Source organism: Leucobacter sp. GX24907 (assembly GCF_053567335.1).
Genome location: NZ_JBSGPD010000002.1, coordinates 346,030 through 403,508 on the forward strand (window position 1 = coordinate 346,030; position 57,479 = coordinate 403,508).

The 57,479-nt window shown below is 65.9% G+C and carries 54 protein-coding genes (2 of these 54 only partly in view); 12 read left to right on the forward strand and 42 right to left on the reverse strand.

The window, feature by feature from the left end:
• From secD to leuA, 5 genes are all read right to left on the reverse strand, one after another.
• Positions 1-514: the 5' end (the start) of a protein translocase subunit SecD gene (secD, locus tag ACUYV6_RS04495; RefSeq protein ID WP_449277442.1), read on the reverse strand. It extends 1,322 nt beyond the left edge of the window; the window shows 514 of its 1,836 coding nt (coding positions 1-514); the start codon lies at positions 512-514; its stop codon lies off the left edge, out of view.
• A gap of 91 nt (positions 515-605) precedes the next feature.
• Complete coding sequence (gene yajC / locus ACUYV6_RS04500) at positions 606-1,046, reverse strand: preprotein translocase subunit YajC (RefSeq protein ID WP_449277443.1); 441 nt, start codon at positions 1,044-1,046, stop codon at positions 606-608.
• A gap of 56 nt (positions 1,047-1,102) precedes the next feature.
• Positions 1,103-2,101 (reverse strand): Holliday junction branch migration DNA helicase RuvB, encoded by a 999-nt coding sequence (ruvB, locus tag ACUYV6_RS04505; protein WP_449277444.1) that lies wholly within the window; start codon positions 2,099-2,101, stop codon positions 1,103-1,105.
• Entirely contained in the window at positions 2,098-2,739 is a 642-nt protein-coding gene (gene ruvA, locus ACUYV6_RS04510; protein ID WP_449277445.1) for a Holliday junction branch migration protein RuvA, read from the reverse strand. The genes ruvB and ruvA overlap by 4 nt, the downstream gene beginning before the upstream one ends.
• Before the next feature lie 9 nt (positions 2,740-2,748).
• Complete coding sequence (leuA, locus tag ACUYV6_RS04515; protein ID WP_449277446.1) at positions 2,749-4,512, reverse strand: 2-isopropylmalate synthase; 1,764 nt, start codon at positions 4,510-4,512, stop codon at positions 2,749-2,751.
• A 202-nt stretch (positions 4,513-4,714) separates the two neighbouring features.
• On the opposite strand from leuA, the gene ACUYV6_RS04520 reads away from it, so the two are divergent.
• Complete coding sequence (locus ACUYV6_RS04520; protein WP_449277447.1) at positions 4,715-6,589, forward strand: DUF2207 domain-containing protein; 1,875 nt, start codon at positions 4,715-4,717, stop codon at positions 6,587-6,589.
• 30 nt (positions 6,590-6,619) lie between these two features.
• On the opposite strand, the gene era is transcribed toward ACUYV6_RS04520, so the two are convergent.
• From era to ACUYV6_RS04545, 5 genes are all read right to left on the reverse strand, one after another.
• The gene (gene era / locus ACUYV6_RS04525) at positions 6,620-7,558 is read right to left on the reverse strand and encodes a GTPase Era (RefSeq protein WP_449277448.1); all 939 of its coding nucleotides are present in this window, start codon (positions 7,556-7,558) and stop codon (positions 6,620-6,622) included.
• The gene (locus ACUYV6_RS04530) at positions 7,555-8,907 is read right to left on the reverse strand and encodes a hemolysin family protein (protein ID WP_449277449.1); all 1,353 of its coding nucleotides are present in this window, start codon (positions 8,905-8,907) and stop codon (positions 7,555-7,557) included. The genes era and ACUYV6_RS04530 overlap by 4 nt, the downstream gene beginning before the upstream one ends.
• Positions 8,904-9,365 carry an rRNA maturation RNase YbeY gene (gene ybeY, locus ACUYV6_RS04535; protein ID WP_449277450.1) on the reverse strand — a complete coding sequence of 154 codons (462 nt, stop codon included), beginning with the start codon at positions 9,363-9,365 and terminating at the stop codon, positions 8,904-8,906. The genes ACUYV6_RS04530 and ybeY overlap by 4 nt, the downstream gene beginning before the upstream one ends.
• Positions 9,362-10,327, reverse strand: coding sequence for a PhoH family protein (locus ACUYV6_RS04540; protein WP_449277563.1), 966 nt, complete (start codon positions 10,325-10,327; stop codon positions 9,362-9,364). The genes ybeY and ACUYV6_RS04540 overlap by 4 nt, the downstream gene beginning before the upstream one ends.
• Positions 10,328-10,388: 61 nt before the next feature.
• The gene (locus ACUYV6_RS04545) at positions 10,389-10,742 is read right to left on the reverse strand and encodes a histidine triad nucleotide-binding protein (protein WP_449277451.1); all 354 of its coding nucleotides are present in this window, start codon (positions 10,740-10,742) and stop codon (positions 10,389-10,391) included.
• Positions 10,743-10,815: 73 nt separating this feature from the next.
• Here ACUYV6_RS04545 and ACUYV6_RS04550 point away from each other — a divergent pair, with 73 nt between their 5' ends.
• Entirely contained in the window at positions 10,816-11,742 is a 927-nt protein-coding gene (locus ACUYV6_RS04550) for a DMT family transporter (RefSeq protein ID WP_449277452.1), read from the forward strand.
• Positions 11,726-12,472 (forward strand): GntR family transcriptional regulator, encoded by a 747-nt coding sequence (locus ACUYV6_RS04555; RefSeq protein ID WP_449277453.1) that lies wholly within the window; start codon positions 11,726-11,728, stop codon positions 12,470-12,472. The genes ACUYV6_RS04550 and ACUYV6_RS04555 overlap by 17 nt, the downstream gene beginning before the upstream one ends.
• A 61-nt stretch (positions 12,473-12,533) precedes the next feature.
• Here ACUYV6_RS04555 and ACUYV6_RS04560 read toward each other — a convergent pair whose 3' ends face one another.
• The 6 genes from ACUYV6_RS04560 to lepA all read right to left on the reverse strand — a co-directional run bounded on the left by ACUYV6_RS04560 (position 12,534) and on the right by lepA (position 19,504).
• Positions 12,534-13,307 (reverse strand): 16S rRNA (uracil(1498)-N(3))-methyltransferase, encoded by a 774-nt coding sequence (locus ACUYV6_RS04560; RefSeq protein ID WP_449277454.1) that lies wholly within the window; start codon positions 13,305-13,307, stop codon positions 12,534-12,536.
• A 5-nt stretch (positions 13,308-13,312) separates the two neighbouring features.
• Complete coding sequence (gene dnaJ / locus ACUYV6_RS04565; RefSeq protein ID WP_449277455.1) at positions 13,313-14,419, reverse strand: molecular chaperone DnaJ; 1,107 nt, start codon at positions 14,417-14,419, stop codon at positions 13,313-13,315.
• An 81-nt stretch (positions 14,420-14,500) separates the two neighbouring features.
• Complete coding sequence (gene hrcA, locus ACUYV6_RS04570; RefSeq protein ID WP_449277456.1) at positions 14,501-15,571, reverse strand: heat-inducible transcriptional repressor HrcA; 1,071 nt, start codon at positions 15,569-15,571, stop codon at positions 14,501-14,503.
• Between the two features lie 98 nt (positions 15,572-15,669).
• A complete protein-coding gene (gene hemW, locus ACUYV6_RS04575) occupies positions 15,670-16,914 on the reverse strand; it encodes a radical SAM family heme chaperone HemW (protein WP_449277457.1) in 1,245 nt (414 codons plus the stop codon).
• 2 nt (positions 16,915-16,916) lie between these two features.
• Complete coding sequence (locus ACUYV6_RS04580; protein ID WP_449277458.1) at positions 16,917-17,657, reverse strand: DUF1990 family protein; 741 nt, start codon at positions 17,655-17,657, stop codon at positions 16,917-16,919.
• Positions 17,654-19,504: a translation elongation factor 4 gene (lepA, locus tag ACUYV6_RS04585; RefSeq protein ID WP_449277459.1), complete on the reverse strand. Its 1,851-nt coding sequence runs from the start codon at positions 19,502-19,504 to the stop codon at positions 17,654-17,656. The genes ACUYV6_RS04580 and lepA overlap by 4 nt, the downstream gene beginning before the upstream one ends.
• A 206-nt stretch (positions 19,505-19,710) precedes the next feature.
• Between lepA and rpsT the strand changes: the two genes are divergently transcribed.
• Positions 19,711-19,971 (forward strand): 30S ribosomal protein S20, encoded by a 261-nt coding sequence (gene rpsT, locus ACUYV6_RS04590; RefSeq protein WP_449277460.1) that lies wholly within the window; start codon positions 19,711-19,713, stop codon positions 19,969-19,971.
• Positions 19,972-20,065: 94 nt separating this feature from the next.
• On the opposite strand, the gene holA is transcribed toward rpsT, so the two are convergent.
• From holA to ACUYV6_RS04615, 5 genes are all read right to left on the reverse strand, one after another.
• Positions 20,066-21,097, reverse strand: coding sequence for a DNA polymerase III subunit delta (gene holA / locus ACUYV6_RS04595; protein ID WP_449277461.1), 1,032 nt, complete (start codon positions 21,095-21,097; stop codon positions 20,066-20,068).
• Positions 20,998-23,529: a ComEC/Rec2 family competence protein gene (locus ACUYV6_RS04600; protein ID WP_449277462.1), complete on the reverse strand. Its 2,532-nt coding sequence runs from the start codon at positions 23,527-23,529 to the stop codon at positions 20,998-21,000. Before ACUYV6_RS04600 ends, holA begins: the two co-directional genes overlap by 100 nt.
• Before the next feature lie 59 nt (positions 23,530-23,588).
• Positions 23,589-24,362, reverse strand: coding sequence for a helix-hairpin-helix domain-containing protein (locus ACUYV6_RS04605; RefSeq protein ID WP_449277463.1), 774 nt, complete (start codon positions 24,360-24,362; stop codon positions 23,589-23,591).
• A gap of 136 nt (positions 24,363-24,498) precedes the next feature.
• The gene (gene leuS, locus ACUYV6_RS04610) at positions 24,499-27,018 is read right to left on the reverse strand and encodes a leucine--tRNA ligase (protein WP_449277464.1); all 2,520 of its coding nucleotides are present in this window, start codon (positions 27,016-27,018) and stop codon (positions 24,499-24,501) included.
• A gap of 56 nt (positions 27,019-27,074) precedes the next feature.
• A complete protein-coding gene (locus ACUYV6_RS04615) occupies positions 27,075-28,592 on the reverse strand; it encodes an anthranilate synthase component I family protein (RefSeq protein ID WP_449277465.1) in 1,518 nt (505 codons plus the stop codon).
• Between the two features lie 36 nt (positions 28,593-28,628).
• Between ACUYV6_RS04615 and ACUYV6_RS04620 the strand changes: the two genes are divergently transcribed.
• The gene (locus ACUYV6_RS04620) at positions 28,629-29,417 is read left to right on the forward strand and encodes an aminotransferase class IV (RefSeq protein ID WP_449277466.1); all 789 of its coding nucleotides are present in this window, start codon (positions 28,629-28,631) and stop codon (positions 29,415-29,417) included.
• Positions 29,418-29,445: 28 nt separating this feature from the next.
• Here ACUYV6_RS04620 and ACUYV6_RS04625 read toward each other — a convergent pair whose 3' ends face one another.
• The 5 genes from ACUYV6_RS04625 to ACUYV6_RS04645 are packed head-to-tail and all read right to left on the reverse strand — an operon-like array spanning position 29,446 to position 34,370.
• Positions 29,446-30,372 carry a siderophore-interacting protein gene (locus ACUYV6_RS04625; protein WP_449277467.1) on the reverse strand — a complete coding sequence of 309 codons (927 nt, stop codon included), beginning with the start codon at positions 30,370-30,372 and terminating at the stop codon, positions 29,446-29,448.
• 8 nt (positions 30,373-30,380) lie between these two features.
• Complete coding sequence (locus ACUYV6_RS04630) at positions 30,381-31,379, reverse strand: iron-siderophore ABC transporter substrate-binding protein (RefSeq protein WP_449277468.1); 999 nt, start codon at positions 31,377-31,379, stop codon at positions 30,381-30,383.
• Positions 31,376-32,257: an ABC transporter ATP-binding protein gene (locus ACUYV6_RS04635; RefSeq protein ID WP_449277469.1), complete on the reverse strand. Its 882-nt coding sequence runs from the start codon at positions 32,255-32,257 to the stop codon at positions 31,376-31,378. The genes ACUYV6_RS04630 and ACUYV6_RS04635 overlap by 4 nt, the downstream gene beginning before the upstream one ends.
• Positions 32,254-33,333, reverse strand: a complete 1,080-nt coding sequence (locus ACUYV6_RS04640; protein ID WP_449277470.1) for a FecCD family ABC transporter permease — start codon at positions 33,331-33,333, stop codon at positions 32,254-32,256. Before ACUYV6_RS04640 ends, ACUYV6_RS04635 begins: the two co-directional genes overlap by 4 nt.
• Positions 33,330-34,370 carry a FecCD family ABC transporter permease gene (locus ACUYV6_RS04645; RefSeq protein WP_449277471.1) on the reverse strand — a complete coding sequence of 347 codons (1,041 nt, stop codon included), beginning with the start codon at positions 34,368-34,370 and terminating at the stop codon, positions 33,330-33,332. Before ACUYV6_RS04645 ends, ACUYV6_RS04640 begins: the two co-directional genes overlap by 4 nt.
• A gap of 175 nt (positions 34,371-34,545) precedes the next feature.
• Between ACUYV6_RS04645 and ACUYV6_RS04650 the strand changes: the two genes are divergently transcribed.
• On the forward strand, positions 34,546-35,556 hold the full coding sequence (locus ACUYV6_RS04650) for an SPFH domain-containing protein (RefSeq protein WP_449277472.1): 1,011 nt from the start codon (positions 34,546-34,548) through the stop codon (positions 35,554-35,556).
• A gap of 2 nt (positions 35,557-35,558) precedes the next feature.
• A complete protein-coding gene (locus ACUYV6_RS04655; RefSeq protein ID WP_449277473.1) occupies positions 35,559-35,777 on the forward strand; it encodes a hypothetical protein in 219 nt (72 codons plus the stop codon).
• On the opposite strand, the gene cydC is transcribed toward ACUYV6_RS04655, so the two are convergent.
• The 6 genes from cydC to ACUYV6_RS04685 all read right to left on the reverse strand — a co-directional run bounded on the left by cydC (position 35,774) and on the right by ACUYV6_RS04685 (position 43,634).
• Positions 35,774-37,510, reverse strand: coding sequence for a thiol reductant ABC exporter subunit CydC (gene cydC, locus ACUYV6_RS04660; RefSeq protein ID WP_449277474.1), 1,737 nt, complete (start codon positions 37,508-37,510; stop codon positions 35,774-35,776). The two genes, ACUYV6_RS04655 and cydC, sit on opposite strands and share 4 nt — an antisense overlap.
• Positions 37,507-39,216, reverse strand: coding sequence for a thiol reductant ABC exporter subunit CydD (cydD, locus tag ACUYV6_RS04665; RefSeq protein ID WP_449277475.1), 1,710 nt, complete (start codon positions 39,214-39,216; stop codon positions 37,507-37,509). The genes cydC and cydD overlap by 4 nt, the downstream gene beginning before the upstream one ends.
• A 54-nt stretch (positions 39,217-39,270) precedes the next feature.
• Entirely contained in the window at positions 39,271-40,299 is a 1,029-nt protein-coding gene (gene cydB, locus ACUYV6_RS04670; RefSeq protein WP_449277476.1) for a cytochrome d ubiquinol oxidase subunit II, read from the reverse strand.
• A 12-nt stretch (positions 40,300-40,311) separates the two neighbouring features.
• On the reverse strand, positions 40,312-41,757 hold the full coding sequence (locus ACUYV6_RS04675; RefSeq protein ID WP_449277477.1) for a cytochrome ubiquinol oxidase subunit I: 1,446 nt from the start codon (positions 41,755-41,757) through the stop codon (positions 40,312-40,314).
• A 187-nt stretch (positions 41,758-41,944) separates the two neighbouring features.
• On the reverse strand, positions 41,945-42,415 hold the full coding sequence (locus ACUYV6_RS04680; RefSeq protein WP_449277478.1) for a MarR family winged helix-turn-helix transcriptional regulator: 471 nt from the start codon (positions 42,413-42,415) through the stop codon (positions 41,945-41,947).
• Positions 42,416-42,446: 31 nt separating this feature from the next.
• Positions 42,447-43,634: a CE1758 family FMN-dependent luciferase-like monooxygenase gene (locus tag ACUYV6_RS04685; RefSeq protein ID WP_449277479.1), complete on the reverse strand. Its 1,188-nt coding sequence runs from the start codon at positions 43,632-43,634 to the stop codon at positions 42,447-42,449.
• A gap of 158 nt (positions 43,635-43,792) precedes the next feature.
• Here ACUYV6_RS04685 and ACUYV6_RS04690 point away from each other — a divergent pair, with 158 nt between their 5' ends.
• Entirely contained in the window at positions 43,793-44,842 is a 1,050-nt protein-coding gene (locus ACUYV6_RS04690; protein ID WP_449277480.1) for an App1 family protein, read from the forward strand.
• Positions 44,843-44,889: 47 nt separating this feature from the next.
• Complete coding sequence (locus tag ACUYV6_RS04695) at positions 44,890-45,927, forward strand: FUSC family protein (RefSeq protein ID WP_449277481.1); 1,038 nt, start codon at positions 44,890-44,892, stop codon at positions 45,925-45,927.
• A gap of 19 nt (positions 45,928-45,946) precedes the next feature.
• Here ACUYV6_RS04695 and ACUYV6_RS04700 read toward each other — a convergent pair whose 3' ends face one another.
• The 9 genes from ACUYV6_RS04700 to ACUYV6_RS04740 all read right to left on the reverse strand — a co-directional run bounded on the left by ACUYV6_RS04700 (position 45,947) and on the right by ACUYV6_RS04740 (position 53,478).
• Complete coding sequence (locus ACUYV6_RS04700; RefSeq protein WP_449277482.1) at positions 45,947-46,504, reverse strand: YceI family protein; 558 nt, start codon at positions 46,502-46,504, stop codon at positions 45,947-45,949.
• A gap of 117 nt (positions 46,505-46,621) precedes the next feature.
• Positions 46,622-47,347 (reverse strand): type 1 glutamine amidotransferase, encoded by a 726-nt coding sequence (locus tag ACUYV6_RS04705; protein ID WP_449277483.1) that lies wholly within the window; start codon positions 47,345-47,347, stop codon positions 46,622-46,624.
• On the reverse strand, positions 47,344-48,681 hold the full coding sequence (locus ACUYV6_RS04710; RefSeq protein ID WP_449277484.1) for a MurT ligase domain-containing protein: 1,338 nt from the start codon (positions 48,679-48,681) through the stop codon (positions 47,344-47,346). Before ACUYV6_RS04710 ends, ACUYV6_RS04705 begins: the two co-directional genes overlap by 4 nt.
• Positions 48,682-48,718: 37 nt before the next feature.
• Positions 48,719-49,456 carry a tRNA (guanosine(37)-N1)-methyltransferase TrmD gene (gene trmD / locus ACUYV6_RS04715; RefSeq protein WP_449277485.1) on the reverse strand — a complete coding sequence of 246 codons (738 nt, stop codon included), beginning with the start codon at positions 49,454-49,456 and terminating at the stop codon, positions 48,719-48,721.
• Positions 49,453-50,043 (reverse strand): ribosome maturation factor RimM, encoded by a 591-nt coding sequence (rimM, locus tag ACUYV6_RS04720; protein WP_449277486.1) that lies wholly within the window; start codon positions 50,041-50,043, stop codon positions 49,453-49,455. Before rimM ends, trmD begins: the two co-directional genes overlap by 4 nt.
• Complete coding sequence (locus ACUYV6_RS04725) at positions 50,043-50,357, reverse strand: RNA-binding protein (protein ID WP_449277487.1); 315 nt, start codon at positions 50,355-50,357, stop codon at positions 50,043-50,045. Before ACUYV6_RS04725 ends, rimM begins: the two co-directional genes overlap by 1 nt.
• Before the next feature lie 4 nt (positions 50,358-50,361).
• Positions 50,362-50,793 (reverse strand): 30S ribosomal protein S16, encoded by a 432-nt coding sequence (gene rpsP, locus ACUYV6_RS04730; protein WP_449277488.1) that lies wholly within the window; start codon positions 50,791-50,793, stop codon positions 50,362-50,364.
• Positions 50,794-50,948: 155 nt separating this feature from the next.
• A complete protein-coding gene (ffh, locus tag ACUYV6_RS04735; protein WP_449277489.1) occupies positions 50,949-52,529 on the reverse strand; it encodes a signal recognition particle protein in 1,581 nt (526 codons plus the stop codon).
• 40 nt (positions 52,530-52,569) lie between these two features.
• On the reverse strand, positions 52,570-53,478 hold the full coding sequence (locus ACUYV6_RS04740; RefSeq protein ID WP_449277490.1) for a 3-hydroxyacyl-CoA dehydrogenase: 909 nt from the start codon (positions 53,476-53,478) through the stop codon (positions 52,570-52,572).
• Positions 53,479-53,590: 112 nt separating this feature from the next.
• On the opposite strand from ACUYV6_RS04740, the gene ACUYV6_RS04745 reads away from it, so the two are divergent.
• Positions 53,591-54,319 carry an SGNH/GDSL hydrolase family protein gene (locus tag ACUYV6_RS04745; RefSeq protein ID WP_449277491.1) on the forward strand — a complete coding sequence of 243 codons (729 nt, stop codon included), beginning with the start codon at positions 53,591-53,593 and terminating at the stop codon, positions 54,317-54,319.
• Here ACUYV6_RS04745 and ftsY read toward each other — a convergent pair.
• Positions 54,316-55,191, reverse strand: coding sequence for a signal recognition particle-docking protein FtsY (gene ftsY / locus ACUYV6_RS04750; RefSeq protein ID WP_449277492.1), 876 nt, complete (start codon positions 55,189-55,191; stop codon positions 54,316-54,318). The two genes, ACUYV6_RS04745 and ftsY, sit on opposite strands and share 4 nt — an antisense overlap.
• Positions 55,192-55,392: 201 nt before the next feature.
• Here ftsY and ACUYV6_RS04755 point away from each other — a divergent pair, with 201 nt between their 5' ends.
• Positions 55,393-56,838: a branched-chain amino acid ABC transporter permease gene (locus tag ACUYV6_RS04755; RefSeq protein WP_449277493.1), complete on the forward strand. Its 1,446-nt coding sequence runs from the start codon at positions 55,393-55,395 to the stop codon at positions 56,836-56,838.
• A gap of 11 nt (positions 56,839-56,849) precedes the next feature.
• Positions 56,850-57,479 carry the 5' portion of a branched-chain amino acid ABC transporter permease gene (locus ACUYV6_RS04760; RefSeq protein ID WP_449277494.1) on the forward strand. 357 nt of this gene lie beyond the right edge of the window, so 630 of the gene's 987 nt are visible here — the first part of the coding sequence; it begins with the start codon at positions 56,850-56,852; the stop codon falls past the right edge of the window.

The following is a 57,479-nucleotide window of genomic DNA, read 5'->3' on the forward strand; positions in this document are numbered from 1 at the left end:
CTGACCCTGCGTCGGAAGCGTCACTCGAGATGTCCGCATCATCAGCGCTGTCAGACCCCTCGACGGTTGCTTCAGAAGCATCGCCCTCGGCACCCTCCGTACCCTCGGCTGCAGCGCCCGCGACGTCGGTGCGCAGCACCGGTCGGAAGTCGAGCTTTGCAGAGGCCTGAATGCGCTGCAAGGTCGCGTCGTCGGCTTTGCCCGGGATCGCCACCGAAATGTTCTGACCGCCCTGAGTCGTCACCTCGGCCTCGGAGACGCCCGATGCGTTGACGCGCTGTCGGATGATGGCGACTGCCTGATCCAGCTGCTCCCCGTTCACCGACTCCCCGTCTTCGAGCTTGGGGGCGAGCAGGATCTGCGTGCCGCCCTGCAGGTCGAGCGCGAGCTTCGGAGTCCAGGTGGCATCGCTGCGGAACACGCCGAGCGTGATCAAGCCCGCGAGTCCGACCACGATGACCAGTAGGAAGGTGAGGGAGCGTCGTGCTTTTCTCACGGCGGGTGTCGCGGCCACTGAGGGACTCTGCTTTCTCTTGATCGGACGTGAAGAACCCCGGACCGCCTCGCGCGTCGCCCGCGGCGGGCGGGGTTGATGAGCGGGTGGCTCAGGCGGTGCCGGGGCGGTCGTCCTCGGGCTTGTCTGCCTCGGAGTTCTCGGCCTCAGTCACTGCATCGGTGCTCGGCTCGGCGTCGCCGGTGCTCGCCGAAGCATCGGAAGCCGCCGTGCCGTCGACACGCTCGCCGAATGCCGGATCGTCATCCGGTGCGAGGTCGGTGTCGACATCCTCCGGCTCCTCGACCGGTGCGACGATCTGGGAAACCGCGTTGCGGTGCACGACGAAGGTGCTGGTGCCGCTCGTCACGCTGACCCGGCCGTTCTCCTCATCGAGCGAGTCGACCGTGGCGAAGATGCCGGACTGCAGCATGACCTCTGCTCCCGGGCGGAGCCCAGCCTGCAGTTCCTGCATCGCCTGCTGACGTTTGCGGCCATTGCGGAACATGAAGAAGATGAGCAGGGCGATGAGCCCGAGCATGACGAATTCCACGGAAATCCTTTCGGAGTACGGCTCACGCACCCATCGAGTACGCGCACAGGGTCAAACTATAGGGCATCGGGAACAGGAACGCCTGAGTGCTCCCACCCCGCTCGAGTTGCGACTCGCCCGCGCGGGGTGCGAGCGAGCAGGCCCGCACGCACGAGAAACGGCTCGACGACCGCCTCAATGGTCTCCGCCTCCTCACCCACCGAGACCGCGAGCGTGGAAAGTCCCACCGGCCCTCCGGCGAAACGCTCGACGACCACTCGCAGCACTTCTCGATCCAGTCGGTCGAGGCCCTGCTCGTCGACGTCGTAGAGCGCGAGCGCCGCCGAGACGCTTTCGAGATCTCCCGGAACACCATGCACCAGGCTGTAATCGCGTACACGGCGCAGGAGGCGATTCGCGATACGCGGGGTGCCGCGCGAGCGTCCTGCGATCTCACCGACCCCGGCCTCGGCGATGTCGAAATTCAACAGACCGGACGCCCGACGCACGACACTCGATAGTTCATCATCGGCATAGAACTCGAGGTGTGCGGTGAAGCCGAAACGGTCGCGCAGCGGATTGGGCAGGAGGCCCGCACGCGTCGTCGCGCCGACGAGGGTGAACGGCGCGATCTCGAGAGGAATCGACGTCGCACCAGCTCCCTTCCCCACCATGATGTCGATCTTGAAGTCCTCCATCGCGAGATACAGCATCTCTTCGGCGCTGCGCGCCATACGATGAATCTCGTCGATGAACAGCACTTCCCCCGGAGTGAGCGCCGACAAGACAGCGGCGAGGTCGCCCGCGTGCTGGATCGCAGGCCCAGACGTCTGATGCAGCGGCTTCTCGAGCTCAGCGGCCACAATCATCGATAGCGTTGTCTTGCCGAGCCCGGGGGGCCCCGCGAGCAGGATGTGGTCGGGTGTGCGCTGCTGCATCGTCGCCGCATCGAGCAACAGTCGCAGCTGCTTACGCACCTTCGCCTGACCGACGAATTCCTCGAGCGATCCCGGGCGCAGCGCGCCTTCGAAGCCGAGCTCCGAGTTCGCTGCCTGCGGCGAGAGCTCCTCGGTCATCGGCGACCTCCACCGGGCTTACCGTCCTGGAGGAGCGCAAGCGCGGCGCGCAGCAGCGCCGCCTGCTCCGTGGGAGCCCCCGCCGCGATGGCGTCTCGCACGGCCCACTCCGCGTCGGTCTCGGACCACCCGAGGCCGACGAGTCCCTGCTCGACGGCTGCCGCCGCAAGCATCGCCGGGTCCTTCGAAGCCGCTGATGCGCTCTCGTCGGCAAGCTCGCCTGCTTCGACGAACGCCAGCGGATCGATCTTGCCTGCGAGCGATACCGCAAGGAGCTTCGCGGTCTTCGGGCCGATGCCGGAAACCTTGCGGAACGGCCTATCGTCTTCGGCCTGCACCGCACGCGCGATCTCGGCCGGCGTCATCGTGGAGAGCACACCGAGTGCGCTCCGCGGGCCCACGCCCGAGACGCCCAGCAGTATGCCGAACATCTCGAGCTCCTCGGACGTTTCGAAGCCGAACAGCGTCAGCGAATCCTCCCGCACCACGAGAGACGTGTGCAGCATCTTCTCATCGCCGGGGTGAGTCGACATGCGTGGTCCGCTCGGAACCTCGGCTCGCATGCCGACTCCCCCGACATCGATGACGACCCAGCCGGTTCCGGCCGAGAGCACACGCCCGTGCAGTGATGCGATCACTCGTTCACCCTAGGCGTTCGCGGTTTCCAGCTGTCGCTGCGTGTTACGCACCGAGCGGTTCACCGAAGAGACGATGGCCTTGAGCGTCGCACGCGTCGTGTCGGGGTCGACACCGACGCCCCACAGACGCTGGCCATCGACTTCGAGGTCGACATATGCGGCGGCCACGGCGTCTCCACCCGAGCTCATCGCGTGCTCGACGTAATCGAAGAGACGGACCTCGTGGTCATTGTCGTTCAGAGCATTGATGAACGCATCAACCGGACCATTGCCGCGAGCGGTCAGCTGACGCTGATCATCGTCCACCCGGTAATCGATCGTCAGCTCGGTCACACCGTCACCCGCGCTCGTCGAGGCAGTGCGGAACAGCTCGTAGCGACCCCACTGCTCGAACGATCCTCCGGTGGTCGGCAGATACTCGTCCTGGAATACCTTCCAGATCGCATCGCTCGACACCTCGCCGCCCTCACCGTCGGTGATGCCCTGGACGACCGCGCTGAATTCGATCTGCAGGCGACGCGGCAGGTCGAGATGATGATCGGTCTTCAGCAGGTATGCCACGCCACCCTTGCCCGACTGCGAGTTCACGCGGATGACCGCCTCGTATGAGCGTCCCAGATCCTTCGGATCGACCGGCAGATACGGAACCGCCCACTCGATGTCGTCGATGCTCGTGCCGGCGGCCTCGGCATCGCGTGCCATACGCTCGAAGCCCTTCTTGATCGCGTCCTGATGCGATCCCGAGAATGCCGTGTAGACCAGGTCGCCAGCCCACGGGCTGCGCTCCGGGACACGGAGCTGATTGCAGTACTCGGCCGTGCGGCGCACCTCGTCGAGACGGGAGAAATCGATCTGCGGGTCGACGCCCTGCGTGAACAGGTTGATGCCGAGTGCGACGAGGTCGACGTTGCCGGTGCGCTCTCCGTTGCCGAACAGGCAGCCCTCGATGCGATCGGCGCCGGCCATGTAACCGAGCTCTGCGGCTGCGACTGCCGTGCCACGGTCGTTGTGGGGGTGCAGCGACAGGATCACCGACTTGCGCCTCGCCAGGTTGCGGCTCATCCACTCGATGGAGTCGGCGTACACGTTCGGCGTCGCCATCTCGACCGTCGCGGGCAGGTTGATGATGACCTTGCGCTCAGGCGTCGGAGCGAAGATCTCGATGACCTCGTTGCACACCTCCACCGCGTAGTCGAGCTCCGTCCCGGTGTACGACTCCGGCGAGTACTGGTAGAAAATGTCGGTGCCCTCGCAGATGTGCTCGCTCGCCTTGCAGAGCTTCGCACCGTCGGTCGCGATCTTCTTGATGCCCGCGCGGTCTGAGCGGAACACGACATCGCGCTGGAGGATGCTCGTCGAGTTGTACAGGTGCACGATGGCGCGCTTCGCGCCGATCAGCGACTCGTAGGTGCGCGTGATCAGGTGCTCTCGCGCCTGTGTGAGCACCTGGATGGTGACGTCATCCGGAATCGCTCCGTCCTCGATGAGGTGGCGCACGAAGTCGAAATCGGTCTGGCTCGCCGAGGGGAAACCAACCTCGATCTCCTTGTACCCCATCTTGACGAGCAGATCGAACATGATCCGCTTGCGCTCGGGGCTCATCGGGTCGATGAGCGCCTGATTCCCATCACGGAGGTCGACGGCGCACCAGCGCGGCGCCTCGGTGATGCGCCGGGTGGGCCAGGTGCGATCCGGCAGATCCACCTCGATGATCTCGTGGAACGGGCGGTAGCGATGGATCGGCATGCCCGAAGGCTGCTGCATGTTCTTCATAGGGCTCGAAAACTTTCTCGTCTAGATCTTTTGCTCAGCCAAACACGAACACCGCGACGAGGGAGGCCTGAAGATTAGGACTCGTCGCGGCAGCTAAGGAGAAGCGAGCCGAACAGCATGGAGCCACTATAGCACCGCGTCTCGCTGAGATCTGGGAGCGGCACCCCGCTGCCTCTTCGGATACCTGGCATAGCCTGGAAGCATGTCTTCCTCTGCGCCACCCCGTATCGCTTCCTCTCGCTGCGGCGCCGTGAGTCGTTGCCTCATCGCGATCGGCATCGCGCTGTGCACCGTGCTCACGGCGTTCATGCCCGCCGCTGCACAGGCATCTCCAATGTCAGATGCAGCCGTGCGCGCGAACGTGCAGGACTTCGACTACGAGAGCTGGGACGTCGCGTACGAGATCTCCGTCGACGAATCAGGCCGGGCTCTCGCGCACGTCACCGAGACCCTCACCGCGCGGTTTCCCGACTACGACCAGAATCGCGGGCTCGTGCGAGGCATACCTGCGAAGTATGAAGGCAGCTCGACCGATCCACGCGACTTCCGCGTGACAGATGCCGGCGGTGCCGCCATTCCCTTCGAGATCGAGCGCGATGACGGCTTCGTCGCCGTGCTGACCGGCGACGATAGCTATGTCCACGGTGTGCAGACGTATGTGATCGAGTACACGCTGAGCGATGTCGTGCTGGCGCGGGACGACGGTACGGCTGATGAGTTCTACTGGGATCTGACCGACTTCGAACATGCGCAGCGCATCGAGCGTTTCACGGCCTCGATCTCGTTCGCGCCGCCGCTCCAATCGAAACTGAACGGCCAGATGCGATGCTACGCCGGCCCACCGAACTCCTCCGATGAATGCGCCCTTTCCGGGGCCGTGTCTCCGGAATCACCCATCAGGATCGGCCCCCTGCCGCTTGAGCCCCGCGAAGGCGTCACCGTCGCGGTCGGCATGACTCCGGGCGCGGTGGTACAGCCCTCGGCGCGGATACCGAGCTTCGCGCGGGACATGCTGCCTGCGATCCTCTCGGGCGTCGCGCTCGCGGTGTCGATTGCGGGCGCAATCGCAGCGACCGTGCTCGTGCGGAAACGCCGAGTTGGCCGCGGAGTGATCGTGCCCCAATACGAGGTGCCGCCCGAGCTTCCCCCGCTGCTCGCCGGGCCGCTCGTCGGGAAATCGGCCACAGCGGTTCCCGCTGAGTTGCTGCACCTGGCTCTGCGCGGTGTCACGCGTATCGAGGAGGTCGAAGGTCGGGGCGGGTTCTTCTCCGCGTCGAAGCCGAGACCGCGCATTCGCATGCTCGACATCTTCCAGGCAGGCGATCCGTTGGACGCAGAAGCCGCTCGCGCAATCTTCCCGACGCCGAATTCCGGGGAGGTCTTCGATGTTCCGAAGCAGAGTTCCTCGTTTGCGAGCAGTATGCAGAAGCTCCGTGCTCGTGGCGTTTCGGAAGCGCGGCAGCGCGGCTACTTCGAATCCGCCCACAGTCCCGTGGGGCGCGTGCTCGGGCTGATCGCACTCCCCCTCGCCGTCGCAGCGCTTGCGCTCGGGATCTTCGCGCTCACGCAGCGTCCGAGTGGCCTCTCCGTGATCGCAATCGTGTTCGCCGGCCTCTCGTTGATCCCCGCAATCATCGCGATCGTGAAGCATCGCGTGCACTCCCAGGCCGGTGCCGAGACACGCGAGTTTCTGCTCGGCGCCCGCATGTTCATCGAGGTTGCCGAGCAGCAGCGCATCGAGATGCTGCAGTCCTATACAGGCGCTGAACGACGAAGCGACGGGAGCGCCGACGTGATACATCTTTATGAGAAGCTGTTGCCGTACGCGGTGCTGTTCGGTCTGGAGAAGCACTGGAGCGGCGTGCTGCAGACCCGGTACGAACAGGATCCCGGATACGTGCCCGCCTGGTACCCGGCAGCCGCTGTGCACGGCATGAGCAGCTTCTCGAGCACGGTCTCCCAGTTCACGGGTTCGCTGTCGTCCTCGGTGAGCTATTCATCCAGTAGTTCAGGCGGCTCATCCGGTGGTGGGTTCGCCGGCGGAGGCGGAGGCGGAGGCTTCAGCGGAGGTCGCTAGGCTCCGGGCACAGCATACGACTACGGAGTCTCAGAAGCCGAGGCGACCCAGCGCCTTCGCGTCACGCTGCCACTCCTTGAGCACCTTGACGCGCAACGACAGAAACACGCGGCGGCCGGTAAGCGCCTCGATGCTGATGCGGGCGCGCTCGCCCACATCGCGCAGGCGTGACCCTCCCTTACCGATGACGATGCCCTTCTGACTATCGCGCTCGACGTAGATCGACGCGTAGATCTCGAGCAGTCCCGGCGCGTCGCCGTCGCCTTCGCGCTCCTCGCGGTCGTCAACGGTCGCAGCGAGCGAGTGCGGCAGCTCTTCACGCGCGCCCTCGAGTGCGGCTTCGCGGATGAGTTCGGCGATGCGGTCGTCTTCGCCCTCCTCCGTCGTCCGGTCGGCCTCGTAGAGCGGGGGCGAGTCGGGCATCAGGTCGAGCAGCAGGTCGGTCAGCACGTCGAGTTGCTCGCTCGTGACCGATGAGATCGGCACGACAGCATCCCACTCGCGCAGTGCGCCGAGCCGGGCCAGCTGATCGATGATCTCAGTGCGTGATGCCTGGTCGACCTTGGTGAGGATCGCAACCTTCCGTGCACGCGGGAAGTCGTCGAGTCGGTCGTTGATGAAGCGATCGCCAGGGCCGAGCTTCTCGTTCGCCGGGACGCAGAACCCGATGACGTCGACGTCGCCGAGCGTCGTCTCGACGAGGGCATTGAGTCGTTCGCCGAGCAGTGTGCGCGGGCGGTGAATGCCCGGCGTATCGACGATGATGAGCTGGCCGTCCGGACGGTGGAGGATCCCGCGGATCACCCGTCGCGTCGTCTGCGGCTTCGGGCTCGTGATCGCGATCTTCTCACCCACCAGCGCGTTCGTCAGTGTCGACTTCCCGACGTTCGGACGTCCGACGAAAGACACGAAACCTGCGCGGTGGCGATGATCCTCCGCCGACTCGTCTCCGGCTACATCATTGCTCACGGCGCTCCTTCTCCCTGGGCGGCAGAACCCGGCGTTGGGTCCGCTGAGTGCAGCGTATCAAGAACCTCGTCATGCTCGCCGTCCCCACCGACCCAGCGTGCTCGAACCGTGACCAAGCGCTGTCTGCGCCGTTGCGTCGCCAACGCAGTGAGCTCGATCCCCTCGACCACCACGCGGTCACCCAGCTCGGCCAGCCGACCGAGATGCTTCGAGACGAGCCCGCCGACGGTGTCGACGTCGTCGTCCTCGAGATCGATACCGAAGATCTCACCCAACCGATCCACCGGCAGGCGCGCGCTGACGGCGAACCCGCCCGAATCATCCAGGACGATCTCCGGGGCTTCCCGATCGTGCTCGTCGTTGATGTCGCCGAGGAGCTCTTCGATCAGGTCCTCGAGACTGACGAGTCCCGAGATCCCCCCGTACTCGTCGACGACCAGCGCCAGGTGGTTGGCCTCCCGCTGCATCTGGCGCATGAGATCGTCTGCGCGCTGCACCTCGGGTACGAAGCGCACCGGCTTCATGATGCGCGACACCGGGGTGCTGTCCGCTTCGTCCTGGCGACGCATGACAAAGCCGATCGCATCGCGCAGATGGGCCACACCCACCACATCGTCCACATCCTCGGTCACCACCGGCACCCGAGAGTGACGAGAGACGTGGATCTGCTCGAGAGCCTCCGCCACGGTCGCATCGGCATCGATGGTGACCATGTCGATCCTGGGCACCATGACCTCGCGCACAAGCGTGTCGCCGAACTCGACCAGCGAGTGGATGTAGTCGCGGTCGTCGCTCTCGAGCAGCGCGTGCTCCGCGGCCTGATCCACCATTGAGAGCAGCTGCTGCTCATCGCGAATTCCCGACCCGCCGCTGCTGCCCGGAGTCACACGATCTCCGAAGCGCCTGAGCGCGTGGGCGAGCGGACCGACCAGCACACGCACGGCGCGCACGGCAGGCGCTGCGAAGCGGATCACCGCATCCGGGTGGTGCGTACCGACGGATCGAGGGCTCGTGCCGACCAGCACGAACGAGACCGCCGTCATTACGAGCGTGGCAAGTGCGAGCTCCAGCCACAGTCGATCAAGCGTGTAAGCGACGACCAACGTGATGAGCACGGCTGCGAACGTCTCCGCGAACACCCGCGCGAAGCCGAGCGCGCCACGGTGCATGGACTCGTCTTCGGCGATCGCCCTGATGGCTTTGCCACTCCGACCGGATTCCTCGGCGAGCGACAGCAGCTCAGCGCGGGAGCGGACACCGAGCGCCGCGTCGACGGCGGCGAGCAGACCACCGATGCCCAGCAGGATCGCTGCACCCGAGAGCAGCAGCGCGATCAGTGGGCCGCTCACCGGGCCCGCTCTCGCATCGCGAAAGCAAGCAGCAGATCCCGTTGCAGGCCGAACATCTCGGCCTCCTCATCGGGCGTCGCATGATCGTAGCCGAGCAGGTGCAGCATGCCATGGGTCTGCAGCACCGTCGTCTCCTGCAGCAGATCGTGTCCGGCCGCTTCGGCCTGCCGTTCAGCCACCTGCGGGCAGATGACGATGTCACCGAGGAGACCCGCGGGAGTGACCGCGTCGGGTCGGCCGGGACGCAGTTCATCCATCGGGAAGCTGAGTACATCAGTCGGCCCAGGCAGGCCCATCCACTGCTCGTGCAGTCGAGAAATGGCCGCCTCGTCGACGAAGATGACGCCCAACTCGGTGTCAGGGTGCACGTGCATCGATTCCATCACGAAATCCGCGAGACGCTGGAGCAGCTCCTCATCCAGTTGATAGTCCGATTCGTTGTTGATCTCGACGCTCATGCGCCGTCCTCCTCTGCGCGCGCGTTCCGGCCGCGCTCGTCATGATCAGCGTAGGCGTCGACGATACGACCCACCAGGCTGTGTCGCACGATGTCGTCGGCGGAGAGTTCAGCGAAATGGATACCGTCGACTTCACGCAGAATACGGCGCACCTGACGGAGTCCGCTCGCGGCGATCGGCAGGTCGACCTGCGTCACATCGCCGGTCACGACCATCTTGGAACCGTATCCGAGTCGTGTGAGAAACATCTTCATCTGCTCGGGCGTCGTGTTTTGCGCCTCGTCGAGGATGACGAACGACTCATTGAGGGTGCGGCCGCGCATGTACGCGAGCGGCGCAACCTCGATGGTGCCGTTCGCGAGCAGCTTCGGTACGATCTCGGCGTCCATCATCGACCCCACTGCATCGAAGAGCGGCCGCAAATAGGGGTCGATCTTGTCTTCGAGTGAGCCCGGCAAGTACCCGAGTCGCTCCCCCGCCTCGACGGCGGGGCGCGTAAGGATGATCTTCGAAACCTCGCGGCGCTGCAGGGCCTGCACGGCCTTCGCCATCGCGAGATACGTCTTGCCGGTGCCGGCCGGGCCGATCCCGAACACGATCGTGCTGTCTTCGATCGCTGTGACGTAGTCTCTCTGCCCGCGCGTCTGCGGGCGCACGGCACGTCCGCGCACTGTGAGAATCGGCTCCGATAGGAGTCGCGCAGCGCCGGTCCCCTCGCCCTCGTGGACCATGCGCGTGACCTCTCTGATGTCGTGCGGCGACGGATCTCCGCCTCGCCTGGCGAGCTCGAGAATCTCGCCGAGCACATGCTCGGCGGCACGTACCTCGTCGACCTCGCCGCGCAGGGTCATGATATGGTCCCGGGCGTGAAATACGACGTCGGGGTGCTGCTCGCGCAGATCCGCGAGCAACTGGTCACGGTGCCCGAGAAAGGTCGCAAGATCGACCCCGGTCAGCTGCACGGTGCGTTCGAGTCGAGCGGAGCGGTCGAGCCGCTCAGTGCGCCCGGGCTCGGGCTCTGACTCAGGAGCCAACGAGGGATCCCTCGCCGAGACCGTCGCCCGCGAGCACGTGGGCGTGCACGTGGAACACGGTCTGCCCGGCCTTCGCGCCGCTGTTGAAGATGAGTCGGAACTCCCCCTCGGCGAGTTCGTCGGCGAGACGCTTCGCGACACTCACCATGTCGGCGAGTGTCGCAGGATCGCCTGCGGCGAGCTCGACGACATCGCGGTACTCGGTGCTCTTCGGAATGACGAGCACGTGCACGGGCGCCTGCGGCGAGATGTCGGGGAACGCAATGACGCGGTCGGTTTCAGCGAGGATCTCGACAGGGATCTCGCCGGCGACGATCTTGCCGAAAATGGTGTCTTCTGCCATGGGCGTCAGTCTACCGTCCTCATCTCTGTCAATATTTGTGTAACAAAACTGATTTTGTGTAACGATAGTGACCATGCTCGCGATTCTTGCCGTTCTCCTGTCGGCACTGTGCTTCTCGACTACTGCGAGTTCCCAGGTGCTCCTCGGCGTGGAGGCCTCTCCGATCTCGGTCGGCGCGGCGCGAGTCGTCGTAGGTGGCGCAATTCTCGCGACCATCGCCGTGCTGCGCGCACGACAGTCCACCGCCGCACGCGCGCGTCCGCATAACTACCGCCCTCCCCACGGTCTCCCCTCCTGGCTCCCGTTCGTCGTCGGCACGGCCGGCGTCATCGCGTACCAGCCGGCGTTCTTCGCGGGCGCAGCAATCAACGGCGTCGCCGTTGGCACCGTCGTCGCGCTGGGCTCGGCACCGGTGATGACCGGGCTCATCATGGGCATTCTGGAGCGCCGCATCCCTGGCCCGAGGTGGCTCATCGCCACAGCGCTCGCACTCTGCGGCATGTTCCTGGTGTCCGGGTTGCTCTCGGGAGCCGGCGCCGGCGATGTCGATCCGATCGGACTCCTCAGCTCGGTCGGCGCCGGCGCCTCCTATGCCTGCTACACCATCGCAAGCAAGCGGCTCTTCGATCGCGGCTGGACCGCATCAACGACGGTGGGGACGATGTACGGCATTGCCGGTGCGTGCAGCCTGCCGCTCGTCTTCGTCGGCGGCGCCGGATGGCTGCTCACGCCACAGGGGGCGCTCCTCGCACTCTGGTTGGGCGCGGTGACCACTGCCCTCGGATACCTGCTCTTCGGGTGGGGGTTGACCCAGCTCGCGCCAACCACCGTCTCGACGCTGACGCTCGCAGAGCCGCTGCTCGCCACGCTGCTCGGTCTCGTCGTACTCGGAGAGCGTCTCTCGCTCGGAGCCGCGCTCGGCCTCGTCATCATCGCAACCGGCCTCATCGTCTTGAGCTTCCCGTCTCGCAGAAAGGCTCCCCATGTCTCCCTCGCCTGACCGCACCGCGTCGCCTGAACGCACCAGCTCACCTCCGCCGCGTGCGCAGCAGCTCATCGCGGACGCCATGCGCGCACGTATCCTCTCGGGAGATCTCGTACCCGGCGCACCGCTGCGCGAGGAGGAACTCGCCACCCGCTACGACGCCTCACGGCACACTGTCCGCTCAGCGCTCCTCCTGCTTGCGGCGGAACGCCTCGTGCACACAGCGCCGTATCGTGGCGCATGGGTCGCGTCCTTCGACGACGACGAGATACTGGCGCTGCAGGATCTGCGATGCGCACTCGAATCCGCCTCTGTTCGCATCCTCCACAGACGCCACGGTGACGTGTGGCCACGACAGGTACTGCGTCCACTCGAGTACGCGTTGGAAGAACTCGCCGACGCCGAGACCTCGAGGTCGAGAACGCAGACCTCGAACATGCAGATCTCGAGCAATGACGACACAGGTGCCGAACCCGACTCCGCCGCGATGCGCATCTCCCGCGCCCATGTCGCATTCCACGATGCTCTCGTCAGGGCGTCGGAGAGCGAGCGCATCATCGAGGCGTACGAACGCATCGGATCGGAGATCCTGATGCTCACTGCGCACGTGCGTCCGCATTATGAACCGGGAGCCTTCGAACCGCAGCACCGCGACTATCTGCGCGAGGTGCAAACCGGTGATGTCGAAAGCGTGTGGCGCCACCTCTCAGTGTCCACCGAGCTCCTTCTTGCTCATCGAGACTGAGCTCACCGGAAACCGAGCTCATCGAAGCAAAGGCTCGCACTCCTGCGATGGCAGCCCCGTCTTACCAGCGCCCCAATTCGACGTTCAGTACCGCAAGCGCCGCGGGGCCGGCCGACGAGGTGCGCAGGACCGTGTCGCCCAGGAGCACGATCTGGGCGCCCGCATCCTCGAGCGCATCGATCTCGCGATCGCTGAACCCGCCTTCGGGGCCGACGACGAGGTAGACATCGAGCGGTGAGTCGTTCCGGCTCAGAGCTTCTCGCGCCCAGCCGGTCAACGGCCCGCTGCCGCGTGGGTGCAGCACGACGACATGGGCTTCACCTGCCGCAGCGAGGTCGCACAGATCACGCAGGGTGGTGACGGGTCCGATGCCCGGGATCCGCGCTCGCATGGACTGCTTGGCGGCCTCTCGGGCGATGCGCTGCCACTTCGCGATTCCCTTCGCCGCCTTCTCGGAGCCACCGGCACCATCCCAACGCGACACCGAGCGATCGGCCTGCCACGGCAGGATCGCGTCCGCACCGAACTCGGTCGCCTGTTCAACGGCGCGCTCGTCGCGATCGCCCTTTGCGAGCGCCTGCACCAGTACGAGACGGGAAGTGGGCGCTGCCACGTCGCTGACCTCTTCGAGCCGCACTGCGAAATGGTCTCGCTCGGCCGCCTCGACGGTACCGAGGCCCTGCACGCCTCGGCCGTTTCCGACGAGGATCCGCTCACCGACTCGCAGCCGGCTCACGCGGACCGCATGACGCGCTTCCTCGCCCGTCACCTCGATACGGGCGCCGGGCGTGAACTCCTGAGAGCTCAGCCCCTCGGCGAAGTAGAGGTTGGCCACGGCGCTCAGCCCTGCTTGAAGAAGCGATCTCGAATCTTGCCGAAGAAGCCCTGATGGAACTCGCCCAGCGAGGGGCCTTCATCCTTGCGCAGTGCGGCGAACTGCCGTACGAGCTCGCGCTCCCGACTCGAGAGCTTCGTCGGCGTCGCGACCTGCACCGCGATCTTGAGGTCACCGCGATTCGTGGTCTGCAGGCCCTGAATGCCTCGGCCTCGTACCGTCAGGATGTCACCCGATTGGGTTCCCGACGGGATCTCGACGCGAACTTCGCCGTCGAGACCCGCAAGCGTCGCGTCGGTGCCGAGTATCGCGTCTGGCATGCCGACGTGCACCGTGCAGAGCAGGTCATCGCCGTCCCGGCTGAAGATGTCATGGTGCGTGACCCGGAACTCGATGAAGAGATCGCCGTTGGGCCCTCCGCCTGGCCCGACCTCTCCCCCGCCGCGCATCTGCATACGTGTGCCCGTATCGATTCCCGAGGGAATGTCGACCGGCAACGTACGACGCTCCCGAATGCGCCCCTTGCCCCCGCATTCGAGGCACGGGTGCTCGATGACCGTGCCGTACCCCTGGCAGCTGCCGCAGGGATGCATGGTCACCACGTTGCCGAAGAGCGAGCGCACCTGACGCTGAACCTGGCCCTGCCCGTGGCAGACGTCGCAGGTGACCGGCGAGGTTCCCGGCTGACAGCAACTTCCCTCGCAGGTGCCGCACAGCACCGCTGTGTTGATGGAGATATCGCGGTGCACGCCGAAGACCACCTCGTCGAGCGAGACGTCGACGCGGATCATCGCGTCTTCTCCGCGCTCGGAACGCGAACGAGGGCCGCGCTGGCCACCGCCGAAGCCGCCACCGCCGAAGAAGGTCTCGAAGATGTCGCCGAAGCCGCCGCCACCGCCGAAGCCCTCGGAGCCGCCGAGGTCATAGCGCTGCCGCTGCTCAGGGTCGCTCAGCACATCGTAGGCGTGCGTCACGTTCTTGAACTCCTCGGCAGCCTCTTCCCCCGGGTTCACATCCGGGTGCAGCTTGCGCGCGAGCCTCCGGTAGGCCTTCTTGATGTCCTCCGGCGACGCGTCGCGCGCAACCCCGAGCGTCTCGTAGTGATCGGCCAAAACGTGGTTCTCCTCGTGGTGGTGTGTACAGGTTCGGTGATGTGAACAGGTGCGGTGGGTCCGGGCGTAACAGGCTCGCGGTCAGCGTTCCTCGCCGATCAGGCGATTCAGGTATCGGGCCACAGCGCGCACCGTCGCGATGTTTCCCGCGTAGTCCATGCGCATGGGGCCGAGCACTCCGATGCGCGCGGGCGGATCACCCGCCGCTTCGTAGTTCGACACGATGACGGAGGTGGTCTGCAGCCCGTACGCTTGATTCTCCCGACCGATCGAGGCGGCGACCCCGCGGCTGTCGTGAGCCAGCTCGTCGAAGAGGCGCAACAGCGTGACCTGCTCTTCGATTGCCTCAAGCACCGCGGGGAGAGTGCCCTCGAACCCGTCGGACTGCGAGAGCCGTGCTGCTCCCGCGATCGTGATGCGCTCGCTCCGATTCGCACGGAGCTGCGAGCCGACGACGTCGAGCACGCGCTCGACCACCTCGACCTCCTGAGGGCCGGCCCACTGGCCGAGACTCTCTTCAAGCGTGCTGATCGCGTCGATGCCGGCTTCGACGTCAGCTCCGACCAGTGCGCCTGCGATCCGATCGCGAAGCCCGTGCATCCATGCCTCGGCCACTTCGTTCGCCGGCAGCCAGGCGAGCTGCTGCTCGACGACTCCGCTGCCCAGGATCAGCACGCACAGCACCCGATCCTCACCGATCGATACCAGGTCGATATGTCGCACGACGGTTCGCCGCAGCGACGGGTACTGCACCACGGCGACCTGATTGGTGAGCTTCGAGAGCAGGCGGACGGTTCTGCTGAGCGTGTCCTCAAGATCGTGGGATTCGCCGAGGAAGCGTTCGATTGCACTGCGCTGGGCGGAACTCAGCGGCCGGATGCTGGCGAGCGTATCGACGTAGAGCCGGTAGCCCTTGTCTGTCGGCACACGCCCAGACGAGGTGTGCGTCTGCGTGATGAGTTCGTCTTCTTCGAGCAACGCCATGTCATTGCGAATCGTCGCGGCCGACACGCCGAAGCTGTGTCGCTCGACGATCGCCTTCGATCCGACCGGCTCGTTCGAAGCGACGTAATCGCCCACGATCGCGTGGAGAACGGCGAGACTCCGCTCGGAGACTCCATGATCGACGACCATGACACCTCCCGTACTCATCAGGATCGCTCCGCGAATCAATCATTCTGGCACTCGGGCCACGCGAGTGCCAGTCTACCGCAGGTACTCTCCTGGCGGGATTCAGAAAACAGCAGTGCTCAAGACCCGAGCAGGCGATGAACGACCGTGTCGGCGAGCAGGCGCCCCCGCAACGTCGGAACAACGCGCGCCTCGCTGCCTCCGGCACCGATTGCCGCTCGACCATCGATGAGCGCATCCGCGATGAGCCCCGGTACCGCACGCCGCTCGTCAGCCGTCAATACGCTGATGGGCAAGCCGTCGGTGATCCTCGTCTCGAGCAGCACCCGCTCGCTCCGGCGGCTCTCATCATCGAGCGCCTCGCGAGCAAGCGCTGGTGACGCACCGGCGCCGATCCGGTCGGCGTAAGCACGCGGATGCTTGACGTTCCACCATCGCACTCCTCCGACGTGACTGTGCGCGCCGGGGCCGACTCCCCACCAGTCGGCACCCTGCCAGTACGAGAGGTTGTGCCGCGAGCGGGTCTCCGGGCTGCGGGCCCAGTTGCTGATCTCGTACCAGTCGTATCCGGCCTGGCCCAGCAGTCGGTCGGCCAACTCGTACATCTCGGCATGCAGGTCATCATCTGGTTCCGCGACCTCACCCCGTCTGATGCGAGCGGCGAGCTTGGTGCCCCGTTCGACGATCAGCGCGTAGGCCGACAGGTGATCGGGGTCGCAGGCGAGCGCAGCGTCGAGCGAACGTCGCCAGTCGCCGATGCTCTCACCCGGGGTTCCGTAGATGAGATCGAGGCTGACCTGCAGGCCGGCCTTCCTCGCCCACTCCACCACGAGCGGCACTCGCTCCGGCGTATGCGTGCGATCGAGCACACTGAGCACGTGCGGAACTGCGGACTGCATGCCAAAGCTGACACGCGTGAATCCGGCTTCTGCGAGTGTCGCAAGATACCGCTCGTCGACGGAGTCGGGGTTCGCCTCAGTCGTGACCTCGGCTTCGGCCGCGATGCCCCACGTATCTCGGATGCCCGCCAGCATGGCGGCGAGATCATCCGCAGGAAGGAGTGTCGGAGTGCCCCCGCCGAAGAAGACGGTGGAAGCCGGCCGCTTAGGTGCATTTCCCATTCGCAAAACCTCAGCGCCGAAGCGCATCTCGGCGATCGCCTGCGCAGCGTATCCCGCCTGCGACGCGCCGTCGCCGAGTTCGCTCGCCGTGTAGGTGTTGAAGTCGCAATACCCGCAGCGCACTCTGCAGTACGGCACATGCACGTAGACGCCGAAGTCCCGCGTCTCGGCCCCATCGAAGGCCGAAGATGGGAGCGAACCATCAACGGGCGCCGGTTCGCCGTCAGGCAGCGCGCCCGCCACGCTCAATACTCCTGCGCAGAATCTGCAGGTCCGGCCTCGGTAGCCTGGGCGGCCTCCAACGACTCAGGAGCCTCGGCAACCTCCGACGTCGCCGCCTGCGGGCCGAGCGCCTCGATCTGCTTCCGCACGGCTGCGATGGCGCTCTTGAGCAGCGATCGCGCCTTCAGCCCGAGTACTCCCGATGACGGGGCGGTGAGAAAACCACGTGCGACCGCCCAGACAGATTCGTCTTCACGATGCTCGACGAAGTACAGCACCTCACCGATGACACCATCTGTATCCGCGGTTCCCCATGCGAAGCCCACGCGTCGAGGCTCTTCGACCGTGTAGACCACCATGACGCGCCGCGACTCAGTCGTGCGGTCGCGCACGTAGTCGGCAGTCGTCCCGGCAGTCAGATACGGTTCGCCATCCGGGCCGAAGCGATCCTCAGCCCCCTCCGGAGGCACGGGACGCCCCTCCGGATCGAAGACCACACCGCCGTAGCGCTCGCCCTCGCCGCGTTCGACTTCGGTCACCGCTCCCCCGGCCCGCGACTGCGCGTTCCAGGTCATCAACAGGCTCGACGCGGTGAGGTAACGCTCCTGGCCGCTGCCGAGGCGCACCGACTCCTCGAACGGCGTGCTGCCCTCAGGAGGGAACCGCAGCAGATCCGGCGCGCGCGACGCACCGACTGCCGCGTACGACATCGGCATGCCTGCGTAGTTGCTGCGGCGCTGCGGGCCGCCGGTCTCGTCGCTCACTTGCCGGCCTCCTTGCCCTCCACGTCACCGGACAGCGCAGCGATGAAGGCCTCCTGCGGCACTTCCACGCGCCCGACCATCTTCATGCGCTTCTTGCCTTCCTTCTGCTTCTCGAGCAGCTTGCGCTTGCGGCTGATATCACCGCCGTAGCACTTGGCCAGCACGTCTTTGCGGATCGCGCGGATCGTTTCGCGCGCGATGACGCGAGATCCGATCGCAGCCTGGATCGGTACCTCGAATTGCTGGCGCGGGATCAGCTTACGCAGGCGCTCAGCCATCATCGTGCCGTAGTGATACGCATTGTCGCGATGCACGATCGCGCTGAACGCATCGACCTTGTCGCCCTGCAGCAGGATGTCGACCTTCACGAGATCCGCCTCCTGCTCTCCCATCGGCTCGTAGTCGAGGCTCGCATAGCCTTGCGTACGGCTCTTCAAGTGATCGAAGAAGTCGAAGACGATCTCGCCGAGCGGCATCGAATAGCGCAGCTCGACGCGCTCTCCCATGTACTCCATGCCCATGAGGCTGCCGCGGCGGCTCTGGCAGAGCTCCATGATCGCGCCGACGTAATCCTTGGGGGCGAGGATCGCCACCCGCACGACGGGTTCGCGCACGCTCGAGATCTTGCCCTCGGGGTACTCGGACGGGTTCGTCACGGTCGTCTCGCTGCCGTCTTCGCTCGTGACTTCGTAGACCACGCTCGGCGCGGTGGCGATCAAGTCGAGGTCGAACTCTCGGCGCAGGCGCTCGGAGATGATCTCGAGGTGCAGGAGGCCGAGGAACCCGCAGCGGAAGCCGAAGCCGAGCGCCACCGAGGTTTCGGGTTCGTACTGCAGTGCGGCGTCGGAGAGCTTCAGCTTGTCCAGTGCCTCGCGCAACACGGGATAGTCGCTGCCGTCGATGGGGTACAGGCCGGAGAAGACCATGGGTTTCGGATCGGTGTACCCCGGCAACGGCTCTTCGGCACCGCGGATCTTCGTGGTGACGGTATCTCCGACCTTCGACTGGCGCACGTCTTTCACACCGGTAATGAGATACCCGACCTCGCCGACCGCGAGGCCCTTGGAGGGCTTCGGTTCTGGCGATGAGACACCGATCTCGAGCGCCTCGTGCTCAGCGCCGGTCGACATCATCTGAATCTTCTCGCGGGGAGAGAGCTTCCCGTCGACCAGTCGCACGTAGGTGACGACGCCACGATAAGGATCGTAGACCGAGTCGAAGATCATCGCGCGTGCGGGCGCGTCGGCGTTGCCGACCGGTGCCGGCACCCGCTCGACAACGCGGTCGAGCAGCCCCTCGACGCCGATTCCGGTCTTCCCCGAGACTGCCAGGATGTCCTCCGGGTCGCCGCCTATGAGGTCGCAGATCTCCCGAGCGACGCGCTCCGGCTCCGCCGCGGGCAGATCGATCTTGTTGAGCACCGGGATGATCTCGAGATCGTTCTCCATTGCGAGGTAGAGATTCGCGAGCGTCTGGGCCTCGATGCCCTGTGCCGCATCGACGAGCAGAATCGCCCCCTCGCAAGCGGCGAGCGACCGGGACACCTCATAGCTGAAGTCGACGTGACCCGGGGTATCGATCATGTTGAGCGCATAGGAGTCGCCTGCGACATCCCAGTGCATGCGCACGGCCTGCGACTTGATCGTGATGCCGCGCTCGCGCTCGATATCCATGCGGTCGAGGTACTGGGCGCGCATCTCGCGCTCGGGCACCGTCCCGGTAATCTGGAGCATGCGATCGGCGAGCGTCGACTTGCCGTGGTCGATGTGCGCGATGATGCAGAAGTTGCGGATCTTCGCGGGGGCGGTCGACGCCGGCGCTGGGGGGTTCACACTGCGAGGAGACATTGTCGGCCATTATCCCACAGCGCGAGCCTGCGGGTTGCCGCCGCCGATACTGGGGAATCCTCGCCTCAGCAGTGCGCGAAACGCGGCGTCTCTGCTAAAGTGGATTCTTGGCTTGCGTGTGGATGACATCCGCACAACCCGCGAGGTGCCCTCTCTCGCCGCGCGGTCAACCCGTCAAACCTTTACGTTTAAGGACACAACCCAACGTGGCAAATATCAAGTCGCAGATCAAGCGCATCAAGACCAACCAGAAGGCGACCGACCGCAACCGCGCCTACAAGAGCGAGCTCCGCACCGTCGTGCGTGCCGCACGCGAGGCCATCGCGGCCGGCGACAAAGCTGCCGCCGAGTCGAAGCTGCAGACCGCATCGCGCAAGCTCGACAAGGCCGTTTCCAAGGGCGTCATCCACAAGAACCAGGCCGCGAACCGTAAGTCGAAGCTCGCCGCCAAGGTCGCTGCGCTCTAAGTCTTCTGCTGCACGCAGCAGCTGCGAAAGAACCCCGCTTCGGCGGGGTTTTTTCATGTCCGCGGGCTTTCAGACCAGCGGTTGCGCTGCCGGCTCAGCCGCGTCCGCGCCGGGCGACGAAGAGCAGGTAGCGCTCGAGCGCGAACTCGGGGTCACGGCTTCCGCCTTTGAGCAGCCACTCCGTTTCGGCCGCGAGATCCAGGCATCGGGCGAGGTCTTCCTCACGCCAGCCTCGCACCTCGCGTTGGGCGCGCTCCACCTGCCAGGGCGCCATACCAAGCTGCTTGGCGAGCTGACCGCCGCTGCCTCGCACCCCGAAGACCCGCGCCATCGCGCGCACCTTCATATTGATCGCAGCCAACAGCGGAATTGCCGCGGTGCCTGTCGATAGTGCCTGACGCAGGAGCACGAGCGCGTCAGCCGCCCGCCCCGCCGTCGCCGCGTCGGCGACTTTGAAGCCCGTCGTCTCGACGCGACCCTCGGTCGCCCGACCCACCTCTTCCTCGGTGATTCGTGGACCCGAATCGGAGACGAGCTGCGCGCAGGCACCCGCCAGTTCGCCGAGACCGCCCGAGTACGCAGCCGAGAGCATGCGCACGGCGCCGGGCGATGCCTGCGCCCCCAGGCGACGGAACTCCGCCTGTACAAACGCATGGCGATCCTGATCGCGCTTGACCTCGGGACAGAGCACCTCGATGCCACCACCAGCGCCAGATCGCACCAGGTCGAGCAGCGCTTTGCCGCGCTGCCCACCCGCATGTCTGAGCAGCAGTGTGGTGTCATCCGCGGGCGCCGCGACGTACCGCTTCGCATCTTCGAGGAACGCATCGGTGCACTTCTCGACCGCGTCGACTCGGATCAGCCGCGGTTCGGCGAAGAGCGACGGGCTCGCGACGGTGAACAGCTCCCTCGCGGCATACGCGGCGGCATCGATATCGTGCACTTCGAGAGCATCGTTGCTCTGCCGCAACGATGTCCGGATAGCCTGCGCGCTGCGATCCGCCAAGAACTCCTCGGGCCCGCTGATCAGCACGACCGGGGCGGGCTGCGCTTCGCTCCACTCGAGCTGCGGGATCTTCGCCTTCGACGCCGTCCGGCTCTTCGCACTTCCGCTCGCTGCTGCCACCCCTCAACAGTAGCGCGCGCCTCCGACAAGTCGGCCCGCTCGACCCAGACCGAGAGCTCGCCCGCCCTGAGGGACACCGCGATCGCACCGTGTTCGTCAGTGCGCACCGAGCGTGTGCCGGTCGCATCGAGCATGCGCAGGGTGTCTCCGGTCGGATGCCCGTATCCGTTGTCTGGGCCGACTGAGATGAGTCCGAGATCTGCTCCGATCGCACGGTACAGCTCAGGCGCCTGGTCTCGAGACCCGTGGTGGGCGACCTTCACGACGTCGGCGCGCAGGCGCTCGCCCCATCCGAGCAGCAGGGCAAGCTGCTCCTCCTCCCCCGTGTCGCCGAGCAGCAGAGTCGAGATTCCGGCTGTCTCGACGCGTATGACGAGGCTCGCTGCGTTCGTCGTGGCCGGGGTCGCACCGGGCTTCGGAGCGAGCACCTCCCAGGTCATGCTGCCACCGGGCGCACCACGCATCCCCTCGGCGCCGACAACGACGGGAACGCCGTGCTCGGTGAGCACGCGAAGCACCCATCGATCCGCCGCACCGTCGGCGTCGACCTGATCGAGTGCGTTCGGTGCGACCATCGCGGAATCCACACGCGAGGCGATGCGCTCGAGCGCGCCGACATGATCGGCATCATCGTGGCTGAGCACAAGCAGCGCAATACGCTCGACTCCGAACCTCCGCAGGCACGCCTCGAGCAGTTCGGGATCATCACCGGTGTCGACCAGCAAGACCTCACTTGGGTGGTCCGGATCGCGCAGCATGATCGCATCACCCTGCCCCACATCGCACGCTACGACCGCCCATCCGCGCGGTGTGGTCGCGACGTCGGTTGCGGGTACGACGAGCGTGACCGACAGCAGTACACCCAGGGAACCGCATGCGAGCAGGGCCGTCAGCGCCCGCCTTCCTCGATCAGGCTTCCACCTCTCAGCGCCCCAGAGCTCTCTCGATCGCCGCGCCGGGCTGCGCGCCCTGCTCAGTCGCCCGGAAGCCACTCCTGCTGCGAGCACGCCGGCTGCTTGGCAGGCCAGGAGGAGCAGGGCTCCGCCCCATCCTTCCGGCCAGTGCCACCTGCCGAAGGGAAGGTCGGCTGTCACCTCCGCCGTTGCAGACACCCAGCGCGTGGGCACACTCGCCAGCACGACCATCCAGTCGCCGAGTACGGGCGCGACCGGGAGCAGCAGCATCGCGAGCAGACCGAGTCCCGTGCCGACCGGCGCGGCGGGCGCAGCCAATAGGTTCGCGATGGTGCCGATCATCGGCAGACCCGGCTGGAGCAGGAGCAGGAGGGGCGCGCAGGAGAACTGCGCGGCGAGCACGACCGCGAGCGACATGGCGAGCGGCTTCGGAAGGCGAGCCTTTCGGCGGAGGAAGCGCTCAATTGTTGGCACGAGCAGGAGGATCCCGCCGGTGGCAGCGACCGAGAGGAAGAAGCCGGCCTGACGAGACTGCCACGGGTCGACCATCAGGAGGCCGAGCATCGCGACGGCCAGGGCAGGAAGAGCCAGGCCGCGTTTCCCGCCGAAACCCGAGAGCAGCATGACTCCCGCCATGAGTGCCGCACGCTGCACGCTTGCATCGGGCCCGACCACCACCACGAACCCGATCAGACCGGCACTTGCGAGCAGGAGGCGGATACGTCGCCCTGCGCCGAGGTACGTCGCCACCGCGACAACGGCCCCGATGACGAGCGCACAGTTCGCGCCCGAGACGGCTGTCAGATGCGTGAGCGAGGTTTCCAGCATCTGCTCCTCGAGCGGCTCGGGCACGAGTGACGTGTCGCCAACAGCGAACCCCGGGACGAGCTCCGCGCCCGGTTTCGATGCGGCGGCTTCGCGCAACGCACGACGCAGATGCGCTGCGACCCTCCCGACGCTCGGTCCCTGTGATGCGCTGGTCTCGATGTCGTCGACGTCGACGCCGAACGCGCTCTGAGAACCGGCGTCGAAGGCGCTCAGGCGTCCCACCAGCGCAACCGCGGTCCCCGGTGCCCAATCCGCAGGCGTGGCGCCCTCCAACCAGAGCAGCACCGGAACCTCGCCACGATCAGCCTCGATGTCAGCTCGTACCCATGCTCGTTCGTTCGGAGGCGCAGCAGCGGCACTCTCGACATCCACGGCCGCATCGGTCTGCGCGGTCGGAAAGCCGCTCAGAGTTGCTCGCAGCTCGATCCGCTCACCGGTTTCGCTTGCCGCACGCAACTCGGGCGAGTCCCGCACCTGCTCTAGTCCGTCGATGCGTACGGAAACGAGTACGAGCGCCGCACAGGTGACGGCAAGCAGCCGGAACGCCGTCACACCTGCTCGCCCCGGCGCACACGCCAGGATCAGCAGCACGAGACCAAGCCCGGCTGCGCCCGCAGCCACCCACAGCGCGACTCCCGGGACCCCGACCGCCCAAGCGGCAACGCCCCAGATCGCGATGGCAGGCAGCAAGATGCGCCATTGCCCCGGCGGCCCCCGGCGTCTCGCCGAGGATTCGGTCCGGCTCCCGGTCACTGCACGGAGACCCGATCGCGTATTCCCTCAAGAGTCTTCGCACCGATTCCCGAAACGCTGGTGAGCTGATCGACACTCGTGAACGCACCGTTCGCCTCCCGCCACTCGATGATTCTCTGCGCAAGCGCCGGACCGATACGCGGCAGTGTTTGCAACGCGGCTGCATCAGCGGCGTTCAGGTCGATGAGCGCCTCTCCACCTGCGCTTGCTCCGCCGGCACCTGCCCCTTCCGCTCCGCTTCCGGCCGCAGACGAGCCCGCCCCGGCGTTCTGCAGCTTCGCCGCAGCTTTGGCGTCCGGCACCTGGATCTGTTCGCCGTCGACGACCGTACGTGCGAGGTTCACCCCGGATAGCGCTGCCTGCTCAGTCGCGCCGCCCGCCGCAGCCAACGCGGCTTCAACCCTGGCGTCGCTCGGGAGTTCGTAGACGCCGGGCTCGCGTACTTCCCCGACAATGTGCACGAAGACGCGTGCGGGGCCGACATCGCTTTCCGCAGCGGCCTCGGTGCCCGCGAGATCGCCGTCGGCCTGCGCAGCTGCACCGGGGTCGGCATTCTGGACATGGGACCCCGAACCGTCGGCTTGAGAGTCCTCGTCCCACGCGTGCGGACGCGCGAGCACCACCACGATCGACACGATGATGGCCGCGAGGAGAACGGCGCCGCCCACGAGCATCGGTGCGCTGATCGCCCGAACCAGGCGTTGCGTGATGGCCTGCGGCGGCGCCCATTCGATCGGTTCAGGTATCTCGGGGCTGCGCGGTGCTGGCATGCGCCAACGCTACGGCGGTGTCGCGCGTCGGAACGCCGGTGCCCGCAGAAGCCGAGCAACTTCCGTCTGAACGCACACGAAAGCGGCCTGTGAAGCGAGACCCTACTGCTTCGCAACCGCGCCGGGATCCGAGCCGCTAGGGCTTGACCGCGATGCTCACGATCTTCGGGAGACGCACGATCACGTTCGTCACCGTGCCGTCGCCGATAGCCCGTTTGACGGCCTCGGAGGCCTGCGCCTGTGCTCGCGCGTCGGCCTCACTCGTCGATGCCGGCAGGGTCAGGCGATCCCGCACCTTGCCGTTCACCTGCACCACGAGAGTGATTTCATCTTCGACCAACAGCGATTCATCGGCGGCCGGCCACTGGGCGAGGGCGACCGTCGGCTCGAAGCCGAGCTTCGACCACATGTCCTCAGCCGTGTAGGGCGCGAAGAGCGACAAGATCACTGCGATCGCCTCGGCAGACTCGCGAACCGCGGCATCTGCAGCTCCGCAGCCGGAGTCGATCGCCTTTCGGGTCACATTCACCTGGTCCATGAGGCGCGCGACGACGACATTGAACTTGTAGGCCTCAATGAGCTTCGGCGCGTCGGCGAGCAGACTATGCGTATGGCGACGCAGCTCGGCATCTCCGGAGGAGAAGTCGGCGCCGGGGGCGCTCGCGACATCCTGCGCGACGCGCCAGGCGCGTGCCAAGAACTTGGCGGACCCCTGCACCGACACATCGGCCCAGTCGATATCGTCCTCGGGCGGCCCGGCGAAAGCGAGTGTCACACGCAGCGCGTCTGCGCCGTGATCGCGCAGCTCGGATGCGAACTCGACGAGGTTGCCCTTCGACTTCGACATCTTGGCGCCATCGAGCAGCACCATGCCCTGGTTGAGCATGTCCTGGAAAGGCTCGTCGAAGTCGATGTAGCCGAGGTCGTGCAGCACCTTCGTGATGAAGCGCGAATAGAGCAGGTGCAGGATCGCGTGCTCGACTCCACCCACGTACTGGTCGACCGGCCCCCATTTCTTCGCGGCTGCAGGATCGAACGCCTGCGTGTCGTCGTTCGCCGAGAGGAAGCGGAAGTAGTACCAGGAGCTGTCGACGAAGGTGTCCATGGTGTCGGGATCGCGGGTCCACGCCTCACCCGACGCGTCTGTGACCGTGGCCCACTCAGTGGCGCCACCGAGAGGCGACGTGCCCTTGGGCTTGAGATCGAGTCCATCCGAAGCAGGCAACTCGACGGGCAGCGACGCCTCGTCCACCGGTCGCATCTCACCGGCATTGTTGTCACCTGCGCCGTGCAGAATCGGGATCGGCGTTCCCCAGTAGCGCTGACGCGAGATCAACCAGTCGCGCAGGCGGTAGGTGGTGGACGCGCGACCGGTGCCACGCTCCTCGAGGACCTCGATCGCCTTCGCGATCGCTGCAGTCTTCGCGAGCCCGTCGAGTTCGGCAGAGTTCACCATCACGCCGTCCCCGGCAGTGGCGACGCCGCTCTCGGCCGGATGAGCTGCGGGCTCGCCGCTGTCGTCACGCACGTCGACCACGACGCGCACGGGCAGATCGAACTTCAGTGCGAAGTCGAGGTCGCGCTGATCGTGGGCCGGCACCGCCATGATGGCGCCGTGGCCGTAGTCGGCGAGTACGTAGTCCGCCGCCCAGACCGGAATGCGTTCACCGTTCACCGGGTTGACCGCGAAGTGGTCGAGGAAGACACCCGTCTTCTCACGATCCGCGTTCTGACGGTCGATCTCGCTCTGCTTCTGAGCTTCTTCAAGGTATGCCTGAAACTGCATGCGCACTTCGGGGGAAGCGCCGGCAGCCAGCTCGGCTGCGAGGTCGGAATCGGGCGCGACCACCATGAAGGTCGCACCGTGCAGGGTGTCTGGCCGAGTCGTGAAGACCGGCACCTTCTCCTCGCGCCCCTCGATCTCGAACTCGACCTCGGCGCCGCGCGAACGACCGATCCAGTTGCGCTGCATACCCAGCACCTTGGACGGCCACTTGCCCTCGAGCTGGTCGAGGTCTTCGAGCAGGCGATCCGCGTAGTCGGTGATGCGGAAATACCACTGCGTGAGCTTCTTCTTGACGACGACGGCCCCTGACCGTTCCGACGTTCCGTCTGCGAGCACCTGCTCATTGGCGAGCACCGTCTGGTCTACCGGGTCCCAGTTGACCCAACTGGCCTTGCGGTATGCGAGGCCCTTCTCGTACATCTTGAGGAACAGCCACTGGTTCCACCGGTAGTACTCGGGATCGCTCGTGTGCAGCACCCGGCTCCAGTCGAACGAGGGCGCGTAGTTGCGGAAGGACGCCTTCTGCTGGTCGATGTTCGCGTAGGTCCACTCGCGCGGATCGACGCCACGCTTGATCGCAGCGTTCTCGGCAGGCAGGCCGAAGGAGTCCCAGCCGATCGGATGCAAGACGTCGTAGCCGCGACCGCGCCAGTAGCGCGCGAGCACGTCGCCGAAGCAGAACGCTTCTGCGTGCCCCATGTGCAGGTCGCCCGACGGGTACGGGAACATGTCGAGCACGTACTTCTTCGGGCGCCCGGTATCTGCGTCGTCGACTTCGAAGGGCTTCAGCTCTTCCCAGACCGGAAGCCAGCGCTCTTGAATAGCCCGGAAGTCGTAGCTCTGCTGCTCCTGCTGGTCGGACACACACACCTCGATCGTTGTTCGGATCGGCCCGCATTCGGCGGGCACGCACACATACCTCCAGATTACCGCGTCTCGCGGGGTCCCTTCGCCGCGCGCTCAGGCGTGCCGAGCACGCCGAGTGCGCCGAGCAGCGATCGAGCTTTCAAGTGCTTCTCCTCAAGCTCTCGTTCGGGGTCGGAATCGGAAGTCACTCCCCCGCCGGCCCCCACGAGCGCGCGAGCTTCCCCTCCGCCGACCCCGCGCAGCTCGACGCTGCGGATCGTCATCGCGAGTTCAGCAGCGCCTCCCGCATCGATCCACCCGAAACAGCCCGAGTAGAGGCCTCGGGGCCCGGGCTCGAGTTCCGCAAGAATGTCGACCGAACTCCGCTTCGGGGCACCGGTCATGGATCCGCCGGGGAAACAGGTCTCGATGGCATCGCAGATCCCCGCTCCATCTGCGAAGACACCGTGCACCGTGCTCACGAGTTGGTGGACATGCGGGTGGCTCTCGACACGCAGGAATCCTTCGACTGCGACGGTCCCGGTGTTGCACACCCGACTGAGGTCGTTGCGCATGAGATCGACGATCATCAGGTTCTCGGCTCGCTCCTTCGGGTCCGATCGGAGCTCGTCTGCGAGCTCCGCATCCCGCACCGGATCGACGCTGCGCGGCCGAGTGCCCTTGATCGGGTGCGTGGCGACTCCGAGCCCGGCCTCCGTCGGGTATGCGCTCAGGAAGCGCTCCGGGCTCGCACTCACGAGCGCTCGATCGCCTGCGACGATCACCCCGCCGCGCACGGCCGGGCCCCCGGCGGCACGGAACGCGGCGAAGAGATCCAAGGGATCCGCCGCGGCGGGGGCGTCCCTGATCTCGGCGGTGTCGGTCAGGCAGAGCACATACGCATCTCCGTTCCGTATCGACTCGCGACACGCCTCAACCCGCGCACGGTAGGCGGCATCGGTGAGCCGCCACTCCGCCGCCACCACTTCCTCTTCCCGTTCGGATCCCAGCGTGTCATCCGCAGTGCTCACCGCGGTGTTCACCTCAGTATTCACCGCAGTGTTCACCGCAGCGCTCGCCACCGCGAATGCCTCAAGCCAGGCGTCGAGAGCGTCCTCGGAAGCGCCGCGCAGTTCAGCACGGTTCTCGTCGTGCTGGATCGCCAATACGGTGTCGACACGCAGCGCGACAGCCGGTGGCGCATCGTCCGGATGCGCCACCACAGGATGCCGATGAGCAGCACCGCCATCGATATCGAGGAGCGCCACACCGAACTCGTACCCGAGGGCGACCACCCACCCCTCGTGGAATCCCGCTCTCGGTTCGTCCTCCCTCGGAGGTGCAAGCTCAGAAAGGAACTCTTGCTCACGCCCGGGTTCGGCGATCCTGACCTCGTTTGCTACGCCGAGATAGCTCACCCGCGCTTCGCCGGGCGCCGGGCGTTCACCGTCAAGCCAGAACCAGCCGCGCTGAACGGTATCCGCGCGGTCGCCAGGACGTGTCTGCCCAGCCATCCGCGCGAGCGCTCGCGCGGCCCGCTCAGCGTCGATCGAGCACGAGAGCACGCGCACTGCACTCGCCGACCCACCCGCCATCATGGGAATCAGCGTAGCGGGCACCGCTACGATCGACGCATGCGAGAAGGAACAGGTGCTCCGCTGCTGGTTGCCGACTCGTTCCGTGTGCGCACGAACCCGCTGACTCGGGCTGCTGAGGTGCGCGGCTGGCACCTGCACCTCGAACGGTTCGCTCGATCAGTGGAGAGTGTTCTGGACGAGCGGGCGACCCTCCCGATCGAGGACTTCCTCTCCGAGTCCGCGACGCGCATCGCCGAGTACGGCGCAGGTTTCCCGCGCCTCGAGCTACTCGGCATCGCCGACCACTCGCCCTCGCTGCACCTCTCACTGCGGCCACTCCCGACACTCACGGAGACGCTCGAACTCCGTTCCACTGGGCACCTCCGACTGGAGGCACCGTGGCTCAAGGGCCCGAATCTCGTCCGGCTCATGGACTTGAACCGCGAGCTCGGTGCCGAAGCGCTGCTGCTCGACCCTGCGGGGCGGGCATTGGAGGGGGCTACGACGAGCCTCATCTGGTGGGCCCCGGAATCCGACCGGGGGTTCCGCGTCGCGGTCACACCAGACGACTCAGTCGGCCCGCGATCGAGAGTGGATTCGGTGGCCGAGCGCTTGACCGCGTCCATCGCGCAGCACCTCGGCACGCCACTCGTCGAGGCCCGCCTCGTCCCGGCGGAGCTCGCGCGGCACGAGGTCTGGGCGGTGAATGCGCTGCACGGCATTCGCGCAGTGACTGCGATCGACGGCATGCCGACGGCGAGGCCCGATCGCCACCGGCTGCTCAGGTTTCAAGAAGCTCTCGATCGCACCTGGCAACCGGTGACCGGCTCGCGCAACTTCCATTGAGCCGTGTGGCTAGAAGCACGCCGTGCGTTCAGGAGCGCATCGCGACTCCTCGGCGCCAGTAGCCCATGAAGGCGACCTCGCTCCGGTCGAAGCCGAGCTCACCCACGAGCTGGCGCCTGAGCGTCGTGACGACGCCGCTCTCCCCCGCGATCCAGGCATAGCGTCCAACAAGTTCGGCGGTGTCTGACGTTGCCCCCGGGGTCTCCCACAGCATCGGCTCGTCCGGATCCGCTACCTCGTCGCGGCCGAGCACGCCCGCACCGCCGCCGAGAGCATCGAGTACCGCGGGAATGAGTCTGGTTCCGTGCGCCGCTCCTGCTCGTGCCAACCAACTCACCTCGACGCCGCAAGATGCACCGATCTCGAGGATATCTTCGTGCTGCGGCACTTCGATGAACGCCCGACCACGGGCATGCGTGGGGAGGTCCAACAGGATCCGGGTGATAGCGGGAGCGGCGGTCTCGTCGCCGACGAGCAGCAATTCCGGGCCCGCGTCGGAAAGCCCCGGCGGAGCGAACTCGATGCCGCCACCGCGGTGCCCGGCGCGCGGTGCGAGCAGATATACCTCGTCACCGGGTTGCGCCGTCGCGGCCCAGGCCGATGCCGGCCCGCTCACGCCAGACTCCGAGTGCAGCACAAAATCGACGACCACGCGGGTGCCGTTCCCTTGGCCGACAAGGTCGCGAATCGAGTAGGTGCGCATGGCGCCGCGAACGTCGTCGGGCAGCGCCTTCCAGTCTGCGTACCAGTCGCGCGCGTCACGTTCGAGCGGCGGAAGTTCGCCGGATGCTGCCGGGAACACCAGCTTGATCCGCTGATCGTAGACAGGGTCGCGTCCGTCGGCGCCGATTCCGACCTCTGCCAGGTCTCGGCCGCCGAATATGATCCGCGTGAACGCGGGAGACAGTCGAACGGTCTCGATGACGGCGACGCGGGCCAGGATGAATGGGGACACCGAGCTCCCTAGCCGACGATCTCGGCGAGTTGCTCGGTGAGGCCGTCTACGACGGTCGGGATGGACAGCGGACTCGCGGCACCGAAGGCCTGCGTGAGGTCATCGCCTTCCTCGAGCCAGACGGCCCGATCCTCCTTCACGACATCGAGCGAACCGACCAGCGGATCCTCCTTCATCTCCTCAAGGCTGAAACCGATGGGGAAGAACACGGCGACCTCGGCATCGAGCGCATCGATCTGCTCTGCAGACAGGTCTGCATAGAAGCCGCTCGGCTCGAGATCGAGTACTGCGGGGTTCTGCTCGAAGCCGAGCGACTCCAGCAGATCCCAACGGAAATCGCCCGCAACGTATGCGCCGTAGGCCTCGCCGAACTTCGTGCCGGTCACTGCGGTGACGCCCGCGAACTCCGGGTGCGCGTCGGCCGCATCGGAGATGCCCTGCTCGACCTCTGCGATCAGCGCCTCGCCCGCTTCTTCTTCGCCGAGCGCTGCAGCCACTTGTGTGACCTGCGCATCCCAGGAGGCGCCGAAGTCGGCGGTGCCCTCGGGCGCGAATACTGTCGGAGCGATCGAGCTGAGGCGCTCGAACTGCTCTTCGTCGGCTGCAGATCGGGTGTTCAGAATCAGGTCGGGGTCGAGACTCTGGATCGCCTCGTAGTCGAACCCGCCGAACGGCTCTGAGAAGACCGTCATCTCGGCACCGTCGAGTGCGTCCTGAGCCCACGGGCCGACGCCGTTCGCTTCCTCGCCGAATCCCAGCCAGTCGGCGTTCGCAACCGGGGTCACCCCGAGTGCGAGTGCAACCTCGGCGTCGGACCATCCGAGTGCGACGACGGTGAGCTCGCCGTCCTCCGGTTGCGGCACCTCGACTGGGCCGTACATGGTGTCGGGGACGGTGCCCAGCAGTTCACCGTCGGAGGTATTGTCTGCGGCGCCGCCGGAGCAACCCGTCAAGGCAAGAGCGATGGCCGCGATTCCTGCGAATACCGCGGTGCGGAGGTGTTTCATGAGAGATCCTGTTCGGTTCGGTTCGGGTTCGGGCTTGGAGCAGAAGGCGTTGTGGCAGTCGGGGCCCGGTCAGGGAGAGTGCTGATGAGACGCCCCGGTGACGGCGCTCGCGGCACGATGAGCGGCCCGCCGGTCTCCGGGTCCTCGAGAATGCGGGCGGACACACCGAAGACGTCGTCGAGCAGCTCGGCCGTCATGACTTCGTGGGGAGGTCCGTGCGCCACGACTCGGCCGTCCTGTACGGCGATGAGGTGCGTCGCGTAGCGGGCGGCCTGGTTCAGGTCGTGCAGTACGGCGACGAGCGTACGTCCGCCGCGCTGCAGGCCCACGCACAGGTCGAGGACGTCAATCTGGTGCGAGATGTCGAGGTAGGTGGTCGGTTCGTCGAGCAGCAGGATCGGGGTCTCCTGGGCCAATGCCATCGCGATCCATACCCGCTGCCGCTGTCCGCCAGAAAGCTCGTCGACCGCGCGCGAAGCGAGCTCGGTGAGGCGCGTCCGATCGAGTGCCTCTCGTACCGCACGTTCGTCTTCCGTGCTCCATCGTTTGAGCATGCTCTGGTGCGGGTGCCGGCCACGCGTCACGAGGTCGATGACGGTGATCCCGTCGGGAGCCACCGAGGTCTGCGGCAGCAAGCCGATCTGCCTCGCCAGTTGCTTCGATCCCATCGATGAGATGTCAGCGCCATCGAGGAGCACGGCGCCAGTCGCGGGGACGATCAGTCGCGCGAGGGATCGCAGAAGGGTCGATTTTCCGCACCCGTTCGGCCCGATGATCGCGGTGAACCCGCCATCGGGGATCTCGAGGTCCAGTGCCTCGATGATGGGGCGGTCCCGGTACCCCGTGTGAAGATCTCGGGCCTCGAGCCTCGACGTCATCTCCGACTCCTTCCGAAGGCTGCGAGCAGCCAGACGAGGTACGCCCCGCCGACGCAGAGCGTGACGACACCGACCGGCAGTTGCGCCGGCGCGATCACCGTGCGAGCGACGAGGTCGGACAGTACAAGCAGCAACGCACCGAACACGGCTGCCGGCACGATGCGCACACCGGGCGTCCCCGTGACCCGCATGGCCACCTGCGGGGCCGCGAGGGCCACGAACGCGATGGGCCCTGCTGCTGCCGTGACGAGCGCGACGAGTGTGATCGCTGTGAAGAGCAGACTCGCTCGCACCGCTTCGGCTCGTACACCGAGCCCGCGCCCCGCGTCATCGCCCATCTCGAGCATGCGCATGTCGGCGGTCAGGCTCAGCAGAATCGGGAAACCGATGAGCGTGCCGATCGCGACCGGAAGGGTGTGCGCCCAGGAGATATCGGCGAGTGTCCCGGCGCCCCAACTCGCGGCCGAGATGGCCTGCTCGACTCTGAGCGTCGTCAGCATCCAGGTGTTGAACGCGCCGAGGAAGAGACTCACGCCGATGCCGACGACGATGATGCGCATACCGCTCACACCACGCGAGTAGGCCAGCAGGTAGACCGCGACTCCCGTGAGTACTCCTCCGCCGAGCGCGCCGAGCGCAGTTTCCAACGCGCTTCCGGTCGCGAAGACCGTTACGAGCAGGGCACCGGTGTAGGAACCGGTGGAGAAGCCGATGATGTCGGGGCTTCCGAGCGGGTTGCGCGTGATGGATTGGAAGACGGCTCCCGCCATCGCGAGCGCCGCTCCGCCGAGCAGCGCGAAGACGACTCGGGGCAGGCGCCATTCGATCAGGATGCGCCGCGTTCCCTCATCAGCCGACCCGCCGAGTGCCAGCACCATGTCTCGCAGCCCCAAGCCCGAACTGCCGATCGTGAGCGAGAAGATGGCGACAGCGAGCGCAGCGACGAGGGCCGCAGCAGTCCACCAGACTGCCCGGGTTTCGACCCGCAAGCTGACTGGGCCGAGTCGCACGGGTCGGATCGAAGCCGGCCATGCGAGACCGTCAGGGCGGTGCCGGTGCGCGTCGACTCGGGTCATAGGCCTCTCGCCCCCTTCCGTCGGGTGAGGGCGATGAGCAGCGGCGCCCCGAGGAAGGCTGTGACCACCCCGGCGGGCAGCTCGCTCGACACCGCGAGTCGTCCGACGATGTCTGCCGAGAGCATCAGTATCGGTGAGGCGAGCAGAGCGAGCGGTACGATCCACCGCTGATCGGGCCCGACGACGCTGCGGAGCGCATGGGGCACCATCAGTCCGACGAACGCGATCGGCCCTGCCGCGGCGGTCGCCCCGCCGCAGAGGAGTGTCACAGCGATCACACCGGTGACTTTGGTCAGCGCCGGCTTCGACCCGAGTGCCACTGCCTGATCGTCGCCGAGCGCGAGCGCATTGAGCGCTCGCGGCAGCAGCAGTGCGATGACGACGCCGACGATGATGCAGGGCAGCACGGCCCAGAGCGTGTCGAACTGGCGGTTCTGCAGCGAGCCGGCTGCCCAGAATCTGACTCGATCGAAGACCTCTGGTCGGGTCAGCGTCACCGCGAAACTGATACCGGTCAACACCGCACCGACCGCGGTGCCCGTCAATACGAGCTTTGTCGGTGTGCCTCCCGCGAGCCCGGTCGTGCCGATCCCGTACACCACAACCGAAGCGACCAGTGCGCCGATGAGCGAGAACGCGACATGGGCGCCGGTGAGCGACGTGCCGAGCCAGGCCGCCGCGAACACGACCGCGGTGTAGGCGCCCGCATTGACCCCGAGAATCCCGGGATCGGCAAGCGGGTTACGCATGATCGCCTGGATGACAGTGCCGGCGAGGCCGAGCGCGATACCGACGACGATCGCGAGCAGCGTTCGTGGAACGCGGAACTCCCGCACGATCAGCGCTGCCGAACTGCCGTCGTCGTCGCCCAAGAGACGCCAGGCCTCCGATGCGGAGATGTTCCCTGAGCCGATGAGGAGGCTCGCGAGTGTGAGCGCCGCCAGCAGCAGGATGCCGACCACGATCACCAGCAGTCGCCGCGCCGAACCGCTCGCCGACGCACGGGACGCCTTGACGGGAACGGTGGTGGTCGGCAAGCGCGTCTCCTCGCTTTCGAGGTCGCGCACGATGCGCGAGCTGGACTGTAGGACACCCTAACCCACTTTCATCCGATGATTATCGATGTGACGTTTCGGGTCTCGATTTTCTCTCCCGATACGTAAAAGTGATATCTTTTTTATAGCCATTAATGTGAACCTGAAGGAGCCCGCAATGACCATCAGCCCACCACCGCACGGATCACAGCACGAGCAGGCCCCTGCTCACCCCGAGATCGAACCGACCGCAGCCGAACCCGTCGGTCACGACGGCGTCCGCGTCGACATCACGGAGCGCCCCGCCTGGCACATCGGTTCCGGCCTCGCAATCCTCGTCCTCCTACTGAGCATCGCGGGCCTGCTCGGCGGCATCGTCCTCATGATCCGCGGAGGAGTACTGCTCGATGAGGGAACCTCACCCGGCATCGGAGCCGCGTGCCTGGTTGCGGGCATCGTGCTGGTTCCCCTCTCGGTTCTCTCATGGACCACGATCACGATCGTCTCGCCGGGCCAGACCTCCGTACGGCAGTTCTTCGGCCGCTACGTCGGTACGGTTCGCCGCGACGGCATCAGCCTGGTCACGCCTTTCACGACAGGCAAGAAGGTCTCCGTGCGCGTGCACAACTTCGAGACGAACGAACTGAAGGTCAACGATTCTGACGGCAACCCCATTCACATCGCCGCGATCGTGGTGTGGCAGGTCGCAGACACGGCGAGGGCCACGTTCGCGGTCGAGGCCTACGCCGAGTTCATCGAGACCCAGGCGGAGGCGGCGCTACGGCACGTCGCCACGACCCACCCCTATGATGAGCCCGGGCCGGGCGAGCAGTCCTTGCGCGGCAGCACCGACCTCGTCTCCGACGAACTGGCCGAGGAGGTTGCGGCCCGTGTGGCCATCGCCGGCCTCGAGATTGTGGAGGTACGCATCTCTTCGCTCGCCTACGCTCCGGAGATCGCCCAGGCCATGCTGCAGCGCCAGCAAGCCAGCGCCATCATCGCAGCGCGCGAGAAGATCGTCGAGGGCGCCGTGACGATGGTAGATCAGGCACTGGAGCGCCTGGAGTCGGAGGACATCGTCTCCCTCGACGACGAACGACGCGCGCAGATGGTCTCGAACTTGCTCCTCGTGCTCACGAGCGAGCAGCGCGCGACTCCCGTGATCAACGCCGGCTCGCTCTACAGCTGATCATGTCTCCGACCGAGGGCCCGGGTGCACGCTCGCGAAAGCAGGTGCTGCTGCGACTCGACCCTGCAGTGCACGCTGCGGTCGCGAAGTGGGCTTCCGACGACCTGAGGTCGGTCAACGCCCAGATCGAAGTGCTCCTGCGTCGTGCACTCGCCGAGGCCGGCCGCGACCCCGGGGCCGGCCCGATGCGAGGCCGGGGGCGACCGCGCAAGGCTGACTAGAGCGCGAGCCGACGCGCCCGAATACCCGCCGGCGGGTCTGTGTGAGTGATGAGGATCACAGCCCGATCGTCGGGCACCGCGCTCAGCAGGTCCGTGAGCAGTCGGTCGGCGAGATCTCGATCGACTCCGGCGGTCGGTTCGTCGAGTATGACCACCGGGAAGTCGGCCAGGATCGCCCGAGCCAGGGCGATGCGCTGCGCCTGACCGCCCGAGACCAGCGCACCCCGCTCACCGACGGCCGCGCCCAAACCGCCGCGCTGCGCGCACCAGTCGTCGAGCCCCACACGGGCGAGCACTGCGAGCAGTTCAGCATCACCGTGCTGTTCGGATGCACCGTGCTGTTCGGATGCACCGTGCGCCTCCTCGGCTGCGGCCTGGGCAAACTTGAGGTTCTGCCGCAGATCGGAGTCGAAGAGGTGGGGGCTCTGCTCGCACAGACCGACCGTCTTGCGCAGGGTGCGCGCATCGAGTTCTCTCGCTTCGACGCCGCGCACCCGGTACGTTCCTCGATATTCCAGGAGTCGGACGAGCGCAAGTGCCAGTGTGCTCTTGCCTGCACCGCTGTCGCCCGTCACCACCAGTGTCTCGCCCGCGTTCAGCGCGAAGCTCAAGCCAGTCACCGCGTCGCGCTCGGCGCCCGGATACCTGACGGAGAGGTCGTGCACCTCCACGAGCGGGGAGCTCGAGGCGAATGCGGGTTCGTTGCTGGGGTCGTTCCCCGCGCGAGCCGCCGAGGCCTCTGCAGGGATCTCTGGAGGTATCGGCGCTTCGGTGAGTTCGGCCACGCGATCCGCGCTGGTCGCGACAGTCCGTCTGGCAACCAATGCGGCGGGCACTTGCCCGAAGACCTCGAATACCGCCGCGGGAACGATCACGACGGCAGCGAAGAGCGGAGCGGAGATCCCCGCGCCATCGGCGAGGTGAGGCGCCAGGAGCAGGAGCGTCCCGAGCGTCGCGGCCCCTGACGCCAGAGCGAGAATCGCCCCGGTCAGGCCTGCGGCCCGGCTGCGGCGCAGCTGCACCTGCGCGAGCCGCGCCTCGGCTGCAACAACGCGGTCCCGCTGCAGCTGTTCGGCCCCGAACGCCGCGAGCACCTCGGCTGCGGAGAAGCGTTCGAGGAGGGCGTCGAGCAGAGCCGCGCGCGCGGTGGCGAGTTCACGATCGCTGCGGCCGGCCAACCGCTCCGACAGGCGGGCGGCGAGAACGCCTGACACGATCAGCATCACGACGAGCACACCCGCAGCGAGTGGAGAGGCGATGGCCACCGCGAGCACGCTCAGACCGACGACGCTCACGCTCACCAGGATGGGCTGACGAACCCGCAGCGCATGGTCTTGCAACTGGTCGATGTCGTCGACGAACGCCCCCAGGACTTCACCGCGACGCCGGCTTTCGACCGCTCCGGGCACACGGGGCACCAGGGATGCGAATGCCTCACTGCGCAGTGTCGCGAGCTGCGCAAGCGCCGCGTCGTGGCTCGCGAGGCGCTCCGTGTACCGGAACGCGGCCCGGCCGATCGCGAGAGCACGTACTCCCACGACGGCGAAGGTCAAGTGCAGGATCGGCGGCTGTTCGCCGGCACGAACGATGAGCCACATGCTGAGCGCGAGCAGGCCGACGACGCAACCATCGGCGAGCACCCCGAAGAGGAAGCCCGGCAAGCGACGCGAGTAGCCGGGGAGGGCACGGGAGAGCACGCGCGCACGCGCATCGGCACGCGTACCGCGGCTCATGCTGCAGCCTCCACGGTGATCACGCGATCCGCAGCATCGAGCACGGCTTCTCGATGGCTCACCACGAGTACCGCTCGACCGTTCGCGGCTTCCGACCGCAGAGCAGCGCAGACGAGCGCTTCGCTCTCGCGGTCGAGCGCGGAGGTCGGCTCATCGAGTACCAGAGCGCCGGCGTTCCGATCCCATGCCCGGTACAGGCAACGCGCAATCGCGACGCGCTGGGCCTGTCCTCCGGACAGGCCGCTGCCCGAGACGCCGAGCGCGTGGTCGATGGCAAGACCCTGCAGGCCCACGGCGTGGAGCGCGCGACGAATCAGCTCCCGGTTCGGTTCGGCATCGCCGAGCGCGACGTTCTCCCCCACAGTTCCCTGAAGCAGCCCGGGCCGCTGCCCCGACCACGACACTTCTTCGGGCCGTTCGACGATGCCGGAGATCGGCGAGAGGAAGCCCAGCACGCTGGAGACGAGCGTCGACTTTCCGGCGCCCGATGGCCCCGCCAGCCCCACGACCTCACCGGGAGCCACCTCGAACGACACCGGCCCGATCACCGCGCGTCCGTCTCGCTGGAGTACGACACTCTCGAACGAAACCGACGCTGCGCTCGTCGACGCTGCGCTCGTCGACACGGTGCTAGTCGACACGGTGCTAGTCGACACCGTGCTCGTCGATGCCGAGTCCGCTGGCGAGGACTCAGACAGGCGCCAGGATTCGTCCTCGATCAGCGCGAAGACGCGCTGTGCGGCGGCGAGTCCCTCGGTGGACGCGTGGAACGCCGCGCCCACCTGTCTGATCGGCACGAATACCTCGGGCAGCAGAAGGAGAACGAAGAGCCCGAGCGCGAGCGGAAACTCCCCCGCGACCAGACGTGTGCCGACCGTCACCGCGACCAGAGCGATCGAGAACGTTCCGGCAAGGTCCAACACGAACCCCGATAGGAACGTCACCCGGAGTACCCGCATCGTACGCGTGCGGTACTCCTCGGCCTCCTTGGCGATCCGCGCGACCTGGCGCTGTTCGCGTCGGAAGATCTTCAGGGTCGCGAGACCGGTGACGACATCGAGGAACGAGGCGGACAGACGCTGCAGCTGTTCCCACTGCCGATCCTGCACCGCCTGCGTGGCGAGACCGATGAGGATCATGAAGATCGGTATCACCGGGAAGACGATGACGACGGTGAGTCCGCTCATCGGGTCGGCAAGCAGCAGGATGAGAATCAGCACCGGTGTCGAGAAGGCGGTCAAAATCAACTGCGGCAAGTACCCGGAGAAGTAGCCGTCGAGCGCATCGAGCCCTCTCCCGAGCGCGACCGCGCTCTCAGCGTCAGACCGCGTCGCAGCCCACTCCGGGGAACGGCCGTCGACGCGATCCAATGCCTGCGCCCTCAGCTGCGCCTTCGCACGGATGGCGCCGCGAGCCGCGACAACATCCATGCCCCAGCTCGAGAGCGATCTGACGACGATCGCAGCAACGGCACCGGCGAGGAGCATCGGCAGCTGATCCTGCGCCGCAGCACCCTCGGAGACGCGCCCCGCTGCGCCACCCAGACCGCCCAGCACCGGCAGGACGAGCGCGGCGAGTGCTTGCGCGATGCACCAGCACCAGGCCAGGATCGCCGCCGTACGGAGCAGTCCGAGGCCTGCTCCGACCAGCAGCACCCCCCGCGCCGCCCGAGCGTATCGGAGCAGGCGGGGATCCAATGGTTTCATCGCTTCAATCCTAGAGCGCCCAGACGCCGCACGGCCGGTGACTGGAGCTCGTGATCAGTGGGCCGCTGCGGGAATCGACTCTCGAGTGAGTCGCTTCCGGAAGATCCAGTAGGTCCATGCCTGGTAGGCCAGCACCAGCGGCATCGTGAACAGCGCGACCCACGTCATCAAGACCAGGGTGCGCTCCGAACTCGCGGCCCCGCTGATGCTCATCGAGTCCGCGGGGTCGAGGCTCGAGATCATCAGGTTCGGGAACAGCGCCATGAAGATCGTCAGCAACGCGAAGGCGATCGCGACGGCGTTCCCGAAGAACGCCCAGCCTTCGCGCCCGACCGTGTTCATCACCCACGCGAACACGAGCGCCAGCGCTGCGAAGCCCGCGCAGGCCGCCACGAGCGGCAGGGTGGGGCTTTCGAGGTGCTGCACGACCGTCCAGACCAAGAAGCCGGCCCCGGCAACGATCGCTGCAAGCCCAACACGTTTGGCGAGCGCACGCGCCCGCACTCTGATGTCGCCATCGGTCTTCAACGCGACGAAGACCGCACCGTGGGTGAAGCAGAGCAGCGTGACGGCGACCCCGCCCACGAGACCGTAAGGATTGAGCAGGGTGAACAGTGTGCCCTCGTAGATCCAGCCTCCGTTGTCGAGCCGTGAGATCGGCAGGCCCTGCGCAAGGTTCGCGAACGCCGTACCCCAGAGCAGCGGCGGCAGGAACGAGCCGAAGACGATGAAGCGATCGAACCATCCCGTCCATTGCTCGCCCTTGCCCTGATGCCGATACTCGAAGGAGACACCGCGCAAGATGAGGGCGACGAGGATCAGGAGCAGCGCTAGGTAGAAGCCGGAGAACATCGTCGCGTACCACTCCGGGAAGGCCGCGAAGAGGCAAGCGCCGGCCACGATGAGCCAGGTCTCGTTGAGATCCCACACCGGGCCGATCGTATTGATCACAACCCGACGATCGGTGTCGTCCTTGCCGAGGAACGGGAGGGCCATGCCCACTCCGAAGTCAAAGCCGTCGAGCACGAAGTACCCGATCAACATCACGCCGACGATCAAGAACCAAAGGGTGGTGAGTTCCACTGTCCTGCCTTCCTAGTAGACCGTCGCCAGCTGCTGCTGATCGGGATCGGAGCCATCGCCGTCGACCGTGGCGATCTCAGGCGGCCCCTCCTTTGCGGCACGGGTGATGAGCTTGAACTCGACGACAGCGAGGCCGCCATAGACGAGGGTGAAGACGATGAGTGAGATGAGCACGGCCCATCCGGGCACTCCAGGCGAGACCCCCTGCTCCGTCGTCATCATGCCGAACACGATCCACGGCTGTCGTCCCATCTCGGTGAAGACCCATCCGACGAGCGATGCGAGCATCGGCACCGGAGCCGTCCAGATCGCGATCTTCCAGGCCCACTTCGGCAGCTCGGTATGCTTGCGCGTCAGCCAGAGCCCCACGGCGGAGACGAATGCGGCGAACGCGCCGAGGCCGATCATCCACCGGAAGCTCCAGTACGTGACCCAGATGATCGGGGTGAAGCTGCCATCGGCCGGGCAGGTGATGAGGCTATCCGTACCGCAGTAGAGGGCTTCGTACTCGGCCTGCAGGTCACGGATCCCCTCGACGGTGCCATCGAAGGTGCCATTGGAGAGGAATGACAGGAGGTACGGGATCCTGATCGAGAAGATCTCGTGCATGCCGTCCGGTGTGCCGAGGCTGAAGATCGAGAACGACGCGTCTCGACCCGAGGCGGTCTCATAGAGCGCCTCGGCCGCGGCCATCTTCATCGGCTGCGTCTGCGTCATCACTTCGCCGAGGGTATGACCCGTGAGTCCCACTCCGAGGAAGGCGAGGATGTTCGCCCAGGCGCCGAAGCGCAGACTCGTGCGCATCTCGTCGACGAACTGGCCGCGCTGCAGATGCCAGGCCGCCACCGCCACCATGACGACGCCGGCGAACATGATCGCCGCGAAGATCGTGTGCGGAAACTGCGTCAGGGCGACCGGGTTGAGGAGCACGGATCCGATGCTCTCGAGCTCTGCACGCCCACGCTCCTCATTCAGCCTGAACCCGTCGGGGTTCTGCATGAACGCGTTGGCCGCGAGGATGAAGTACGCGGAGAACACCGTGCCGATCCAGACGAACCAGATCGACAGCACGTGGATCTTCTTCGGCAGCTTGTCCCAACCGAAGATCCACACACCGATGAAGGTGGCCTCGAAGAAGAAGGCGATGAGGCCCTCCATGGCCAGCGGGGCGCCGAAGATGTCACCGACGAAACGCGAGTAGTTCGACCAGTTCATGCCGAACTGGAACTCCTGCACGATGCCGGTGACGACCCCCATGGCGAAGTTGATGAGGAAGATCTTGCCGTAGAGACGCGTGAGACGCAGGTACTTCGTCTTACCGGTACGCACCCAGACCGTCTGCAGGATGGCCACCAGCAGGCTGAGGCCGATCGTGAGCGGCACGAAGATGAAGTGGTACAGCGTCGTCAGCCCGAATTGCCAGCGGGCAAGAGTGAGCGGATCAAGAAATTCGTTCACGTGGAGCTCCCAGAGCTTGAGCGCAGACCTCACTGGGAGGCCTCGTCACTCCCATAGTGAGATCCGGGACAAGATGGTGATTCTCGCCGGAGCGACCGGTCGGCGACCGGTCGCTCCAATTTTACCTATTCTGAGAATTCCCTGCGAATGCGCTTCGACGTCAAGTCAAATGCGATTCGATGTCGAGTCAAATGTGACAGACCGCGTCCGTGAGCTTTGAGGCGAGAGCCCGGAGATCACGGAGTTCGTCCGCGGATAGCGCGCCTCCGAGCTCCCGTGCGACGCTTCTCGCGTGACGTCGTCCGACCTCCCGCTGCACCTTCGCACCCTGTTCCGAGAGGGAGATTCGCACCGCACGACGGTCGGTTGCATCAACCCATCGCTCGAGCAGACCGCGCGAGACCAATCGATCAACCAGGCGCGACAGTGCCGGCTGGCTCAGCAGCACGCCCTCCTGCACCTCGCAGAGGCGCATCGCCTCGCCGCCCTTCGCGAGTGTGTAGAGGACGTCGTACTCCCGCATGCTCAGGTCTGCGAACACACCGTCTTCGGCGAAACGTGCGGTGAGCCGCGCGTGCGCCTGCATCACCGCCTCCCACGCCTCGTTCGCGAGGCGGACATCGGCACGGCCTTTGGCCATTGCAGGGTTCTCGTTCATCGCTCCGCCCTCATCGACTCGACGCTCTTCGTCACAGCCCGAATGCCGAGCCACTGCGCTGCTCCGTGTCGAGGTACGGCGACCCGCCGGTCACGTTGTCGCCCCGGTTCGCACTGGGCCGCGGCTGCCGAGGCGCGGCATCCCCGTACTTCGCACGGACCAGCTGGGAGTGGGTGGGCGCGGTCTCCGGCACGGCGGGATCCCGCCGTGCGGCGAGTTCCCGACGCAGCACCGGCACGACTTCATCACCGAGGAGGTCCAGTTGCTCCAGCACGGTCTTCAGCGGGAGACCCGCATGGTCGATCAAGAACATCTGCCGCTGGTAATCGCCGAAGGTCTCTCGGAACGAGAGGGTCTTGTCGATCACTTCCTGAGGGCTTCCGACCGAGAGCGGAGTCTGGCGCATGAAGTCCTCCATGCGCGGACCGTGACCGTAGACCGGTGCCTCGTTGAAGTAGGGCCGGAACCCTTCGATGGCGTCCTGCGACTTCTTCGCGATGAAGGTCTGCCCGCCGAGACCCACGATCGCCTGCGCGGCGGCGCCGTGCCCGTGGTGCTCGTAGCGACGACGGTAGAAGTCGATGAGGCGCAACGAATGCTCGCTCGGCGCGAAGATGTGGTTCGCGAAGAAGCCGTCGCCGTAGTAGGCGGCCTGCTCCGCGATCTCGGGCGTGCGAATCGAGCCGTGCCACACGAACGGCGGCACGTCGTCAAGCGGTCGCGGAGTGCTCGTGAATCCTTGCAGCGGGGTACGGAAGTTGCCGTCGTAGTCGACGGCATCCTCGCGCCACAGGCGATGCAGCAGGTTGTAGTTCTCGAGTGCGAGCGGCAGCGCCGAACGGATGTCTTTCCCGAACCACGGGTAGACCGGAGCAGTATTGCCGCGTCCCAGCATCAGGTCCATGCGCCCGCGGGAGAGGTGCTGCAGCATCGCGTATTCCTCAGCGATGCGCACCGGGTCATTCGTCGTGATGAGCGTCGTACTGGTGCTCAGCTTCAGCCGCTCGGTCTGGGCCGCGATGTAGGCGAGGAATGTGGTCGGGCTGGATGAGAAGAACGGCGGGTTGTGATGCTCACCGATCGCGAAGACGTCGAGCCCGACCTCCTCCGCATGCACGGCAATGCGTGCGAGCCCTTCGATGCGCTCGGCCTCGCTCGGCGTCTCGCCGCTCACGGGGTCGCGCGTGACGTCGCTGACCGAGAAGATCCCGAATTCCATGGTGCCCCACATCCAATCAGGGGCGATCCCGCCCCGGTGAGAATTTATATGCGCTCGCATGTAATTGTAACGCATCGTTTCGCGGGGCTATTCCCGGCCCGAGTTTCCGATCCTCAATCGACTGAATACCCGCTTGCCCGCTGCCCTAGACTTGGGGAATGACCTCGCCCGAGCAGCACGATGCACGCCCGCGCTTCGCGGCCAGGTTCGAGGACAGTCTCCACGCGAGACGCCAGAAGCGAGCATTGGCCCGCGGGAAGTTCCCGTCAGTCATTCCGTATGTCGGCTATGGCAGCACCGATTGGATCCGGGTACTCGGCCGGGTGCTGTACCTGAAGCCGAGCACCCGCGAGCACTCACGGCTGCGCTCCGACGGCAACTCGCTCTCTCGCGTGCGCGGCTGGCGCAGCTTCACCAGTCTGCACGTGCCGCATCAGCCTGTCGGCATCCACCTCGACGGTGAGCCGGTGACCCGCGTGATCGCCGACCGGGGCGGTGTCGTCGACGCGAACATCCCGGTGAGCCTTGCTCCCGGCTGGCACACGGTGACCCTGCAGGCCGACGAGGGCGAGCGTGCCGACGCGCCCGTCTACGTCGTGAATCCGGAATCGCGCTTCGGCGTCATCTCAGACGTCGACGACACGATCGTGAACACCGCGCTGCCGAAGCCGTTCGTCGCAGCCTGGAACAGCTTCGTCGTCGACGAGCACGCCCGTACCGCGACACCCGGCATGGCCGTGATGCTGGATCACCTCGTCGCGGCTCACCCGGGTTCACCGGTCATCTACCTGTCGACGGGCCCCTGGAACGCAGCTCCCGCACTCACCCGCTTCTTGACTCGAAACCTGTATCCCATGGGACCGCTGCTCCTCACCGATTGGGGTCCGACTCATGATCGTTGGTTCCGCAGCGGTCGCGAGCACAAGCGTCGGGAGCTGCGTCGCATCGTCCGCGAGTTTCCCGACATCAAATGGGTGCTCATCGGCGACGACGGTCAGCACGATGAAATGCTGTACCGGGAGTTCGCGACCGAATACCCGCAGAACGTCGCAGCCGTCGCGATCCGGCAGCTCTCGACCGGACAGGCGGTGCTTGCAGGTGGTCGCTCCAAAGCGAACCTGCACCGCAGTGTGAGCGGTGTCCCGTGGGTCTACGGCCCCGACGGCGCAACGATTCGAGAAGAACTCCAGAGGCTCGGTCTGCTGTGAACCGGACGGGACCGCCTACTGCGCCCTGGCTGAGGTTCGAGCGCCGCATGACGGAACGTTTCACCTCGTCCCAGCGGATCCCGCTGATACAGGTCTTCAAGACGAGCGCCGCATCGATCATCACGTGGTTCGTCTGCCTGCTCGTATTCCCCGAGCAACCTCCCATTTTCGGGGCCATCGCCGCGCTCCTCTGCGTGCAGGAAAGCGTCGATCAATCGCTCACGCGCGGTGTGGAACGGTTCGTCGGCGTGCTGCTCGGGGTCTCGGTGGCAGTCGGCGCCGGCGCGCTGTTCGGGCCACGCTCCTGGCTCTTCATCGCCGCCATCTTCGTCGCACTCACCATCGGCTGGTTGCTGCGCATGACGGGGTCCTCCAGCAACCAGATCGCGATCACCGCCCTGTTGATGATCGCCCTCGGCGGGCTCCAACTCGGCTACGGCTTCGAACGCATCATCGAGACGGCCATCGGTGCGACCATCGGCATCGTGGTGAATGCGCTCGTCGTGCCTCCGGTACGAACATCATCAATGCACTCGGCGATTGCGCGGCTCGCGGTTCACGCCTCGGAGGCGCTGAACGGGCTCGCTGATGCGCTGGCCGAACCGCGAGACGAACCCTGGCTCGACGGCATGTACGACCAGGCCCGCGCCCTCGATGATGAGCGATCGCGCGTGCACGCGCTGTTGCGGGAAGCACGGGACAGTCTGCGCTTGAATCCGCGTGGCCCGCGTTACCGAGAACTCGTGGCTGCTGATGACGCGCTGTTCCAGCGGTTGCAACCGATTGTGACGCAGATCATCGGAATGGCGCGTGCGCTGTACGACCTCTACGACCCGGAGTTATCGGAGGATCCGTCGGTGATCGGCATGGTCGAAGAAATGCGGCGCGCCGCGCACGACCTCTCATTGCTCGTCGACCCGCTGCCGGGCACCGCCCAGGCGACTGCCGGGCAGCACGACGAGCCGCGGGCGCTTACCGCGCCCTATACGATTCCGACCCCGCACCCGGAGCACTGGATCCTCATCGGTTCACTGATGGAGGACCTGCGACGGGTACGGGGCCGGATCACGGGCGAACTGAGCTGAGTTCGGCCGGCACAGTGGCTTACTGCTCGAGGGCCGCCTGCACGTCCAGAGTGACGGTCACGTCCGAGCCGAGCAGCAGGCCGCCCTTCTCGAGCGGAGCGTTCCAGGTCAGGCCGAAGTCCTCCCGCTTGACCACTGCGGTCGCGGTGAAGCCGACCTTGTAGTTGCCGTAGGGATCCTCGCCGAAGCCGCCGACCTCAAGGTCGAACGTGACCGGCTTGGTGACGCCGCGCATCGAGAGCTCGCCGTCGACCTTGAAGTCTCCGCCTTCGGCTCGCACACCTGTCGAGACGAACGTCAGCTGCGGGTACTTCTCGGCCTCGAAGAAGTCGCCAGTGCGCAGGTGCCCGTCGCGATCCTTCTGGTTCGTGTTCACCGAGGCGACCTCGGCGCTCGCGCTCACGTTCGACTCGAGGGGGTTCTCCGCGGTCGTGATCGTGGCCTCGAACTGCTCGAACTTACCTCGCACCTTGCTGATAGCCAGGTGGCGAATGGAGAAGCCGACCTCAGAGTGGGTGGGGTCGACCTTCCAGGTGCCGACGCGGTAACCGGGGATCTGCTCTGCGGTGATGCTCATGGAGTGCCTTTCTACTGGTTACGGCCGCCCTCCGACGACCTCACACCAAGACAACTCAGGCAGTCAAATTTATATTCCCGCGCATATAAAAATTTTCTTGGGGCCGGATCCCGCTCGTCACCGAGGGCGACGCTTCGCGCTCGCTCGGGCCCGCATCGCCGTCTCGTCGACCGCAGCGCGCGCCTCGAAAGATCCGTAGCGTCGCCTCGCGGCCTCGCCGATCAGGAAGTCGGACACCGCGGGGTTCTTGGGAAGCAGAGATCCGTGCAGGTAGCTTCCGATCACATTCTCTGAGCGCGCCCCCTCGACGCCGGCCCCGGGATGGTTCCCCTCCCCCTGCACCACGCGTCCGAGTGGCCGGGAGCCGTCTCTCAGCACTGTGTTGCCGCTGTGATTCTCGTAGCCGATGACCTCCCCGAACTCCTCGGTGTCGAGCACGATGTTGCCGATCATCCGTTCGGTTCCGCCCCGCGTCTCGACGTCGAGCACGCCGATGCCGGTGAGCTCCTCCCCCGTATGCGTGACGAAGCGATGCCCGAACAGCTGGTAGAGGCCGCAGATCATGAGCATCGGCATGCCGTCGGTCGCGTGAGCGCGGATCTCATCACCCTTCAAGGCGAGATCCACCGCGACCCGGCCCTGCCCTGAGTCCTGCCCGCCTCCGCCGATGATGATGTCCATCTGCTCGGGCAAAGCATCGCCCGGGTTCACCTCGACGACCCGCGGCTCGAAACCGTGGGCTCGAGCTCTGCGCGTCAGCGCGAGAACGTTGCCGCGATCCCCGTAGATGTTCATGTCTCGGGGATACAACGAGACGATCACGAGCTCAGATGGGGTGCTCACCAGATATCCTCCACGTCCGTCAGTTCGGCCAGGTGCTTCCGCAGCCCCAGCATTGCCGTGTAGGTGCAGTAGATACGTCGTGGGCGACTCCCGGTTCGTTCCCGGAACCCCGAGAGCGCCCGGACCAGGTCCTCCTCCACGTGACCGACCGGCACGTCGTCGTGTTCGAGCCTGAGCGCCATGTCCCAGGCGCGAGTGCCCGTCACGGTATCGACCCCGGACTCGGCGAGGGAGGCGAAATCCACGTCCCAGAGCCACGACATGTCGCGACCGTCCGCGTACTGGTCGTTGATCGCGATCATGACGTCGACTCCGGCGGGGTCGAAGGAGGCGAGACCGAGCCGAAAGCCGGCGGGGTTCTTGACGAGCACGAGTTCGAGCGGATGCCCGTCGAGCACGAGCTGCTCACCTCGGCCGAATGCCGGCCGCACCTCGGCGAGAGCTGCGATGAGTTGCTCATCGGTCACCGACAGCGCCCGGTGATCTGCGGCCAAGCCCGCGGTCGCCCCGTGCTCGACGACCGATCGCACTGTTGCGAGTGCGGCCGCCGCGTTGAACGTGTTGTAGAGCCCTTCGAGCTTGAGCGATGTCCGGTAATCGACCCCGTCGATACGAAAGACGGCTTCGTGATCACCCACCTCGATCAGCGTGACATCTGCAGGCGGCCGCTCTGCGACGATCGCCGCAATGTCGGTGTGGAAGTCATCGTCGCTCGGGAAGGTCGAGAGCAGCTCGTCTGACAGCCCGAAACCGCGCACCTCAGGGCCGGCCTCGCCACGAGCCACCCGCTCACGGGCGACTTCACCGATTGCCGCGACCAAACGGTCCTCGCGATTGACCACTAGGCCCGTCGTCGTCGCGTCGGCGATGCGTTGCAGCAGCTTCGCAGTCGTGTCGATCTCACCGAATCGGTCGAGCTGATCGCGCAGCACGTTGAGCAGGAGCGTGTGATGCGGTCGCACCCGGTCGATGAAGTACATCGCATGGGCTTCATCCAATTCGAGCACCGCGATGTCGGCATCAAGCTCGCCCGACATGGAGCACTCCTGCACGATCGCCGCGACGATGCCCCTTGAGAAGTTCGACCCCGTGCGGTTCGTGAAGACGCGAAGCCCCTGTGCCTCGAGCATCTCGACGATCATCTTGGTCGTGGTGGTCTTGCCGTTGGTACCGCTCACCGCCACGACCCCGTAAGGCAGACGCCTCAGCACTCGGGAGAGGAACCCGGGGTCGATCTTCTCAACGACCAGACCGGGCAGTGCCGACCCTCCGCCACGCAGCCTCGCCGCCTGCCGAACAGCTTTCCCGGTGACGGCGGAGATGAGATCGCGCATGGGTCAAGCCTATCGTCGCGTCGTCCGTGTACTCGGCTCAGTCGGCAGCGTGCCGACCCGGGGATCCGCCTCGCAGCTCCCGCGGCAACAGGTCCGGTCGCACGCGTCTGGTCCGTTCGACACGCTGCTCGTGGCGCCAGGCTTCGATTGCGGCGTGATTACCGCTGAGCAGTACAGCGGGTGCCTCGCGCCCGCGCCATGAGGCCGGTTTGGTGTAACTCGGGTACTCGAGCAGACCGTCTTCTTCATGCGACTCTTCGACGAGGCTGTCGGGGTTGCCGACGACGCCGGGGACGAGGCGCCCGATTGCCTCGATCATCGCGAGCGAAGCGACCTCTCCCCCATTCAGCACATAGTCGCCGACGCTCACGAGGCGAACACGGCCGCGTTCGGCGTATTCATCGAACACTCGCTGGTCGATGCCTTCGTATCGTCCACAGCCGAACACGAGGTGCTGCTCATGCGCCAACTCACGCGCCATCTTCTGAGTGAAGACCTCACCCGCGGGCGAGGGGAAGATGATGAGAGGATCCGCTCCCGTTTCCGAATCCGCAAGAATCCCGTCGAGTGTCTCCCCCCAGGGCTCCGGTTTCATGACCATGCCGGCGCCGCCACCCGTCGGGGTGTCGTCGACCGTGCGATGACGATCATGGGCTGCCTGCCGTAGGTCGTGCACGCGAACGTCGATCAGGCCCCGTTGCTTCGCCTTGCCCAGCAACGAAAGCTCGAGTGCGTCGAAGTAGCCGGGGAAGATCGTGATCGCATCGATCCTCACTCGGAGTCTCCCTCAACCGATTCTTCGAAGAGACCATCGGGTGGGGTGACCGTCACGATGCCGGCAGCGAGGTCGACCTCGGGAACGATGGCCTCCACGAACGGGACCAGTACGTCTCCACGATCGGTCGAGACCGTCAGCAGATCCTGCGCGGGCAGGTGCTGCACCTCGGTCACCTTGCCCACGGCCACGCCGTCGCGGCGCACCTCGAGGCCGACGAGCTGGTGGTGGTACCAGGCGTTCTCCTCTTCGCCCTGCTCCACGGTCTGCTCGTCGATCCAGAGGATCGCCCGAACGGCGCTCTCGGCCGCGGTGCGGTCGGCGATCTCACGGAAGAACCCCACCGGCGATTCATTGAACCACCGGAGTTCGCGCAACTCGATCGTGCGCCCGAACCAGTCCGAATCCTCGGGAACTTGCAGGTGGAAGACGGCTCCTGGCGTGAAGCGCAACTCAGGGTTATCGGTGAAGAGCTCGAGTTTGAGCCCGCCCTTCAACCCGTGCGGCTTGGTCAGGCGTCCAACGCGCAAACTCCCCGCCCCGCAAGCGGGTCGGGGAGCATGCACGCGCTTTGGCGCATCGGCCATCAGGCAGCGCCTCCGAGAGAGTCGGCCGCATCGCGGTCGGCTCCATCGTGATCGGCTGCACCGTTCTCTTCCGCGGTATCGATCACATCGATGCGTACGCGATCCCCATTGGAGAGCGATCCGATCACTGTGCGCAGGGCCTGGGCGGTCCGCCCACCGCGGCCGATGACGCGCCCCAGATCGTTCGGGTGCACCCGGACTTCGAGGGTCTCGCCGCGCGAACTCTCACGGGTGCTCACGCGCGCTTGATCGGGGTGATCGACGATCCCCTTCACGAGATGCTCGAGCGCCTCAGCGAGCGCGGGTGCCGACATGAGATCAGGCCTCGGCGTTCTCGGTCTCGGCCTCAGCGGCCGGAGCTTCCTCAGCGGCAGCCTCTGCAGCGGGAGCGGCGGGCTTCTCCGCCTTCGGACGCAGCACCGGCTTCTTGGCGGCGTCGGCCTCGAAGACAGGCTTCGGCTCGACCGGCTTCACAACCGACTCGGTGTTGCCCTCGCCCGAGAACTTGCCCCAGTCACCGGTGAGCTTCAGGATCGCGGCTACCTGCTCGGTCGGCTGGGCACCGACGCTGAGCCAGTACTGCGCACGATCGGAATCAACCTCGATGAACGAGGGGTTCTCGGTCGGGTGGTACTTGCCGATCTCCTCGATCACGCGACCGTCGCGCTTGGTGCGCGAGTCGGCGACGACGATGCGGTAGTAGGGCGCACGGATCTTGCCGAGGCGCTTCAGACGGATCTTGACAGCCATGAATGACTCCTTGAGTGAGTGAACTGACGCCGCACCGGTTCGGTGCGGAAGCCTAACGCGCGAGTTTGCGCGAACCCGTCAATCTTGGCACATCGCAGAGCAAATCGCAATTTTTGTCACGATCAGGGGTTTTGTACTTCAGACCGAAGGATTGACTACCGCAATCCACGTCCGAGCATCTGTTGCAACTGCGCGAGATCCTCCTCGCTCGGCTGCGCAGCACCGCCCGCACCGATCCCGAATCCGCCCCCGTTCGGTGTGGCCGCCGGGGCACCCGTGACCTGTTGCGCGCGCTTGGCCGGGTTGCCCGAGCGCTTCGCGCCCTTCCCCTTGCCCTTCGCCTGCTGCTTCTTCTTGCCGCCGTGGCCGGCACCGGGCATCGGCCCCATTCCGGGGATCTGCGGGACACCGCCGCGGGCCACGGTCTTCATCATCTTCGCTGCCTGTTCGAAGCGCTGCACGAGCTGGTTCACGTCGGTGACGGTCATGCCCGAACCCTTGGCGATGCGCAGTCGGCGCGAGCCGTTGAGCAGCTTGGGGTTCTCGCGCTCGGCCTTCGTCATCGACTGGATGATGGCCTCGGTGCGGACGATCTCACGCTCGTCGAAGTTGTCGAGCTGATCCTTCATCTTGCCCATGCCGGGCAGCATGCCCATCATCTTCTTGAGCGAGCCGGCCTTGCGCAGCTGCTGCATCTGACCCAGGAAGTCGTCGAGTGTGAACGCGTCCCTCGCGATCTTCTCCGCGACCTTCTTCGCTTCGTCTTCATCGAAGGCCTGCTGGGCCTGCTCGATGAGCGTCAGGATGTCGCCGAGGTCAAGGATGCGACTCGCCATACGGTCCGGGTAGAACGGCTCGAAATCACCGAGCCCCTCACCCGTAGACGCGAAGAGGATCGGCCGACCGGTGACGGAGCGGATCGAAAGAGCGGCGCCGCCTCGCGCATCTCCATCGAGCTTGGTGAGCACGACTCCGGTGAAGTCGACGCCCTCTTGGAAGGCCTTCGCGGTGGCGACCGCGTCTTGACCGATCATCGCGTCGATGACGAACAGTACCTCGTCGGGATCGATCGCCTGACGGATATCGCCGGCCTGCTGCATGAGTTCGGCATCGACACCGAGTCGGCCCGCAGTATCGACGATCACGAAGTCGTACTGGCTGCGCTTCGCTTCGGCGACGCCCTCCCGAGCCACCTTCACCGGATCGCCGTCGACGGCGTCCCCCTCAGCTCCGGTGTTCCCCGGGTGCGGAGCGTAGATCGCGGCGCCGGCCTGTTCGGCGACGACGCCGAGCTGCGTGACCGCGTTCGGGCGCTGCAGGTCGCACGCGACGAGCAACGGCGTATGCCCCTGCCCCTTGAGCCACTTGGCCAGCTTGCCGGCCAGCGTCGTCTTACCAGCACCCTGCAAGCCCGCGAGCATGATCACGGTCGGTGGGTTCTTCGCAAACTGCAGACGACGCTGTTCGCCGCCCAGAATGCCGACCAGCTCCTCGTTCACGATCTGCACGACCTGCTGCGCCGGGTTCAGCGCCTGGTTCACCTCATCGCCGAGCGCGCGCTCGCGCACCTTGCCGGTGAACTCCTTGACGACGTCGAGCGCGACGTCCGCTTCGAGCAGCGCCCGACGGATCTCGCGAACGGTGCCGTCGACGTCGGCGGCCGAGAGCTTGCCCTTCGAACGCAGGTTCTTGAAGGTCTCGGTGAGTCGAGCGGAGAGGTTTCCGAAAGTAGCCATAGCGGGGACAGTCTACCCGGCTCACCCTGGCGTCAGCGACCTACTCGTAACTGTAGAAGCCACGCCCCGAGCCCTTGCCCAGGTACCCCTTGTCGATGTAGTCGCGCTTCAGGATCTCGGCGAACTCGCGCTGCACCGGGTCGTCGCTCTCCTTGCTGAGGTTGTACGGGGTCGTCATACCCACAACGTCGAAGATCTCGAAGGGGCCGTTCGGCGAACCCGTTGCGATCTTCCAAGTCTTGTCGATGTCTTCCGGTGACGCGATGCCCTTCACGAAGAGCGCGGCCCCGGCGTTCAGGAAGGGGACGAGCAGCGAGTTGAGTACGTAGCCCGGCTGCTCCTTGTGGATGCGGATCGGCACCATACCGATCTCCTCGGCGAACTGCGCGACTCTCTCGAATACCTCGGAGTCGGTGCCGGCATGCCCCATGACCTCGCCGGTGTTCTTTGCCCACACCTCGTTCGCGAAGTGGAGCGCGAGGAACTTCTCAGGACGACCGGTGAAGGGTGCGATATCGCTGGGGAGCAGGGTCGAAGAATTGGTGCAGAAGATCGTCGCTTCCGGAGCTACCGCGGCCACCTTCTCCCAAGTCTGCTGCTTGATGTCCAGACGCTCCGGCACTGCCTCGATGATGATGTCGGCGTCCTGCACGGCATCCGCGAGGTTCGCGGAGGTGCGGATCCGACCCACCGCGGCATCGAGCTTCGCAGACGTCGCATCTGGAAGATCCCGCAGGTAGAGAGGCTTCAGGTACTCCCAGCGATCCGCGAGCTTCCCGAGGATCTCATCGTTCACATCGTAGGCGACGACGTCCTTGCCCGAGTATGCAGCCTGGAAGATGATCTGCGAGCCGAGCACTCCGGTGCCGAGTACGGTGAGGTTCTGCAATGTTCTGCCTTTCTCGAATGTTCCGCCCTGCGGGCGCTGATCCGGTCCGGCGGTCGCCACCTACGGCAGGCCGTCAGGCCTCACCTACTGTTCTACTCCGTTCGCCTGCGTTCTTCGGCAGGTTTCGCTCACGGCGATCCGGACGGCTATCCAGCGCACCTATCCTGGTGGTATGGCCCCGCGAACCCGACGCAGGACGGGGCTCGTCACGACGGGCCTCGCGATGCTCTGCTTCGCACTCGTGGCGTGTGCTCCTGACGCCGAGGGTCCCGGCGGCGCCGAAGGCACTGGCGGTTCGGAGAGGTCGTACGGCTCCGAGAAGTCAGGCAGCACCGATAGCAATTCGAGGATCATCCGCATGGCCGCCGTCGGCGACTCCATCACTGCGGGCGACAGCCCCGATCTGGCCGGCGGAGTCGCCGGAACCGAGTCGTGGGTGAGTCACGCGAGCGACGACGACATCGAGTTCGTCGGAGGCTGGGCAGAATGGGGCGCAAGCACCGAGATCATGGCCGCGGCGGTACGTGACCCCATCGACGCCGACGTACTCGTGCTGCTCGGGGGAACCAATGATCTGGGATGGGTGCCGCACGCGGAGACCGCTGAGAATCTGTCGCTGATCGCGGAGCGCGCCGACGTTGAGGCCGTCGTGATCTCCTCGATCCCGCCTCTCGACCTCTTTCAGGGTGCAGGAACCCAGGATCTCAACACCTTTCTCATGCACTACGCCGAGAGCCAAGGCTGGAACTGGGTCGACGCCGCTGAGGGGCTACGTGAGGGCAGCGATTTCGCCCCTGGCATGAGCTACGACGGTGTGCACCTCTCCGAGCAGGGCGCAGGTGTGCTGGGCCGGGCGATCGCCGACGCCGTGCGTGAGGCGACGGGACTCCGGAAGGACTAGCCGACCAACTGCTGCGCGAACACGTGCGGGGTGAAGCCGGTGAGATCACCGATTCCTTCTCCCTGGCCCACGAGCTTGATCGGCAACCCGGTCTTCTGCTGCACGGATAGCACGAAACCGCCCTTGGCTGAGCCATCGAGCTTCGTCAGCACGAGCCCTGTCACACCGGCGTGTTCGATGAATGCTTCGGCCTGGGCCAGCCCGTTCTGGCCGGTTGTGGCGTCGAGCACGAGCAACACCTCGGCAATCGGGGCCTGCTTCTCGATGACACGTCGCACCTTGCTGAGCTCATCCATGAGACCGCCCTTGGTCTGCAGTCGTCCGGCGGTGTCGATGATGGCGACATCGTAGGTTCCCTCTATCGCTCGCTGCACGGTTTGAAATGCAACCGAAGCAGGATCCTGCCCCTGCTGCTGCGGCTTCACAATTTCGACCCCGGCACGATTGGCCCAGGTACCCAATTGCTCGACCGCGGCCGCACGGAAGGTATCCGCCGCACCCAGCAGGATCCGCCGGTCGAACGATCGCAAATAATTCGCGAACTTGCCGATCGTCGTCGTCTTGCCGACTCCGTTGACGCCGACGACCAAGATCACCGCCGGCTTCTCGGAGAGGTGCAGCGTGGTGTCGAACTTCGCGAGTCGCTCTTCAATTGCGTCGCGCAGCATGCGCCGCATCTCTGTGACCTCGGTCACCCGGTGCCGCTCGACGTCTGCGCGCAACTCCGCGAGGATCGACTCGCTCACCTCCGGACCGAAATCGGCAGTGATGAGCGCGGTCTCCAGATCGTCCCACGTCTCTTCGGTGATGAGTTCGGGTCCACTGAAGATATTGCGGAACGCTTTCGAGAAGGACCAGGATCGCTCAGCCATGACTCGATCCTAGTGCGGCGCTGTTGTGCGCTTCCCACGACCTTCGGTGTCCCAGAGGCTCTTCAGATGGTCACCGCAGTACAACAATCCGCTTCTGAGGCTGTTCGGTGGCGCCTTGCACGCCGAGGCTCCGCTAGTATTCCTGCGAAGCACGTCAGCGCTGACACGATCCGCAGCGCGTTCGATCCGACCGGAGGCGCAATGAATTCGACCCTCAGCGAGCTTCGCCCTGCTGCGAGGAAGGGATTCCTACTGCTGCTCGGCGGCCTGCTGGCACTCGTCGCACTCCTCTTGGCGCCTCCGGTCGCGCAGGCGGCTGATTGCTCGCCGTCCTCCACCACCGGTTGCATCAAGGGCACCATCAAGACGAGTGGCGGCGAAGCTCTCGCAGGCGCAGACCTCGCACTCAGCGGCCCGGGCGATGCGCAGACCACCACGACGGACGACTCCGGACAGTGGGTGTTCTCGGTCGAAGAAGCCGGCAGCTATACGGTCGCCCTGGATGCAGATTCCCTGCCCGAGGGTCAGTTTCCCAAGGCAGCAGCGAGCCGCACGCTCGACGTCCAGCTCCACGACAGCGTCAGTGCGCTCTTCCCGCTCACCGATGATCCCGCCGAAGCAGCAGATGGCGAATCCGATGCCTCCGCAGACGACGACGCAGGTTCCGCGGCCGAGGGTTCCGGCTCCTCGCAGACTCCGACAACAACGCAGGACGGCTCTCAATCCTCGGCCTCCACGGGCGCTGGGGAGGTGTCGGCCGACGGGTTCTCCTGGCCGCGTTTCTGGCAGCAGGCTGCCTCGGGTATTCGCATGGGCCTGCTCCTCGCGCTCGGTGCGGTCGGCCTCTCGCTCGTCTTCGGCACGACCGGGCTCTCGAACTTCTCACACGCCGAGATGCTCTCTCTCGGCGGCATCCTCGCCTTCCTCTTCATGCAACTCACCGGCAACATCTGGTTGACCGGCCTCATCGTCGTCGTGCTCATGGCTGCTGCCGGCTGGATACAGGACGCGGCGCTCTGGAAACCGCTGCGAAAACGCAGACTCAGCCTGATGCAGATGATGATCGTCTCGATCGGCTTCTCGATCGTGCTGCAGAACATCTTCCAGTTCTTCTTCGGCGCGAACGTGCTGCGCATCGATCGGAGTACGCCTTCGACCGTCACTCTGCTCGGCGTCACGTTGACCGTGCAGTCCTACATCGCCATGGCCATCGCTCTCGTGATGATCATCGCAGTGGGGCTCGCGATGAAGTACACCCGATTCGGACGTGCGATGCGCGCCGTCGCCGACAACCGCGCACTCGCTGAGGCGTCAGGTATCGACGTGGATCGCGTGATCCGCCTCGTCTGGACAGTCGGCGTCGCGCTTGCGGGCCTGTCTGGCATGCTCCTCGGGCTCGTGCTCAACGGCATCGCCTGGAACACCGGCTGGCACTTCCTGCTGCTGCTCTTCGCCGCGGTGATCCTCGGGGGGATCGGCACTGCGTTCGGCGCTATCGTCGGTGCGATGATCATCGGGCTCATCGTCGAAATGGCGAATATTTGGCTGCCCGGCGACCTGAAGCATGCGGCGGCGCTCTTCATTCTCATCGTTGTCCTGCTCGTCCGGCCGCAAGGTCTCTTCGGGCGTCGAGAGCGGATCGGTTAAGGAGCACGCTGATGGATTTCTGGACTGGACTTCTGCAGGCAATGCTGCAGACCGCGCTCTCCCCGGTTACGGCCGCCTTCGTCCTCGCGGCGATCGGACTCAACATCCACTTCGGCTTCACTGGACTCATGAACATCGGCCAGGCCGGTTTCATGCTCGTCGGCGGTTACGGCTTCGTGATCTCGGTCATGCACGGCCTCGGTGTCTTCCCCGCGCTGCTCGTGTCGATCGTGGCATCCGCTCTCTTCGCACTTCTGCTAGGCCTCCCCACCGTGAAGTTGCGCGGGGACTATCTCGCGATCGTCACCATCGGTGCGGCCGAGATTCTCCGAATGATCGCGCGACTCGCCAACCTGACGCCCCTTACCGGTGGCCCGAGCGGCATTCAGAGCCCGCGCTTCCGTGAGCAGCTCAATGCGCTCTCCCCGCTCCCCGAGGGGCGCAGCAGTTTCCTGGGCCTCACCTACATCAATACCGGCGTCGATGACTGGTGGTCTCGCATCCTCGCCTGGGGGCTCGTCGCCCTCTTCCTCGTCATCACCTGGCTGCTGATGCGCAGCCCCTGGGGTCGCGTGCTGCGCGGAATTCGTGAGGATGAGGACGCTGTGCGGAGCCTTGGCAAGAGCCCGTTCTCGTACAAG

Bases quoted from the DNA above. Each gene is read 5' to 3' on its own strand.
- ruvB (WP_449277444.1), bottom strand. From the start codon at position 2,101: ATGACCGAGGAGCTCTCGCCGCAGGCAGCGAACTCGGAGCTCGGCTTC.
- leuA (WP_449277446.1), bottom strand. From the start codon at position 4,512: ATGAAGAACATGCAGCAGCCTTCGGGCATGCCGATCCATCGCTACCGC.
- ACUYV6_RS04520 (WP_449277447.1), top strand. From the start codon at position 4,715: ATGTCTTCCTCTGCGCCACCCCGTATCGCTTCCTCTCGCTGCGGCGCC.
- ybeY (WP_449277450.1), bottom strand. From the start codon at position 9,365: ATGAGCGTCGAGATCAACAACGAATCGGACTATCAACTGGATGAGGAG.
- ACUYV6_RS04545 (WP_449277451.1), bottom strand. From the start codon at position 10,742: ATGGCAGAAGACACCATTTTCGGCAAGATCGTCGCCGGCGAGATCCCT.
- ACUYV6_RS04550 (WP_449277452.1), top strand. From the start codon at position 10,816: ATGCTCGCGATTCTTGCCGTTCTCCTGTCGGCACTGTGCTTCTCGACT.
- ACUYV6_RS04555 (WP_449277453.1), top strand. From the start codon at position 11,726: ATGTCTCCCTCGCCTGACCGCACCGCGTCGCCTGAACGCACCAGCTCA.
- hrcA (WP_449277456.1), bottom strand. From the start codon at position 15,571: ATGAGTACGGGAGGTGTCATGGTCGTCGATCATGGAGTCTCCGAGCGG.
- lepA (WP_449277459.1), bottom strand. From the start codon at position 19,504: ATGTCTCCTCGCAGTGTGAACCCCCCAGCGCCGGCGTCGACCGCCCCC.
- ACUYV6_RS04605 (WP_449277463.1), bottom strand. From the start codon at position 24,362: ATGCCAGCACCGCGCAGCCCCGAGATACCTGAACCGATCGAATGGGCG.
- ACUYV6_RS04615 (WP_449277465.1), bottom strand. From the start codon at position 28,592: ATGATGGCGGGTGGGTCGGCGAGTGCAGTGCGCGTGCTCTCGTGCTCG.
- ACUYV6_RS04620 (WP_449277466.1), top strand. From the start codon at position 28,629: ATGCGAGAAGGAACAGGTGCTCCGCTGCTGGTTGCCGACTCGTTCCGT.
- ACUYV6_RS04630 (WP_449277468.1), bottom strand. From the start codon at position 31,379: ATGAAACACCTCCGCACCGCGGTATTCGCAGGAATCGCGGCCATCGCT.
- ACUYV6_RS04635 (WP_449277469.1), bottom strand. From the start codon at position 32,257: ATGACGTCGAGGCTCGAGGCCCGAGATCTTCACACGGGGTACCGGGAC.
- ACUYV6_RS04640 (WP_449277470.1), bottom strand. From the start codon at position 33,333: ATGACCCGAGTCGACGCGCACCGGCACCGCCCTGACGGTCTCGCATGG.
- ACUYV6_RS04650 (WP_449277472.1), top strand. From the start codon at position 34,546: ATGACCATCAGCCCACCACCGCACGGATCACAGCACGAGCAGGCCCCT.
- ACUYV6_RS04655 (WP_449277473.1), top strand. From the start codon at position 35,559: ATGTCTCCGACCGAGGGCCCGGGTGCACGCTCGCGAAAGCAGGTGCTG.
- cydC (WP_449277474.1), bottom strand. From the start codon at position 37,510: ATGAGCCGCGGTACGCGTGCCGATGCGCGTGCGCGCGTGCTCTCCCGT.
- cydD (WP_449277475.1), bottom strand. From the start codon at position 39,216: ATGAAACCATTGGATCCCCGCCTGCTCCGATACGCTCGGGCGGCGCGG.
- ACUYV6_RS04680 (WP_449277478.1), bottom strand. From the start codon at position 42,415: ATGAACGAGAACCCTGCAATGGCCAAAGGCCGTGCCGATGTCCGCCTC.
- ACUYV6_RS04685 (WP_449277479.1), bottom strand. From the start codon at position 43,634: ATGGAATTCGGGATCTTCTCGGTCAGCGACGTCACGCGCGACCCCGTG.
- ACUYV6_RS04690 (WP_449277480.1), top strand. From the start codon at position 43,793: ATGACCTCGCCCGAGCAGCACGATGCACGCCCGCGCTTCGCGGCCAGG.
- ACUYV6_RS04695 (WP_449277481.1), top strand. From the start codon at position 44,890: ATGACGGAACGTTTCACCTCGTCCCAGCGGATCCCGCTGATACAGGTC.
- ACUYV6_RS04700 (WP_449277482.1), bottom strand. From the start codon at position 46,504: ATGAGCATCACCGCAGAGCAGATCCCCGGTTACCGCGTCGGCACCTGG.
- ACUYV6_RS04710 (WP_449277484.1), bottom strand. From the start codon at position 48,681: ATGCGCGATCTCATCTCCGCCGTCACCGGGAAAGCTGTTCGGCAGGCG.
- rimM (WP_449277486.1), bottom strand. From the start codon at position 50,043: ATGGCCGATGCGCCAAAGCGCGTGCATGCTCCCCGACCCGCTTGCGGG.
- ACUYV6_RS04725 (WP_449277487.1), bottom strand. From the start codon at position 50,357: ATGTCGGCACCCGCGCTCGCTGAGGCGCTCGAGCATCTCGTGAAGGGG.
- rpsP (WP_449277488.1), bottom strand. From the start codon at position 50,793: ATGGCTGTCAAGATCCGTCTGAAGCGCCTCGGCAAGATCCGTGCGCCC.
- ffh (WP_449277489.1), bottom strand. From the start codon at position 52,529: ATGGCTACTTTCGGAAACCTCTCCGCTCGACTCACCGAGACCTTCAAG.
- ACUYV6_RS04745 (WP_449277491.1), top strand. From the start codon at position 53,591: ATGGCCCCGCGAACCCGACGCAGGACGGGGCTCGTCACGACGGGCCTC.
- ftsY (WP_449277492.1), bottom strand. From the start codon at position 55,191: ATGGCTGAGCGATCCTGGTCCTTCTCGAAAGCGTTCCGCAATATCTTC.
- ACUYV6_RS04755 (WP_449277493.1), top strand. From the start codon at position 55,393: ATGAATTCGACCCTCAGCGAGCTTCGCCCTGCTGCGAGGAAGGGATTC.